Source organism: Microcoleus sp. Pol12B4, from assembly GCF_036701385.1.
Taxonomy (GTDB): Bacteria; Cyanobacteriota; Cyanobacteriia; order Cyanobacteriales; family Microcoleaceae; genus Microcoleus.
The window spans coordinates 1-41799 of record NZ_JAUBQR010000028.1 but is presented as its reverse complement, the minus strand read 5'-3'; the positions used below and the strand labels follow the sequence as shown (position 1 = coordinate 41799).

Annotated in this window: 31 protein-coding genes and 2 pseudogenes; 16 read left to right on the top strand and 17 right to left on the bottom strand. The window is 45.1% G+C overall.

The annotated features are described in order from the left end of the window. Positions 1–285 (top strand): N-acetylmuramoyl-L-alanine amidase-like domain-containing protein (locus tag QUA38_RS06385; RefSeq protein ID WP_333160198.1); only part of this gene is annotated, 285 nt, incomplete at its 5' end. Positions 286–427: 142 nt separating this feature from the next. Here the strand turns inward: QUA38_RS06385 and QUA38_RS06380 are convergent. After that, positions 428–1759 carry a D-alanyl-D-alanine carboxypeptidase gene (locus QUA38_RS06380; protein WP_445305030.1) on the bottom strand — a complete coding sequence of 444 codons (1332 nt, stop codon included), beginning with the start codon at positions 1757–1759 and terminating at the stop codon, positions 428–430. Positions 1760–2198: 439 nt separating this feature from the next. After that, positions 2199–2534 carry a ribbon-helix-helix domain-containing protein gene (locus QUA38_RS06375; protein WP_039886507.1) on the bottom strand — a complete coding sequence of 112 codons (336 nt, stop codon included), beginning with the start codon at positions 2532–2534 and terminating at the stop codon, positions 2199–2201. A gap of 574 nt (positions 2535–3108) precedes the next feature. Between QUA38_RS06375 and QUA38_RS06370 the strand changes: the two genes are divergently transcribed. Next, positions 3109–3624, top strand: a complete 516-nt coding sequence (locus tag QUA38_RS06370; protein ID WP_190660760.1) for an HNH endonuclease — start codon at positions 3109–3111, stop codon at positions 3622–3624. 240 nt (positions 3625–3864) lie between these two features. Further along, entirely contained in the window at positions 3865–4263 is a 399-nt protein-coding gene (locus QUA38_RS06365; protein WP_333160196.1) for an alr0857 family protein, read from the top strand. A gap of 89 nt (positions 4264–4352) precedes the next feature. Here the strand turns inward: QUA38_RS06365 and QUA38_RS06360 are convergent, their stop codons facing one another. The 3 genes from QUA38_RS06360 to QUA38_RS06350 all read right to left on the bottom strand — a co-directional run bounded on the left by QUA38_RS06360 (position 4353) and on the right by QUA38_RS06350 (position 7814). Then, on the bottom strand, positions 4353–6515 hold the full coding sequence (locus QUA38_RS06360) for a ShlB/FhaC/HecB family hemolysin secretion/activation protein (RefSeq protein WP_333160194.1): 2163 nt from the start codon (positions 6513–6515) through the stop codon (positions 4353–4355). Between the two features lie 112 nt (positions 6516–6627). After that, a complete protein-coding gene (locus tag QUA38_RS06355; protein ID WP_333160192.1) occupies positions 6628–6786 on the bottom strand; it encodes a hypothetical protein in 159 nt (52 codons plus the stop codon). Between the two features lie 161 nt (positions 6787–6947). Next, positions 6948–7814 (bottom strand): DUF928 domain-containing protein, encoded by an 867-nt coding sequence (locus QUA38_RS06350; protein WP_333160190.1) that lies wholly within the window; start codon positions 7812–7814, stop codon positions 6948–6950. A 422-nt stretch (positions 7815–8236) separates the two neighbouring features. On the opposite strand from QUA38_RS06350, the gene QUA38_RS06345 reads away from it, so the two are divergent. Then, positions 8237–9928, top strand: coding sequence for a transglutaminase domain-containing protein (locus QUA38_RS06345; protein WP_333160188.1), 1692 nt, complete (start codon positions 8237–8239; stop codon positions 9926–9928). Between the two features lie 108 nt (positions 9929–10036). Further along, positions 10037–10177, top strand: a complete 141-nt coding sequence (locus tag QUA38_RS06340; RefSeq protein WP_333160187.1) for a hypothetical protein — start codon at positions 10037–10039, stop codon at positions 10175–10177. A gap of 390 nt (positions 10178–10567) precedes the next feature. Here the strand turns inward: QUA38_RS06340 and QUA38_RS06335 are convergent, their stop codons facing one another. Both QUA38_RS06335 and QUA38_RS06330 read right to left on the bottom strand, forming a co-directional pair. Beyond that, positions 10568–11554 (bottom strand): aldo/keto reductase, encoded by a 987-nt coding sequence (locus QUA38_RS06335; protein WP_333160185.1) that lies wholly within the window; start codon positions 11552–11554, stop codon positions 10568–10570. Between the two features lie 143 nt (positions 11555–11697). Further along, complete coding sequence (locus QUA38_RS06330) at positions 11698–12612, bottom strand: alpha/beta fold hydrolase (RefSeq protein ID WP_333160183.1); 915 nt, start codon at positions 12610–12612, stop codon at positions 11698–11700. 233 nt (positions 12613–12845) lie between these two features. Here QUA38_RS06330 and QUA38_RS06325 point away from each other — a divergent pair, with 233 nt between their 5' ends. Both QUA38_RS06325 and QUA38_RS06320 read left to right on the top strand, forming a co-directional pair. Continuing rightward, complete coding sequence (locus QUA38_RS06325) at positions 12846–13208, top strand: hypothetical protein (RefSeq protein WP_333160181.1); 363 nt, start codon at positions 12846–12848, stop codon at positions 13206–13208. A 101-nt stretch (positions 13209–13309) separates the two neighbouring features. Then, positions 13310–13798: an anti-sigma regulatory factor gene (locus QUA38_RS06320; RefSeq protein WP_333160179.1), complete on the top strand. Its 489-nt coding sequence runs from the start codon at positions 13310–13312 to the stop codon at positions 13796–13798. Between the two features lie 264 nt (positions 13799–14062). Here QUA38_RS06320 and QUA38_RS06315 read toward each other — a convergent pair whose 3' ends face one another. After that, complete coding sequence (locus QUA38_RS06315) at positions 14063–14338, bottom strand: DUF6439 family protein (protein WP_333153402.1); 276 nt, start codon at positions 14336–14338, stop codon at positions 14063–14065. Positions 14339–14456: 118 nt separating this feature from the next. Here QUA38_RS06315 and QUA38_RS06310 point away from each other — a divergent pair, with 118 nt between their 5' ends. Together QUA38_RS06310 and asnS are read left to right on the top strand one after the other, a co-directional pair. Then, a complete protein-coding gene (locus tag QUA38_RS06310; RefSeq protein ID WP_333160176.1) occupies positions 14457–14822 on the top strand; it encodes a DUF2203 domain-containing protein in 366 nt (121 codons plus the stop codon). Between the two features lie 131 nt (positions 14823–14953). Beyond that, a complete protein-coding gene (gene asnS, locus QUA38_RS06305; RefSeq protein ID WP_333160175.1) occupies positions 14954–16345 on the top strand; it encodes an asparagine--tRNA ligase in 1392 nt (463 codons plus the stop codon). 80 nt (positions 16346–16425) lie between these two features. Here the strand turns inward: asnS and QUA38_RS06300 are convergent, their stop codons facing one another. Beyond that, positions 16426–17907, bottom strand: coding sequence for a pitrilysin family protein (locus tag QUA38_RS06300; protein WP_333160173.1), 1482 nt, complete (start codon positions 17905–17907; stop codon positions 16426–16428). 190 nt (positions 17908–18097) lie between these two features. Further along, positions 18098–19693, bottom strand: coding sequence for a pitrilysin family protein (locus QUA38_RS06295; protein WP_333160171.1), 1596 nt, complete (start codon positions 19691–19693; stop codon positions 18098–18100). A 282-nt stretch (positions 19694–19975) separates the two neighbouring features. Between QUA38_RS06295 and QUA38_RS06290 the strand changes: the two genes are divergently transcribed. Continuing rightward, positions 19976–20593, top strand: a complete 618-nt coding sequence (locus QUA38_RS06290; protein WP_333149183.1) for a helix-turn-helix domain-containing protein — start codon at positions 19976–19978, stop codon at positions 20591–20593. A 24-nt stretch (positions 20594–20617) separates the two neighbouring features. Beyond that, the gene (locus QUA38_RS06285) at positions 20618–21139 is read left to right on the top strand and encodes a GNAT family N-acetyltransferase (protein ID WP_333160169.1); all 522 of its coding nucleotides are present in this window, start codon (positions 20618–20620) and stop codon (positions 21137–21139) included. Positions 21140–21147: 8 nt separating this feature from the next. On the opposite strand, the gene QUA38_RS06280 is transcribed toward QUA38_RS06285, so the two are convergent. After that, entirely contained in the window at positions 21148–21510 is a 363-nt protein-coding gene (locus QUA38_RS06280) for a hypothetical protein (protein WP_333160167.1), read from the bottom strand. Between the two features lie 75 nt (positions 21511–21585). Between QUA38_RS06280 and QUA38_RS06275 the strand changes: the two are divergent. Further along, positions 21586–21754: pseudogene (locus QUA38_RS06275) on the top strand (TetR/AcrR family transcriptional regulator); the annotation flags it as partial. 125 nt (positions 21755–21879) lie between these two features. Here the strand turns inward: QUA38_RS06275 and QUA38_RS06270 are convergent. After that, complete coding sequence (locus tag QUA38_RS06270) at positions 21880–22242, bottom strand: hypothetical protein (protein ID WP_333160165.1); 363 nt, start codon at positions 22240–22242, stop codon at positions 21880–21882. 119 nt (positions 22243–22361) lie between these two features. Between QUA38_RS06270 and QUA38_RS06265 the strand changes: the two genes are divergently transcribed. Next, complete coding sequence (locus QUA38_RS06265; RefSeq protein WP_333160163.1) at positions 22362–23150, top strand: cobalamin biosynthesis protein; 789 nt, start codon at positions 22362–22364, stop codon at positions 23148–23150. 4 nt (positions 23151–23154) lie between these two features. On the opposite strand, the gene QUA38_RS06260 is transcribed toward QUA38_RS06265, so the two are convergent. Next, complete coding sequence (locus QUA38_RS06260) at positions 23155–23523, bottom strand: phage holin family protein (RefSeq protein WP_333160162.1); 369 nt, start codon at positions 23521–23523, stop codon at positions 23155–23157. A 109-nt stretch (positions 23524–23632) separates the two neighbouring features. On the opposite strand from QUA38_RS06260, the gene QUA38_RS06255 reads away from it, so the two are divergent. Beyond that, positions 23633–24130 carry a pentapeptide repeat-containing protein gene (locus tag QUA38_RS06255; RefSeq protein WP_333160160.1) on the top strand — a complete coding sequence of 166 codons (498 nt, stop codon included), beginning with the start codon at positions 23633–23635 and terminating at the stop codon, positions 24128–24130. Between the two features lie 148 nt (positions 24131–24278). On the opposite strand, the gene QUA38_RS06250 is transcribed toward QUA38_RS06255, so the two are convergent. Then, a complete protein-coding gene (locus tag QUA38_RS06250) occupies positions 24279–26480 on the bottom strand; it encodes a transglycosylase SLT domain-containing protein (RefSeq protein ID WP_333160158.1) in 2202 nt (733 codons plus the stop codon). A gap of 337 nt (positions 26481–26817) precedes the next feature. Between QUA38_RS06250 and QUA38_RS06245 the strand changes: the two genes are divergently transcribed. Both QUA38_RS06245 and QUA38_RS06240 read left to right on the top strand, forming a co-directional pair. Then, positions 26818–28296 (top strand): leucyl aminopeptidase, encoded by a 1479-nt coding sequence (locus QUA38_RS06245; protein ID WP_333160156.1) that lies wholly within the window; start codon positions 26818–26820, stop codon positions 28294–28296. Positions 28297–28709: 413 nt separating this feature from the next. Further along, a complete protein-coding gene (locus QUA38_RS06240; RefSeq protein WP_333160154.1) occupies positions 28710–30932 on the top strand; it encodes a PAS domain S-box protein in 2223 nt (740 codons plus the stop codon). A 128-nt stretch (positions 30933–31060) separates the two neighbouring features. Here QUA38_RS06240 and QUA38_RS06235 read toward each other — a convergent pair whose 3' ends face one another. The 3 genes and pseudogenes from QUA38_RS06235 to QUA38_RS06225 form a co-directional block, all read right to left on the bottom strand. Further along, positions 31061–36907, bottom strand: a complete 5847-nt coding sequence (locus QUA38_RS06235) for an AAA family ATPase (protein ID WP_333160152.1) — start codon at positions 36905–36907, stop codon at positions 31061–31063. A 78-nt stretch (positions 36908–36985) separates the two neighbouring features. Further along, a pseudogene (locus QUA38_RS06230) lies at positions 36986–37162 on the bottom strand (ATP-binding protein); the annotation flags it as partial. Positions 37163–37193: 31 nt separating this feature from the next. After that, positions 37194–41799, bottom strand: a 4606-nt coding sequence (locus QUA38_RS06225) for an AAA family ATPase (RefSeq protein ID WP_333160150.1), incomplete at its 5' end; no start/stop codon positions are given.

Genomic DNA, 41799 nt, shown 5'->3' with positions numbered 1-41799 from the left:
GAAGCAGAATTAGCCAAAACTACTGTTAATTACATCCCGACAAATCGGATAAAAAGTGTTTATTCTCAGTTAAAACCCGGGGATATTGTAGCAGTAGCCACGGATGTTAAAGGATTGGACGTCACGCACACAGGTTTAGTTTATCGGAATGCTGACGGGAACCTCGGTTTAATTCACGCTTCGCCTGCTGGGGAGGTGACACTTGCTTACGACTTGCAGAGATATATTAGGAGAGTCGAAAGTGCGATCGGCATTGTAGTCGCTAGGGCGAAAACACCTCATTAAATTGGTTTGTACTCCTAGGGTGCATCAGCTTGCATTATTTTAGTTGCAAATTCAAAATTTCTGTGCTGACGCACCCTACAAACTTTATTGTGGGGTGGGCACGCGAACTCGCCCGGAATATACAATTTAAATGCACAACAGCTTATTGAACAATTTCGCTGCGAGATACCTTACTACTTCTAGCAGGATTTGGCGTTAATTCCGGCGGCGAAACTTGAACACTGCCCCACTCATTCAGAAAGCTTTTCAGCAGAACCTCTTGCTGAGTGCGAAATGTCTCGACATTGGCCCCGCGATTCATAATCACAAACCACACTGTTTCTTGCTTTTGAGTTGGCAGAGCTCCGCCCAAAGCGCTAACATTATCCAACGTGCCAGATTTGATTACTGCTAATTTGGGAAGCGGCCGTTCTGATAGTATTCCTTTATCTTTCCCAACTACAGTTAAGACATCAGCCACTGTCATGCTGTAAGGTTCAAGATAGCGTTCTAAAGCTATAAACAACGCACAAGCAGCCCTGGGAGAAATGAGATTTTCTTCGCTCAATCCCGAACCGTTGACGAGTTGAATTTCTGCGGGCGGAACTCCGGTTGCTGCTGCTGCTTTTTGCGCTACTGTTTTGGCGCCGCCGACAGTATCAGCTAGCATATCTGCCATGAGATTGTTGCTGTACTGATTCATTTTTTTGATCAGTTCAGCAAGAGGCAAAGAATAATGTTTGACCAAAGGCTGCACGTCGTTGGGGGATGCTGGTAAAACTTGTACAGTACCCTGAATGGCTATTTGGGGTTTCGGCGTATTGGGAGGCAGTGTTTGATACTGGGCGGCGGCTTCGCTGGGCCAGATTTCACTGTTTAATCCTTGTTTGAGCAATTCTCCAGATTTGAGGGGATCAAGTTCAAAGTTCATGTAAAACTTATCGACCATTATCAAATTGCCACTGACTCGCTTGATCCCTTTTTGATTTAAGGCGTTACCGAGGGCGATCGCCTCTTCCCAAACAAACAACGGATCGGCGGTTCCCTGAACAATTAAATCGCCTTTTAATACGCCGTTTTCTATTTTTCCCGTTGTACCAATTAAGGTTATAAATTGATGTTCCGGCCCGAATTGTTGCAGCGCTACCAGAGATGTTGCTACTTTGGTAATAGAAGCGGCTGACAGAGGAACGGTACCTTGATGATTGGCTAGCAAAGTATTGCCCGATTGCATCCAGACACCTTGGTTTTCTTTAGCAAAACCTTGGGCGGCCAACCCGTTGAGATATTGCTGGATTTTGGTACTTGTGGGGGTTTCGGGATTGCTAGCAGAGACTATTAAGGGCTGAGGCTGACTTGGTTTAACTGGCGGCGGGGAAGATTCAGCTATAGGAGAGGGAGATGCAAGTTGAGGTGATTCAGTAGCTGCACATCCGGCAATAATTGTAAGAAGGGCGATCGAACTCGCAGCAGTCAAGTAGCGGTTTTTCAGCATTACTTTAATTTTTTTCATCAAATGTACGATCGTCTGTTCGGCACGCCCGATGGAAATTTTAGCACTAGCCAGCGCGTTGTGGAGCCTCTGCATCTGCGTTACCAGACTCCCGAACCGCTGGCATTACCTGTCTTCTTCTCCATCTTCCTTCGCGTTCTTTGCGTCTTCGCGGTTCGTTAAATAGATATTGCTTAAAGACTGCGGAATTTTATACCAATAGTCCGGACTGTTTTTAGTTCGTAGTCTGAAACCCTGGATTTTCCGTTGGTATCTCGATTGCCTTGGAGCCGGTAAACCCTTATTCTACGGTTGGTAATCAAAAACTATCCGAAGTATTGAAATCTAAAATCTAAAATCTAAAATCTAAAATAGTCTGATATTCAGCGCCTGGGGCCTTCACCCCAGGCCGATCGCTCTCACAAATTTTCGATAAACTGGTTTATCCAGCCATACTCCCTATACTCAGCGGCACCATTTCGCCGTGCATCGTCAGGCCTAATAACATCGGCCCGCCCGGTCGAATCAACTCTCCTGTAAGCGCGCAGCGTTCCTCCTGCTGTGCTGTGGCATTAATGCTGGCTCGAATATCCGATCGAGAAAACATCTGCCGATACTCTCCAGACTTCTGCTGCACGTAATTCCAGAGCAAATCTCGAATCAAAGCTTGATAGCCTTGATTGCCTGCGAGCTCTTTGAGTCTCTCTTTGAGTTCTCTTTCGAGTCGAATGCTGGTGACTTCCATTTCAGTGGTTGAGGTTCTAGGTAGGGTATGCATAATTTTTTCTCCGTGACGGGTGGACATATGTGTAATATCAGTGTAGTATGTTTACAGCTAGATTGAAAGCCTCTTAACCACCTTCTGCCGACTTTGAAATTTCTCCCCACCTACTCCACCTATCAACTGAAGTGCGATCGCCCCACGGGTCGCTCCGAGTCGTCACGGCACGTCTTTAGGACGGGTTTTGCGACTGTCGCAGCGACCTCGTGGGTGGGCCAGGGCCTAAATAAACCCGGTTATAGTGGATTAGGACAAATTGCAGAAATTAATTACAACGAGGTAGACCGGCACGGTCTGCAAGTGGCACAGCCATATCGAGAGACGCGAAGCGGGAGGTACAGCTAAACAACTGTACCAAGACAAGATGAAAATTTGCCTTTAGCAGTTTTTCTGGCCCCCGCTTCTAAGTAAGAGAAGCGGGGGCATTTGATTGGATATTTGATAAATTCGATCGGCTTGGAGAACTGGCAAAAAACCAGATGTAGCCAATGCTGACGAAGCAACCAAAATTCAAAATCGACAATCTAAAATCTAAAATCTAAAATCCAAAATTGACGAGGAGGAGCAAGCCGTGACCGTAGTAACTGATGTATTGAGGCAATCTGTGGTGGTGTTTTCTCAGAATTACCTACCAATGAGCCGTGTCAACATCAAACGGGCGATCGTACTGTTGGTAACAGGCAAGGCTGAACCTCTGGATTTTAGCATCGGCAACGGCTGGCTGGTACGATCGCCCAGCACCAGCATCCACGTACCCGAACAAATCCGCTTGACTTTTGGTAACAGGGAACGCCTGTGGAAAGTGCCCCCGGTCAATCGCCGGGAAGTTCTGCGCCGCGACGCTCATTCTTGCCAATACTGTGGTAGCAATCGGCATTTGACGCTGGATCACGTGATGCCTCGATCCAAGGGCGGCCCGCATACTTGGGACAACGTAGTGACTGCTTGCGAACGGTGCAACTCTCGTAAGGGCGATCGAACTCCTATAGAAGCTGGAATGTCTCTGCGAACTAAGCCAAAGGCTCCTATACACCCCACTGTTGCTTTTGCCGAACTGTTTTGGCACGAATATCAAATAGGGGAATAGGGCATGGGCCAAACAGGTAATTGGTAATTGGTAATAGCTAATAGTTAATAGCTAATTAAGTCCTGTAATTGAAAAGGATTTTAGGCTCCAATAGCAAACTTTTCATTCCGACCTATCCAATGCCCGATGGCCAATTCCCAATGCCCGATGCCCGATGCCCTATTCCCCGTGCCCTATTCCCCATGCCCAGTTCCCGATTTTCAATTTTAAACTTTCAATTCCAAATTTAGGGCTGTCAATATGCTGAAGTTGACTTACACTGAAACGGGCTTTAACCTCGAGCGTTTGGCTCAATCTCCCGAACAGTTAGTGGCGCTGCGAGTTGTGCTGGCTATGCGAGTTGGTCAAAGCATCAGCGTCGAACCGAGCACTGCGGCATTTTTGCTGCCCGCGAATTTGCCGGCGCTGTCTCTGTTGGAATCTGAGGCCCGCCGAAACGACAACGATGCGATCGAGCTTTGTGTTGCTGATACTGACTTTGTAGAAGTGACTCTGCGCGGTACGTGGATTTCTGAGGCGTCCGAGGGGGCTGACGGCGTGTTTGCGACTGTGTTGGGCGATCGGGCGGAGCTCTTGCTGCTCAAACTCTGGCTCGAAACTCAGGCTGCTGCAGAGGTTGTCGGAGAAGTCGGCGATTAATCTCGGATGTGGAAGGAAGATGGAAGAGGGAAATATTTTCTTCATCTTCCACTTTCTCCCACTCCCCACTCTTCACTCTCCCTCTCTCCTTAAGGCGTATAAATTATATTGAAGTAAATTCCCTTATCTTGCAGATTGTCGCCTTTATCGCTAATTCTCACCAAAGGGAAAGCGTAATCTACCCGCAGGTTCACCCGCTGTATCGGTTCCCAGATTACCCCTAAACCCAGACCGGCTAAAAATGTCTGATTGGTTAATTTATTAGGATTATTCGCAACGTTCCATACAGTACCTGCATCCAAAAATGGAGCTAATTGTAGTTTGGGATTTCCCGAAGCATCGCGCTGCAAAGTAATCCGATCTTCGATGGAAACTCTGAAGCCGTTATCGCCAGAACGGACATTTTGGCGGTAGCCGCGCAAAGATTGCCCGCCGCCAATTACAAATTGCTGGGAAGGCAACAAACTATTAGCTGACAACTGTAAGTCTGCCTGCAAAATTAATAAATGTTTGTCATTCAATCGCTGTACTCGCTGCACTTGACCCAGCCAACTAAAAAATTGTCCATCGGGATCAGAACCTTCGTTTTGAGTAGCATCAAACAAGCTAGTGCCGATCGTAAATTGCGATCGCAAGGCCCAAGCACCCTGGGGGTCGCGCCTAATGTAGTCCTGTCCCAGCTTAATTGCACTCGTAGTGGTGACACCATTGGAGTCCGGGCCGATGCCAAAAGCATAGGGGTCGCCAGCGAGAAAAGTTCTGCCTGTTTGATACGTAAAACCGGCTGACAAGGCAAATTCTTCGATCGGCGTTCTCCGTAGTGGCTGGCGGTAACTAACTTCAAATAAATGGGATTTTCCAGAAATGTCAAAACTGTCAAAAGGTGCTTGTACGATACTGTTGCGATTCGGGGCCGCCCTCAATTGCAAAGTGCCGTTCATCGCATTTAGCGGCACGCGATAGCTAAAATCAAACACGTCTGAATCGCCGAGCGATCGATAATAAGCCGCCGCAAGTTCGTCGCCATTTCCTGTTATATTGCGGTGCCGCAAACTAACTCCCAATCTTTCTGAACCTACACTCGGAGGCGAGTAATTGTCAATGCTGAAAGTAGGCTGAAATGGATTAGCTTCCGAGACTCGGACGATCAGAATGCTCTCGGCTTCATTATCCCCAGCCCGCAGACTGGCTTCTACATTGTCAAATAAAGGATCGACTCGCAGCAGCCGGAGTTGGTCTTCTAATGAAGCTGTGCTTAAAGGCATTCCGGCACCGAGTCGAATCCGGCTGCGGATGTAACTCGGATGCAATCTTTTAGTTCCTTCTACCTCAATTCGGGCTAGCTTGCCTTCGATAACTTGAATTTGGACTACCCCTGCGGTGATTGTTTGGGGTGGCAAGACTGCTCTCGAAGTGATGTAGCCACGATTGAGGTAAATTTCGGTAATTTTGTCGGCGATTTGTTTGAGCTGTTCTAGGGTGGTAGAACGGCCTTCTAAGGGGTTGACTAAGGCATTAATTTCGTCTTGGCTTAAAATTGTGCTGCCAACTACTTGAATTTTCCGCACCTCAATTGGCGTATTGGGCAGCGTTGGGGGAACTGGCGACGGAGACTGTGGCCCTACTGTGGGCGGTACTTGGGGAGGCTCTGGGGAAGGCTGCGGAGCCGGTTGCAGAAATCGATCGCGATTTGGATCTGGCTGAGTCGGCGGCGACGGTAACAGCGGATCTGGTACTCGCTCGCGGTTTAAGTCGGGCGGGAGGTTCCCCGGTGGCGTCTGCGGGTTCTGAGCTAAAACATGATTGCAATTTAGCTGGTTCTGACATTGGGGATCGTTGTCAACCAGATTTGTTTGTTCGGGCAAGATGCCCGCACCACAAGCAGCTTCATCGATTGTGGAACAGGCATCTTGGCTGTTCTCGGCGGGGTTCGATTGTGTTTCTGGTTCAGGGTTGGTCTCGATGGAATCGCGAAGCTGATTTAAGTTGGTCGCTGTTTCATCCTGCTTGATTTCCAGTTTTTGCAGTGCTAATACTTGATTGCCCGTATCTGCTGAGTTGTCAGCGGCGACGGGCAACTGAGAAATATCGTTGGTTTGGGATATAGCTTTATTGGTGTAAAAGCAAACCATCGGGAGCGAAGTTAGAAGTGAAATCCCCAACCGAAATAGTGCAATATTTGCATTCGGGCGCATAATTAATAATTTCTCTAAAATAAGTTTGTCGGCTGCTTGACTATGCCAGTTTATCATTTAGTATTAGGCGAAATTTGACCATCAAAATCTCCACAGTCCGCCTTTCAAGATGCCAGAAGTCGGAACTGCTTGCTGATCGCTACACAAATTTTAATTTATTGAGCACGATCTACCAAACAACCCGCAACAGCCAAAAATCATCTGTGGCGCTGCCAAATACCGCGCTCGAAACCGAGTTTGTCGTACTTGCTGCACCAGTCATACCATTTGAGATTTCTGATTTGGCAATGACTCGCCCAAAAACGGATACCGTCCCCCGAACGCTCATCAGCATAGATCCTAAAATTTTAGACTCCTGTTCCTGTTTTCAGATTCAATGCAACAAGTAAATCTAAAATCTAAAATCTAAAATCTAAAATCGACTGACTGATGGCTATCACCGTTTGGGGCTTACCTACCGTTGCATTCTTTTATGAAACAGGTGTTTAATTATTTTCTGGTGATAGGTGTTAATTCACTTGTGACTAAGGGTTCTTGGGCTATTTTGCCGAGTTCGACTGAGTTGAGCACTGCTGACCACTTGATCGCTAAACTGGCATCGCTGGGAGACTCGATACGCAATTGAGCTAGAGTTGCCAGGTACTCGTACCAGAGACTTTGTTGGGCGAAGATACTGAGCTTGGTGAGATCGGGCGATCGATCCAACTCTGTTTGCACGGTTGGGGCGAGTGCGGTGCGGTTGATCCACCCGGAAACGAGAACATCATCTCTTGTATTTTTGGGGTTGCATTTGATAGTAAAGTACCATTGATAGTTTTTGCCAACTTCCAGGGTTGGCGAGTTGTCGTCGGAGCCGAGGCTGACGCTAACTACACCTGCACGGGTAGTTACCATGCGAAAACTTTTTTTGTACAGTGTTTTGTCTCTTTGGTCTGCTAACTCAAACTGAACTGTTTTGTCGAGGGCTATAGGAAGGTAGTAGAAAAATGTTGGCTTTGCTGATATGGTTTGCCCCATAGTTGATTGGGGAATCAAAGCAGTTAAGGCAGTTGTTGCCGTGGGGCATTCTAAGCCGCGGGTTCCTCCCCCTTCACGCCTTCCGGGTACTCCGTCCTCCGGCGGTTGAAAGGTATTCCACGTGGAACCCGTTGGCTGAATGTTCGGTCTGCTTCCGCTGGTTGCAGGGGGTTGAACTGTTTGCCAGTTGAGGGGGAGCTGCCGTGGTGAGGGGCGCTTGACAATGTTTGCGGGGCTGTTGAGAGCCTCTGCTGGTATTAAGAAACTACCGGCGGCAACTGCCTCTAAAGACAGAATTAATGAAAAAGCACCGATATTTAGAGCAGACTTCAAAGCCATGACGAACCTGCCTTTTGATGAACCTAGGAACTTTATCGCACGGTTTTATTCTATCCAAGGTTTTGACGGATATAGTAATCTGTTGTACTTAATTTATATCTTTAGGCAGATACGATTATTTTGGTCGCTGTGCTCAACATAGAATTCTGTGTCGCCTTTGTCAGTGGTAGCTTAGTAGTTATACTTACTTCCATTCACGGCACCAGGTTGGGTTGAGCTTGTTAAACCCCACTTTGACAAAGACTAATATTCGGGTTCTTTTAACTCTAGCCAGAGGATACAACGCGTCTTTTCGTAAAAACACCAGGTTGATGCGTCAATCCTGAATATCAGGAAACTCGGCAATTTTGCTGGTTAACCTCCAGCGATCGGCTACAAGTTACAAATCAGGTTTTCTGTACAATACCGGCAAGAAATTTAGCATGAATCTCGATTCACCTGTTCTCTCTGACAAACAGCCTTCGGGGCTGCGGATGGTAAGACCCATCGGAGTCTTGGCACTGCACGGCATTGCTTTTTTAGGAAATAGGTTGTTCGCTGTCGATCGCGCCGAAGGGCTGCTATTGGAGATCGATCGAGAAACTGACAACACTACTGTTTTGAATCCTTATCAAACGGCTAAGTTTGCGGGCGCAACCGGGCTGGCTATTTCGGAAGATACTCTCTGGTTTGCGCGGGATGAGGATATTTGTTGCTGTCGGGGCGCAATTCGGGACGGAGCGCTCGCTGAACTCAAACCGGAACATTTTGTTTCACTTTCTTATCCTGCTGACGGGATTGCTGTTTGGAAATCTACGCTTTATGTGACTTGCCAGAGATTGGGCTATATTCTGGTTTTTGACCTGAAAACTGGTCGAGAAATTACTCGGTTTTACGCTCCCGGTATTGGGGTAGAAAATATCACAGTCCGGGACGAGGAAATTTGGGTTTGCGACAAGACTGAGCAAACTGTTTACTGTTTGGAACGGGGAACAGGGGAGATTAAATTTAGCGTTTTGACTCCCTTTGAGTCGCCTTCAGGTTTGGCTTTTCACAAGGATTCTGAAACCGGGGAGGAGGTTCTGTACGTGGCTTACGCCGGGGATGAACTTTACATCCGGGATGACCCGAATTCGGAAGATCCTTTTCAGTTGACGAAGCGCGATCGCACTTTTATTCAGCCTTTGTCTTTTCACTACAATGAAGCTGACCGCTACGCTCTGTCAAACGGTTTTTTGATGGAAATGTCTTATGTGGAGGAACTCTCTCCCCTCGATGAGGTAGAAATCGAAAATTTGGAGTGGCGGATTGCTTTGCCTTCGCAAACTCACCGGCAAAAGGTCAGAAAAATTACGCCGATTGGAATGCCTTTTACTGAGGAAATTCAGGAAGGAGAACGGGTGGCGGTGTTTAAGTTCGATCGGCTGCACCCTGGGGAACGCCGAATTTTTGGCTGGAAGGCTTTGTTAGAAGTTCGATCGATTAAGTATCAGTTGTCGCCTCGGGATGTCGAAAAGAGTCCGAAGCTGTCGCCGGAGTTTGCAGCTAAGTATTTGGTGGACAATGACAATTTGGCGATGGATACGGAGATTGTGCGATCGGCGGCTGCGGCGGCTATTGGCTCGGAAACTAACATTCTCAGGCAGTTACTGAGCATTCGTAATTTTGTTTACGATCAACTTTCTTACGGAATTAGACCTCACATTGACACTCCCGATATTGTGCTACGCCGTGGTATCGGTTCCTGCGGGGAATACGTGGGACTGTTGTTAGCTTTGGCTAGGTTAAACGGGATTGCTTGCCGCACGATAGGCCGCTACAAGTGTCCGGCTTTTGCTGACAGAAAAGGTGTGTCGCTGGAGCCTGACTTCAATCACGTTTGGCTGGAATTTTACATTCCAGGTTTTGGCTGGGTGCCGATGGAATCTAATCCTGATGATATTCAAGACAGGGGCCCTTATCCTTTGCGATTTTTTATGGGTTTGGCTTGGTATCACGTAGAAATTGGCAAAGGAATCCGATTTCAAGGTCTCACGAGCGGGGGTCTTCCTTTAAACAAGGAGGATGTTTCCGTGGGGAGTCTGGCAATTAATCATGTGAGGTTTACCATTTTGGAAGAGTTGCCAGCAATTTGAAGGGAGTGTTAACAGTTAACAGTTAGCCGTCAACATTTAACTGTTAATTGTTAACATTTTTAATCTAAAATCGAAAGTAGAAAATGTAAAATCAGAGGAAGAGGGGTTGTGGAATTTTCGATTGCTAATTTTCTCGTTTTAGTGGCCTTTGCACTACTGGTGACGGTGACTGGCGGGGTCGCTTATTTGACTTCTGTTGAGTGGCGCGATCGCAGGCGGTTAGATAAGGCTAAACGGAAAAAAAAGTAGCTTTTGGCTGTTGACAAATTGCATTTTTTATGATAAAAAAACAAGGCGATCCAACCAGGTCGCCTTGTTTTTTGATTTGAGGTATAGCAGAAGGAAGAAGGAAGAAGGAAGAAGCAAAAATCGCAATGGTTTCACCAATTTAAAATCTCCTAATCGGCTGGGCGGTTGCTATATTTTCACCGCAGATAAAAGAAAGTTCGCTAACCTAAACGTTGTAGGTTTGTAGTCAGGCCTTGAGTCCTAGTAGTTTTATGAGGGCTCAAGTCCTGACTACAAAACAATTTGATTGCATTCGATCGCACATAAGATGATTTACAGGCGAGACGCCCGCACCACAATAAACACACCACAACGAACACAGAGGAAAAAAGGGATTTTGGAGTTGGTATTTTAAGTCCACTGTCGGAAAAATGTATTTTCTTGCCAAGCGGCGGCGGTGCGTTTTTCAAGTGCTGCCATTTCTGTTTTGTTGAGGGGTTTGAATGCTTGGGCAACTTTAAAGTTTTCTTCTAATTGCTTTACTGAGTCGGCGGCGATGACGCAGCAGTGCACGCCGGGCAGTGAAAGCGTGTAACCCATTGCTTGGTGCATTCCATCTAAAACACCGTTCTGAAATAATTTGCCGTAAGCTGGTATTTTCATGGCTATGACGCCGATGTTTTTGGCTTTGGCGACTGGTAAAGCGCTGGTAACAAAGGAGCGCGGGTGATGTTTTTCGGCGGCGTTGAGGGAGATTAATGTTGTGTCAAAAGGATAGCGCTGCAAGCCTGCAGCAATGATGGCTGGTTCGTGGTGTCCGGTGATGCCGGCAAAACGAATTATTTTTTGCTGTTTGGCTTCTTCGATCGCCTTTATTGCTCCTTTGGCACTGAAAATTTGGTCTAATTCTGTTTGGAATGAGACGTGGTGGAGTTGCCACAAGTCTAGTCGATCGGTTTTCAATCTTTTGAGCGATTGCTCTAAGTCTCTCCACGCGCCGTCTCTGTCTCTGGCGGAGGTTTTTGTGGCTAGGAATAGGCGCGATCGATATGGTGGCAAAACTTTGCCTAAGTTTTCTTCGCTGGGCCCGTACTCGGCCGCCGTGTCAAAATAGCGAATGCCTAGTTCGATCGCGCGTTCAATTTGCACCGCCGCTTCTGCTTCTCTTCCCGGCTGCGACAGCGGTGTTTGTCCGGCCCCCCCCAAACCGAAAATCGGCACTTTCACGCCGGTGTTGCCTAACAGTCGTTCTGGCATTTTTACTGTGGGGGCCGCCTTGTTATTGGGTGCGGCTGCGATTTCCCGATCCTGTTGTTCGATCGCCTTAGCACCTGCAATGCCGCTGGCAACAGCTATACTGCTCAATATAAAATTGCGGCGAGTCTTTTTGCGGGTCATTGTTTCGGTCTCCTCAGAATATGTGAGAGAAATTAACCGCGTTTGTGTTGGCACAATACATAAATTTTTACTGCAAATCGGATAATTTTCCCCCTGTCCGAGGGAGGAGATGGCTGGGGGAAAATGATCTATGTGCCGATCGACTATTGGTCAATTATCCATGCGCGAATCAGTTCGTTTATCTGTTCTGGTACTTCGTCGTGGGGACAGTGACCAGCTTTGATAAAGTGTTCTGTTAACTGCGGATAGTGTTTGCGAAATTTAGCGCTTCTTTCTGTGGAATTCATCCACGGATCACCTTCTCCCCACAGCATTAGCAACCGGCAGTTTAATTGACTAAGTAATACGTCAATTTTTTCGCCTTGGGGTGTTCGGAATACGGAGGCGAATACTTTGGGCGCACCGGGATCGCAGGAGGGAAGGTAAATTTCTTCTACTAATTGGTCTGTGACGGCGCTTTGGTCGAGATAAACTTTTTCTAGAGTTTTCCGAATTGTCGATCGCTGGCGCACGTACTGGAACAGCAGAAAACTTGCCCAATCTTGCTGAAATAAGGTTTTAGCTACTGCAGATATGGCTTTTTGCAAGGGCGGGGCTTCGGGTGCGGGCTGCGGTTCGCTGAAGGGGCCGGCGCTGTTGATTAATATGAGTCCGGCTGCTGATTCGGGGCGCTGGGCTGCTACACACAAGGCGGCGTAGCCTCCGAGGGAGTTGCCGGCTAGTACGGCGGGCCGGCCGATGATGTTGGTGATAAAGTCGTGGAGTTGGTCGCGCCAGAGGTCGCCACTGTACTGCAATTCGGGTTTTGCCGATCGTCCGAATCCGATCAGGTCGATCGCCCACACTTCAAAATCTTTGCTCAGGCCGCTGATATTTTTGCGCCAGTGGTTTGTGGAGGCTCCAAAACCGTGAATTAACAGCAGGGGAGGGCGTTCTGGATGCCGATCGCTCGTTAGCGGAGCCCTCGAAGAGGATCGAACGTAGTACACTGAATGCCCCCGCCACTGCCAGTAAGTGCCGGCTATGGGGGCGGAGGTGATGGCTGGGGTTGCTTGCATAATGTAAAGAAATAATTATTTACTTTAACTATTGTATCGCGACGCTCAGATTTATATAGTTTGAACAACGCGCCGGAGTTTCGCCAGCAAAGGATTGGTCAATTTGGGCGAGTTGAGATCTCGCGATCTCCCGCACTCAGGATTAATAAGTTTTGTAACGAATATTGATTTTGTGAGGGGCGTAGCAATGGGAGATATTTTGCCCGATCGCATTTAGGAAAATAAATCGGGTTTTGGCTGCAACCTACCTAGGTATGATGATTTTGCTGTTTGGCGGCCTGAGCAAGTTCTGGGTGATGGCGCTTGCCCAGGGGCTGCGAGGGTCGAACCTGATTGGTGAGGGTCAAGGGATCGACTTTTTTCTAGTTATTTCCGAGCTTTTCCAGGTGGGGATCGTTTGTTCAACAGGTGTTGACGGCTTCGGGGATGCAGCGAGCCTAAGCGTTGCTAGTTGGCAAAAGCCGACTTCAAAAATTTCGCTACTGGGAGAAGTTATAAGTAAAATTACTGATGGTTCTCTGCAGAAGTTTCTCAGAATCGCAGAATATTTTGTGACGTTGTTTGCTGTTCTTAATTGCTTTGATACTCTAAGATAGAAGTAGAGCTGCGCCGCTCAATTAATTAGCATTTTGAATACTAGGGAGCCAACTATGCAGGGTGTGAACTTTATCCACCTGAAAGTTAGGGAGTTTTCTGAGTGATTGCTATTTCACCTCGTCCCGTCGGACGCAATTGGATTACAATTAGCTTCGCTTCTACTCTATACCTTTGTCCTATTTTGGATCTGCTCCTAGCAGAGGTGCCAGATTACTGGCAAGCAGAATTGCGGTTGGGGCTTCAAGAAGCTTTGGTAAATGCTGCTAAGCATGGAAACAAATTAGACCCCGGTAAAACTGTAGGAGTCCGTTTTTCGATCGTCCAAAACCAATATTGGTGGGTGATATCGGATGAAGGTTCTGGCTTTAATGCCCCTTGCAGTTGTAACCTTTATACCGATGATTGCGACAGTCTCCTAGCAGAGGATGTTGCAGATAACTCTGGACTACCCCATGTGGAACAGGAATGTGGTAGGGGGTTGTTTATTCTTTACCAAATATTCGATCAGGTAGAGTGGAATTCTGAAGGTACAGAGTTACGGCTGTGCAAAGAACTGGCCAGTCCCTACCGACTGCCTCGCTTGCGCTAGCACCGCTATTTGGCAGCAGTTTTCACCTCAGGTAGACCTGGAAATTTTTTCGTTATCGGGCTCAAGCTTGCAGTGAGAATTTGAACGTTCTGGCTATTGATAGCTGATCATAATGCAAAATGTGAGTTTTGAGTTAAAAAAGTATAAATCTTTTGAACTCACAATCGCGCTGCTCGATCGAGCGGCGCGATTGTCTAAGTTTTGAGCGACTACTCAAGCCACAACTCCAAACCGCCAAGCATTACGAAGAACGAAGCAATCTAATTATTTGCCGTGGGTGGGACAGGGAGGAGCAGATATCGATCGATCCAGCCATCCTGCTGCTTGGTTTAAGCGAGGGAGAGCTTCTTCGGGCTGTTTTTTGAGCAAAAAGACCAAAGCGGCCGCAGCTTGCTCACAGGCCCGCGCGGAACGATTGGCTTTGAGGCGGTGCCAATCTTTTTCGGAGATGGCGAGGCGCGCGGCGAGTGCTTGGGCTAGTTCTACGGTGCTCAGCTCGTTGAGGTTGACAGTTTGGGTTGTTTGTGTAGTTTCAAGCATAATTGGCAATTATACGGATTTGGCTGCCGTTTCTGAATTTAAAAAATATACTGCATATAATAACAACTTAATTGGAAATCGGTTTTTTTTATTATTATTGTCAGGTTTGCAGATCGAAATGCCTCAACAGCCGTCAGAGTTAAATCAGGAAGAGCAAGAAAGTGAGTTTGTTCAAGCGCTCGCAGCAGTTGAGCGATCGCTCGCAGCAGTCAAAGAACGGTACACTCAAATTCAGGTTGATCGACAGCGCCAAGTCGAACTAGGCCATCGCCGCGAAGAAATCCGCCAGTCCAAACGCCAAAATCCATTGCCGGAACTCAAAAAAGAATTGCGGGAAATTGAGCAAGAATTGGAAACTATCGAGTTGAATTTAGAAAGCAGCCTGTTTTCTTGGGGAAGCATAAAACAACCTTTTTGGCAAGCAGTTCGGTTTGGGGGACTCGGCATTTTGATCGGTTGGATTTTGAAATCCTATGCAGGTTGAACTATGTTGAGATTTATGATTTTTTTAATGAACCACAGAAATTCACAGGCGGGACGCCTGTTCCACAGAAAACGCTGAGTCAGAGAAAAAACAGAGATATGGTGCAAAATATTAAATAAACAGGAGTGGATATGACAACTCAACGAATAGCAGCAATTTTGCGCGCCGGTGAACCAGACGAAACTGTAACTGTTCAAGGTTGGGTTCGTACCAAACGCGAATTGAAAGAATTTGCCTTTGTCGAAGTCAACGATGGTTCGGCGATGGCTAACTTGCAAGTAGTCATAAATTCAGATTTGCCAGACTTTGAAAATGTACTCAAACAACTGAATACAGGTGCATCTTTAGAAGTGTCGGGAGTGCTGGTAGCATCTCCAGCAAAAGGACAGCGAATTGAGTTGAAAGCCTCACAAGTGCAAGTTTACGGCGATGCAGACCCGCAAACTTATCCGTTGCAAAAAAAGCGGCATTCCTTTGAATTTTTGCGGACAATCGCGCATTTGCGGCCCCGCACAAACACCCACGGTGCTGTATTTCGAGTCCGCAATGCTTGTTCAGCGGCGGTACACCAATTTTTTCAAGAACGCGGTTTTTTGTGGGTTCACACTCCGATTATTGCTGCTAGCGACTGCGAAGGTGCGGGGGAAATGTTCGCCGTTACCAACTTTGATTTAAAGAATGTGCCGCGCACTGATTCGCAAGAGGTTGATTATGCTAAAGACTTTTTTGGAAAGCGCGCCTATTTAACAGTTAGCGGCCAGTTGGAAGCGGAAGTTATGGCGATGGCTTTCGGAAATGTTTACACTTTTGGTCCGACTTTTAGAGCGGAAAATTCTAATACTTCGCGACATTTAGCTGAGTTTTGGATGATTGAACCGGAAATGGCTTTCTGTGATTTGCAGGGAGATATGGATTTGGCTGAGGCGTTTTTAAAGTACATTTTTAAATACGTTTTGGAGCAGTGTCCGGAAGATATGGAGTTTTTCAATGAACGCATTGACAAAACGGTTTTGGCTACTGCTGAAAATATCATTAATAATCAGTTCGAGCGGATTACTTATACGGAGGCGATCGCACTTTTGGAAAAAGCAGACAAAAAGTTTGATTTTCCGGTAAGTTGGGGCTTAGATTTGCAGTCGGAACACGAGCGTTATTTGGCTGAGGATTTGTTTAAAAAACCGACGATTGTCAGCGATTATCCCGTCGGGATTAAAGCATTTTATATGCGTTTAAATGAGGACGAGAAAACGGTGCGAGCAATGGATGTTTTGGCTCCTAATATTGGGGAAATTATTGGCGGTTCCCAGCGGGAAGAAAGGCTGGATGTGTTGGAGCGGCGCATGGAAGCCCAGGGTATGAATAAGGAGGAATTGTGGTGGTATTTGGATTTGCGTCGCTACGGTACTGTGCCTCACGCTGGGTTTGGTTTGGGATTTGAGCGGTTAGTGCAATTTATGACGGGAATGGGGAATATTCGGGATGTGATTCCGTTTCCGAGAGCGCCTTTGAGCATTGATTTTTAGTGTAGGATTGTGTGGCAAAGAGGAGGGACACGGCATTGCCGTGTCCTTACCCAGATCGGCGACTTATAATCACAAATAAATTAAGTCGCCGAGGGAATTGTGATATCAACAGATTGCACTTTTACCGAATTTCCCAAACTCGATAACGGCGGTTGAATTGCCTCTGTATTTCCCACTACTAATGTTACCAAATTCTCCGGTTTCAAGTAAGTCTTAGCTACGCGCTGCACGTCGGCAATTGTTGCTGCTTCGATGCTGCGGCGGTAGCGAAAAATGAAATCTTCGGGATAACCGTAGTATTCGTAGCGCATTAATCGCGACAAAGTTTGACTGGGATTTTCAAATTTGAAGATGAAAGAATTAAGGGTGGAATCTTTAGCAAAAGCTAATTCTGCCGGGGTAATTGGTTCAGTGCGGATACGATCGATCTCTGCGCGAATTGCCTGAATAAACGGTACTGTGGCGTCCGATCTCGTTTGGCCTCCTGCGACAAACACCCCCGGATAGTCATATCTCGGACTCCAAGCCGCGTATACTGAATAAGCTAAGCCTTGGCGCGATCGCACGTTATTAAACAAACGACCACCGAAACCGTTGAGAACCCCGTTCATTACGTCTAAAGCACCGTAATCTGGACTGCTGAGCATTCCGCCCAAATGTCCTATTTGCACGTAACTTTGACTTAATTGCGGCTGATTTACCAAAAATACGCCGCCCCTATTTGCTGGCGATACGGTTGGTAGTGCAGGCACTTCTGCACTTTGACTCGGTTGCCAGTTGCCGAATTTTTGCTCGACGAGCGATCGCATTTTAGCTGTATCAAAGTCGCCAGAAATACCCAAAATCATATTCTTGGGATGGAAATATTTCTGGTAAAAACTCACCAAATCATCGCGGGAAATATTGGCGAGGGTTTTGTATTCCACCGTGCGCGCGTAAGGACTGCGATCGCCATAAATTAATTTTTGAAACTCGCGGCTGGTAATACCGTCAGGATCGTCATTGCGGCGGGCGATCGCACCTTGAGTTTGGTTCTTAGCTAAATCCAACTTTTCCTGAGCAAATATGGGCTCCCGAATCACTTCCGCAAATAAGTCAAACACGGGTTCCACATCTTCAGCTAAAGCACTAAAATTAGCCGTACCAGAAGCAACATCAATCCCAGTTTCTACCGAAGCTGCTCGCTGTTCGAGCAACTGATTTAATTCATCAGCCGTATGCCTGCTTGTGCCGCCAGTTCGCATCACTTCTCCCGTCAAACCTCCCAATCCGATTTTATCGGTAGGTTCAAAGCGCTCGCCGGTGCGAAATAGCGCCGTTCCCCCGACTAACGGGAGTTCCCGGTCTTCCATCAGATACACCCTAATGCCATTTTTCAGCTCGAAGCGAGTGTATTTAGGCAGTTTAATTTCTGCCAGCGGGGGAAATGTTAATTCGTCGTAGTGTTTGGGTGCAGCCGCAAAGGAAGGTAACAAATTAAACGTGCCAAGTGAAACAGTAAAAAAGCAAAGCGATAGCAGAAATAACTTTACTTTTTTCAGTCTCAATTTAGTCCTTTTCATTCTTTCTCCAATGTTTCCTAATTTGACAATTAGAGGCAGAGCCTCGCCGATATGCGTTCCCAGGCAGAGCCTGGAAACGAGTATTTCTTCCCTCTTCCTTCTTCCCTCTTCCTTCTTCGTTCTTCCATCGGACTTCCATCGGACTTCAATCAGTTACATCCGTTACAGAATCCGTTGCCGAACCTTCTTCTTACAGTGGCAAAAGCTTACCAATCGTGCGATTTTCCGGGCGGAAAGTTGCCTGAGCGACACGTTGAATGTCAGCGGGAGTAACAGCCGCGATCGCATCCAATTCCTTGAACAAATTTCGCCACGAACCGGTGTTTACTTGATAGTCCACCAGCGAAAATGCCATGCCCATATTAGAATCGAGCGATCGCAACAAATCGGCTCTCGCCTGAGTTTTCACGCGATCCAATTCCAAAGCAGAAACCGGCTCAGTTTTCAGGCGATCGATTTCCTTGCTCAAAGCGGAGGCTACTTCATCAACCGTGCGGCCCGGAGCAGTTTGAGCATAAAATAACATCAAATTCGGATACTTTTCCCCCGGATAACCGCTGAAACCTTGAGCCGCCAGCGCCAATTGCTGCTCTTCTACCAAAGATTTGTAAAGCCGAGAAGTGCGGCCATCGCTGAGCAAAGAACCAATCATTTCATAAATCGCATTGTCGGGATGATTCATCGCAGGCCGATGGTATCCTTCCAAATACCAAGGTTGAGTTTTTAATTGCAGCGTGACTTCCTTAGTTTGCGTTTGGGGAGGTTCGACAATCTGCAATTCTGGAGGCGCTGGTTTCGCCTTGTAACGACCGAAATAAATTTGAGCCAGTCGCTTCACCTCCGAAGCTTTCACGTCTCCTACCACGGCCACAGTCAGCTTGCTGGGGACGTAGTGAGTCTCGAAAAACTTCTGCACGTCGCTGCGGCTAAGGTTTTTAATGTCTTCAGTGTAGCCAATTACGGGGCGGCGGTAGGGATGAGCAGAGAAAGCTTTGTTGGCAAAAACTTCAACCATTTGTCCGATCGGAGAATTTTCGGTTCGCAGCCTGCGCTCTTCTAAAATTACCTGTTTTTCTTTGTAAAATTCCCGAAATACTGGTTCTAGAAATCGCTCGGATTCCAGCGACATCCACATTTCTAACTTATTAGCTGGAAGGCTGTAAAAATACATTGTGGCGTCGGTGGAAGTAGCGGCATTTAGTCCGACTCCGCCTGCTTGTTCCACTATCTTGCCGAGTTCATTGCGCTTGACAAATTGCGAAGCTTCGGCTTCAACTTTGTCAAATTCTGCTTTTAATGTGGCGACTTCTTCAGTTTTGCCGCTGGCCTTGGCTGCTTGCATTTGCTCGAAGAGTTGGTCTTGTTTTTCTAAGAGCGGCTTTTCGGCTTGGTAGTCGGTAGTGCCGATTTTTGGCGTGCCTTTAAAGGCTAAATGTTCGAGATAGTGAGCGACACCTGTTTGACCGTCGGGTTCGTTTGCGCCGCCGACATCGGCGTGAATCAGAAACGATGCTACGGGGGCTCTAGGCCTTTCGAGTACGATAAATTTCATGCCGTTGTCGAGCTTATATTCGCTGACTTGGCTGATTACTCGATCGAGCGACGGTTGAACAGAGACTGCTTGGGAGCCACTAGCGGGGTTGGGGCGGGCGAGGGCGATTTCGGGAGAAATGCCCCACCACAGCAGTACAGCGGCCAGCAGGGAGGCGATGAATCGAGTTTGGCGATCGGGCGATTCCCTACGGGATAGCTTCGCTTCACGGGGTTTTTGGAACTGCGGGGTCATTCGATTTTAGATTTTAGAATTGAGATTTTGGGTTGTCAAACAAAAAATGTTTGTGCTCGGCGGCCAGAGATTCTTTTTTAAGGATAAAGATTTTTGGAGGCATAAGCGATCTGTTGCGCCGCAGATGTTAGGCTGATACAGCAAATCTCAAAAAGGGTCTGGAGTTGAGCGAGGAGTATTAAGTTTGGGATCAAAGCCGCGCACAACTTAAAACTTAACATTAATTTAGCCATTCAGTCCCGATACCGTAGATCCAAGTCGCCAATTACCGATTGCAAAGCCATGCGAATTTTTAATCAGTCTCCTCCTTCTGAAACAGAAACCAAGAAGCGGATTTTACAAGCCGCTCAGCGGTTGTTTGCCCGCAGCGGATACGACGGCACGACAACTCGCGATTTAGCAGCGGCGGCGGGGGTGGCAGAGGGTACGCTATTTCGGCATTTTGATAATAAAAAAGCGATTTTGATTGAGGTGGCTACGGAAGGATGGGTGGAGTTGCTGACGGATTTGCTGACAGAATTAAGCGAGATGGGGAGTTACAAAGCAGTGGCTCAGGTGATGCGGCGGCGGATGCTGAATATCCGCGAGAATAGCGACATGATGCGGGTGTGTTTTTTGGAGGCGCAATTTCACCCGGATTTGCGCGACAGAATTCAGTTGGAAGTCATCGGAAAAATGACAAATGTGGCTGAGGCTTTTTTTGAAACGGCGATGGAAAAAGGAGTTTATCGGAAGATGAATCCGAAGATTGTCGCTCAGGTATTTTTGGGAATGTTTGCAGTCGCGGGTTTCAGTCAAAATACGATTATGGAGCCGAATGCTTCTGTGCAGGAAATGCAGGAAATGGCTGAAGGACTCGCAGATATTTTTCTGAATGGGGTTTTAATTAAAGATGAATAATTAGGGCAACAGGGAAAACTTGTTATGAGCAAAATTTTGCACTATTGTATTCGGCGGCTAACACAGGAAGACGAGCCTTTTTTGTGGCAAATGCTGTATGAAGCGGCGCACATGGCAGAAGAAGGTGAATCAACGGTGCAAGCTGTTGTCAATCATCCTTTAATTGCGAAATATGTCCAGAATTGGGGACGTGCAAACGATTTGGGTTTCGCAGCGGTCGAATTGAACGGCAGCCAGACAGTAGGAGCCGCCTGGCTGCGTTTGTTTACAGGGGATGACAAGGGCTTTGGCTGGGTTGACGATACTACCCCGGAATTGGCGATCGCCGTTCTTCCAGAATATACAAATCAGGGTGTAGGAACGCAGTTGCTGGCTCGTTTGTTGTCAGCGGCAAAAGCATCTTATCGATCGGTATCCCTGAGTGTCAGAAGCTCAAATCGGGCCCTGAGTTTGTACGAGCGCTGTGGATTTAAAATAATTGACGGAAGCGAGACAATCAACCGCACAGGAGGGACATCATTCACAATGAAAGTGGATTTTGATTAAGTGAATTATTACTCTATAAATTCGTACATCTTTTGCACCCACTTCTCCCGATTCTCCTGCCATTCATCTGTCACAACTTCCCAAGTTGTATTACTTTCAAGTTCCAGCAATAGACTTGATACTTCTTCCAGCGTCGATGCTATATGACATTCTTCTACCCAACTTTCACGGATCATTTTCCAGAGACTTTGTACCGATTCTCGCTGAAAATTTGATTCTAATTCAACTAGCAACTTGGCTAAGTGCTTTTCGTCACTGGCTGCTGACACCTCGCTCATCCAACAGTTGCGACGTTCTTTCCATTCTTCCGTCACTGCATCCCCGCTTAGGTGGGATTGAAACTCTAAGAGTAATTGGTTTAGTTCTACCATATTAAATTTTGTCTTGTTTGCAGCTTGTGCTATTTTTGGACAAATTTTATTGATTGAGACTGTTTGTTTTTTATAATGAGCGATGTGGCTGAGGCTTTATTTAAGAACGGCGAGGGAAAAACAAGTTTACCCAAAGATGAATCCGAAGATTGTCGCTCAGGTATTTTTGGGAATGTTTGCAGTCGGGTGCTTCAGTCAAAATACGATTATGGAGCCGAATGCTTATCGACAGCAAATGCACTAAATGGCTGAAGGACTCGCTGATATTTTTCTGAATGGGGTTTTGCAGAAAGATGAAGAATTAGTAATTAGTCATTAGGAAATTTTAGAGCCTGAAAACTTATATTGACAGGCTCTGACTCGTCGAAACTACTCATTAAACTTGTGCATTTGCTGTACCCAATTCTCGCGATTCTGCTGCCATTCATCAGCCATAGCTTCCGAATTTATATTGCTTTCTAGTTCCAGCAATAAACTTGATACTTCTTGAACAATCGATGCTGCCAGACATTCTTCTACCCAAAGGTTCCGGCGCTCTCCCCACTGAATATCCACAGATTTACCCTGCAAGTTAGATTCCAATTCAACTAGCAATTCTGATAGATATGTCAGGTTAACTGATGCTGCCACATCGCTCACCCAACTTGACCGACGCTCTTTCCATTCTTTTTTAACTCCTTCCGATTTGAGGTTGCTTTCAAGCTCTAACACTAACTGATTTAGTTCTACCATCTTAAATGTTTGACTTTTTGTAGTTTGTGCTACAATTCTACCATAAACTTAAATAAACAGAGTGTAAATTTTTTGACAGATTGCGGTCGCAGTGAAACTACAGAATAGATAACTGAATAATGAGCTATGAATTTACTTTAGATATGCTAGACATTCCCTGCGGTTGGAGGCGGGGTGAAGGGGACTGGACTGGAGTAGCGGCGGCTCTTGCTAGAGGAGAAACTGTCGAAGTAATTCAAGAAGTTGGTTCTACTTTGTGGCAAAACAGTCTGCCAGAAAAACATTCTTTGTATTGGGAGGGGGGAAATCTCTCAACTATCAAAGCCCGAATTTGGATTAGTTTTACGCAGAGAAGATTTTCGCCGGAATCTGTTTTGCCAAAGGTTCAGTGGCATCCGAGAGTGTTGTGGATAGGGATAGGCTGTGAACGCGGAACAGGGCGAGAATTAATCGAAACAGCGATTCAAAATGTATGTCGCGGTTATCATTTAGCGGAAAGTGCGATCGCAGGTATTGCTACAATAGACACTAAAGCAGGTGAAGTCGGCTTGTTAGAACTTTGTCAAGCGCGAAATTGGCCGTTAAAAACCTTTGCGGCTGAAATTTTAAGTTCCGTAGAAGTCCCCAATCCTTCAAATATTGCAGCAAAAGCAGTCGGGACGCCCAGCGTAGCAGAAGCTGCGGCACTTTGTGCGATCGAAGAAATTTTAACCGCAGATGAACACAAAGATACGCAGATATCCATCCACCATCTGCGTTCATCTGCGTTCATCTGCGGTTCATCTCCCCTCTTAGTTCCTAAAAAAATATTTCGCACTCAAAATCCCCCCCCTTTACAAGGGGGGGTTAGGGGGGGTTCTGCTGTAACAGTAGCAGTTGCAGTTTCCGCGATCGAGTATCTGGGATAATGTATTACTGAGACAAAGTATTGGCATTCACAAATCGACCAATCAACCCAGAAACAAATGACAACACAATGGAACCCAACAAAGCCGGCCAAAAACCACTAACCGCAAAGCCGATATTGAACGCACCCGCCAACCACGAAGCCAGGGAAAGTGAAATTGCGTTCACAACGAATAAAAACAAACCTAAAGTAATAATGGTCAAAGGCAGCGTCAGCAATGTAAGAATCGGTCTGACAACCGCGTTCACCAATCCGATAACAACAGCAGCCAGCATCGCCGCCGGAAAGCTAACCACCGAAATACCTGGTACAATGTTAGCGGTAATGATTAGCGAAACCGCTGCTACTATCCAAGTTAAGAAAAAACTTAGCATATCTTTTTTTCCCTCTCCATCACTCTTAATTCAGATTTTAACTGTTTAGTCGATCGACCCAAGTTCGGCATACACTACGAAATACCCACCTTGCAAGAATATCAGGCTTATGAAACTCCGGCAACTAGCAGCATTCCTCTTGGCGCTAACTATCTTCATCCTGCCACGGCCAGCGCTGGCTCAATCTAAATATTACGCTCCGCCGTTGTCCTTTAGCAATGCCGAACTGACAAGACGCGATTTTTCGGGTCAAATGTTGCGGGCCGCTGAGTTTTCTAACGCTAATATGGACTTGACTAATTTTTCTAATGCCGATTTGCGGGGAGCAATTATGAGCGCTTCGGTGATGACTCAAGCGAATTTGCACGGAGCAGATTTAACTAATGCAATGATAGATCAAGTTAAATTTACTAAGGCCGATTTAAGCGATGCAATTTTAGCGGAAACAATTTTGCTGCGTTCTACTTTTGAGGGAGCTGATATCACCGGCGCTGACTTTACTGATGCAATTATGGACGGATCACAAGTTAAATACTTGTGCACAAAAGCCAGCGGTATTAATTCTCAAACTGGGATTTCTACTCGCGATTCTTTGGGATGCCACTGATTTAGTCTATCATTCCCTAATTTCAATTTCTGGAATTTTGGTAGGGGCGGGCTAGAAGCCCACGCGACAAAATCAATACACAAAATAAATTTGTTTGTGGAACGGGCCGGAGAGTCCGTTCCTGAAAGCTTAGCCTCAACCATAATTACTAAGGCTTTGCTTTTTTCTGAGCAGTGGCATAATGCTCACTCATTAACTGATTAACTTCTGGATTGTAAATCCGCAGATAATTCCAGTAATTTTCAAACACCGATTTTACGTATCCTTTCGTTTCAGGAAAGGGAATTTTTTCCGCAAAAGCATCCGCGTCACTAAAATTAAACCTTTTCAACCAATCTGATACTGCATTCGGCCCGGCATTGTAACTCGCCACAGCTAACATCGAGTTATTCTTGTACTCGTCGTGAGTGTGATCCAAATACCACGTACCGAGTTTAACGTTGTCGTCCACATTCTCCAATGAATACTTTTTGAGGCTGATTTGTCCAGCAACCCAAGCTGCTGTTTCGGGCATTACTTGCATTAAACCGGTGGCGCCAACTGATGATTTGATGGAGGGCATAAACCGCGATTCTTGCCGAATTAATGCGGTTACTAATACTGGATTTATTGTGCGTTCTTTTGACCACTTGACAATGGTTTCTAAGTAAGGAAAAGGATAAAGCGCTTGCCAATAAATCGGTTGCTGTCTCAGCGCGAGGTATTCGGTTCTATCATCGGGTTTTTCGCGCTGCCGCAAGCTACTAACCATCCACAAACCGTCTAAATTGTCTCCGACTGCAACTCGCATTAAACCGTCGGTAAACTGTTCGGCAATACTTGGTTCTACGCGGTCGATAAATTCTATTTGCCACAGCGTCCAGGCATCTCTATCTTGACCTAATTGATAGAGTTCTTTCAACGCAGGAGAACCGGCAGTTGGTTCGGGGCGCTGAGGCGGCCGCACTACATTGGGAGACAAATCTCGGACTGTGGTAAAGTCGCCTACCGGCCAGCCAAGAAGTACAGCCGATCGCCACGCAAAATATGATTCGGGATAACGTAAGATAGTGTACTCAAATGCAGTCTTGGCGTCTTGCTGGCGGCCGAGTTGCTGTGCCCATTTCCCGACCCAAAATGCGGCTTCTGGAGCTTGTTCGCTGTCGGGATTGTGGGTGGTTAATTCTCTCGCCCACTGCCAAGCTGATTTTAAATCTCCGCCTTTGGCAAACTGCTGGGCGATCGTCCACCGCAATTCGCCTGCTTTATCAGAATTATTGTATTTTGTCAAGAGCAACTTGCGGGTATCTGAGGCGGGTTGACCGCTGCGTGCTTTGTCGAGAAGTTGGGATTTATCTAACAAAGCTTCGGGGGCATAATTTGGGAATTTGCTAATAACTCGATCGAGCAAAATGATCGCTTCTTTTGGTTCGTTCAAGCGCGATAGCCTAATTAAACCCAAACCAGTATCTTCGGCATCGGGGAAATCCCGCACTAATTCTTGATAGGCAATTCTCGATTCCGGGATTTTTCCGTCTAGCCACAAACCACGAGCTTTGCGGTAAAGATTTTTGGCGTTGCGGGGAGCTTTCCCGTAAGCAATAGCTCCTTTGCCATAATCTTGTTTTTCCCAATAGCCAAAGGCAATTTCTTCCCAATCTTCCGGTTTTAAAGCGGCGCTGTTTCGCTGCACCAGTTGTTCCAAAATTGTCCCGTAATCTTTGACATAATGACCGTGTTTTGCTACGAGCAGCATCAACTGCGGCTGATTGGGATTTTCTTTTAACTTGCGGAGGGCAATTTCTACGCTGCGGGGATGACCGGGAAACTCAGTAATTGCCTGTTGCCAATATTCCGGTTTTGACTTGCCTAAAACATATAAAGCTTCCGCTGCTACCGGGTCGCTCGGATAGTTTTTGAGCAGTTCCTGCCAAGCTTTTTGAGTTTTGCCTTTGTCGCCGCTTAATTGGTAAGCTTGCGCTCTTTTTAGGGCAATGTGAGCAGCTAAAACCGGATATTCTTGCTCTAATTTGTCCAATAACTTTAATGCTTTGGCTGCATTTCCTTGCTGGATTAAATCGCTGGCAAGCAGGTAGCGGGCGCGGCTTTGAGGGGAGATTTCCTGCTGCGGGTTCGTACTTGCAGACTGACTGGTTGCCAGTTCAATTAATTTCGCAGATCGCTCGCTCGGTGACAGCGATACCAGCATCTTGACTTGCGATTCGGAATTCGCTGCACTCAGGGGCTGCTGAACCTTCTGGACTGAGCCAAAACCCATCCATTTCATCGCAGCAACCAAAGAGCCGATCGCAATAACGCAAACTGAAACGCTGATTAAAACAGAAAATCGAGCCCGGCGTCGTTTTAGCATGGGAAAATTTAAGAGAATAACAATAGATAACCGATCGTTTGTCAAAAGCCATCACACGCAGGATGGGTGTTCCACGCCATCACAGGCAGGATGCCTGTTCAACGAGAAATAAATGTTAATAGTGGGGCAAAAACGGACAGCCCACCCCCACACAGATGATTGAGATTGGTGGAAGATCCGATCGCAGGCGGACTTGGCTGATATAGTAGCAGAATTTATTTCGATGTGGAGCGGAGAATTTGTGCGATCAATCTATTTCTCCGCACCAAGGAAAAAGCCCAAACCACCCACTACAAAGTACAATCTAAAATCTAAAATCTAAAGTGTAAATCAAAACATGGAATTTCTAGTCACCGATACACCCCGCTCTGTTTGGACGGGAGACGCCCTGGCAATTGGTCTATTTGAGGACGCCTTGGAACTCACCGGCGAGCTGGCACAATTAGATGAAAAGCTTGCAGGCACTTTGAAAGAGCTGCTACTGGAAGTAGATTTTAAGGGCAAAGTGGGCACGAGCGCCATCACCCGCGTCGGCGGCAATAATCCCATTCGCAAAATTGCGATCGTCGGTTTGGGCAAAACAGAGGACTTAAAATTAGACACCGTGCGGCAAGCAGCAGGCGTTTGCGCCAAGTTAGCCAAAAAAGAGAAATGCAAAACCCTTGGAATTAGCTTTCCGGTGTGGAAAAACGCACCGGATATTACAGCAAGCGCGATCGCCGAAGGTGTAGAACTCTCCTTGAATCAAGACAACCGTTTCAAATCGGAACAGGAAGACAAAAGCCCGCAACTCGAACAAATTCATTTGCTCGGTTTTGCCGGTACCGAAAGTGCGATCGCCCGCGCCCGCCAAATCACTGCCGGAGTGATTTTAGCACGGGAATTAGTCGCAGCGCCGGCAAATTTTGTCACCCCGATTACCATGGCAGAAACTGCTCAAAGTCTGGCTGCCGAATGCGGTTTAGAATTAGAAATATTGGAACGGGAAGACTGCGAAAAGCTAGGCATGGGAGCCTTTCTCGGCGTGGCACTAGCATCGGATTTACCACCCAAATTCATCCATTTAACTTACAAACCCGAAGGCACACCGCGCCGCAAAATAGCAATTGTCGGCAAAGGATTGACCTTTGATTCTGGGGGTTTGAACATCAAAGGTGCGGGCAGCGGCATTGAAATGATGAAAATAGATATGGGCGGCGCCGCAGCTACTTTGGGAGCGGCAAAGGCGATCGGACACATCAAACCAGATGTGGAAGTTCACTTTATCAGTGCCGTCACTGAAAACATGATCAGCGGCCGTGCCATGCGCCCTGGAGACATCCTTACAGCTTCCAACGGCAAAACAATTGAAGTCAACAATACCGACGCAGAAGGTCGTTTAACCCTGGCTGATGCTTTGGTATTTGCTGATAAATTAGGAGTTGACGCGATTGTCGATTTAGCAACTCTAACCGGGGCCTGCGTAATTGCTTTAGGTGACGATATCGCGGGTTTGTGGAGTCCTCAAGATAGCGTCGCTGCCGAAATAGTCGCTGCATCAGAATTGGCAGGTGAAAAATTTTGGCGAATGCCGATGGAAGAGAAGTATTTTGAGGGCTTGAAAGCATTGCACGCCGACATGAAAAACACAGGTCCTCGTCCCGGTGGTTCGATTACGGCAGCGCTATTTTTGAAGCAGTTTGTAAAGGATACTGCATGGGCGCATTTAGATATTGCCGGCCCGGTTTGGACTGACAAAGAAAATGGCTACAATGGCCCTGGGGCTACTGGTTTTGGAGTTCGGACTTTGGTGCATTGGGCGCTGGGCGGTGCTTAATTGTGGATTTCCAGCGGAAAAATTGAGATTTTCTCTGCCTTAAAAGTCTGCTAGTCCATCTGTGAGCCAGGGGTTAAAAACCCCTGGCTCACTGCTTAAGTAATCTAAAAGAAAATTTAATAGCGATCATTAACAATTTAAATGTTTCTGAATCAATAGCTAGGCGAACCTATTTATTCCGTTACAGGGAGCAACCTAAGCGTTGCTAGCCGTGACGCTCACCATTACTCATACTTGCGATAAAGCTTCGTTCCTGGGGCCCAACCTCGACAGTTTTGACATTTTCTGAAAAAATAGCTGTTTCATAAAAAATGAAAAAAGTATATAATTATGTAAATATTTCACTAGCCGAAATCAAATAATTAGATTTGATCTGATTTGCATTGGTACAGATAATTTTTTTCTTGAACTTTATGCAAGAACAATTAACAATTTTTTTTTCAACACTTGCTGTATCTTCTAGACTCGCCTGCAACGTGGTGTCGGAGTTGCGACTGTACGCTGTTTTTGACTCGCTGACGGCACTGGCTTATTGCTCGATCGCCCTATCTTTAGTTTATTTTACCCGCCAAGGTTCTCACCGCAAGATTTTCCGGGTGTTTGCCGTTGTTTTTTTTGCCTGGGGCGCAGCTAAATTGACGGAAGTTTGGACGCTTTGGCATTCCATATATTGGCTCTCGGTAACTCTCAAAGCTGCAAGTGCTTTGATTTCTTGGCTTTTAGCCACAACCGCCCTCGCCATCATGCCAAAAGCACTTGCCGAGTCTGGTTTAAATCAAAAAGAAAAAGTTCAACAACAGTCGTTAAAACAGGTAGAACAAAATCAGCACCAGCATGATATCGAGAAAGGAGAATTGGCAAAACAAGCGCTCCATTTTTATCCTTCGGATACTATTGTCGATCGCGCTTTAGCTCTCAATTCGCTTAACGAACAGTTAGAAAAAGAAATTGCCGATCGCCACCGGGTTGAGGAAAAGTTACAATTGACTCAGTTTGCGATCGACCGATCGGCAGATGCGATATTCTGGATCGGGCCAGACGGTAAATTTTTGTATGTCAACGACGCTGCTTGCACTTCATTGGGATATTCTGCTGCAGAATTGCTCTCGATGACCGTGCACGACATCAATCCAGATTTTCCCCAAACTGCTTGGAGTTTGCACTGGAAAGTCTTAAAACGCTGCGGTTCGGTTAATATTGAAGTTCACCACCTTACTAAGTACGGTCGCATTTTTCCGGTAGAAATTACGATCAACCATTTGGAATTTAACGGCAAAGAATATCAGTGCGCGTTTGCTCGTGACATTAGCGAACGCAAGCGGATTGAGGCAGCTTTGCGAGAAAGGGAAGAAGAATTTAGGTCATTAGTTTCTAGCATTCCCGGTGCGGTTTACCGATGCAGTGCTGCAGGGCGATCGAGCCTAACTTTTATCAGCAGTGGCATAGAAGCTATTTCCGGCTATCCTGCAGCTAACTTTATGCAAAAACCAGTGCAGGCTTTTCCGAGTATAGTTCATCCCGATGACGCTGAGCAGATCGAGACAATTATCGATCGGGCTATTAAGACAAAACAACCTTACATCATCGAATATCGCCTAATTCACGGCGACGGAAATGTGCGTTGGGTGGTAGAGAAAGGTCAAGCCCTTTTCAACGTAGACGGTAAAGTTTTATCCCTCAACGGCGCCATTTTTGACATAACAGAGCGCAAAGCGGCGGAGGATGCTTTGCGACTCTCCGAGGCGATCGCCAACAACAGAGCCCAGCAGCTAGAAATCGCTCTCAAAGAACTTCGAGAAACTCAAGCTCACCTAATTCATACCGAAAAAATGTCAAGTCTCGGTCAAATGGTAGCTGGAGTAGCTCACGAAATTAATAACCCTGTCAGTTTTATCTACGGCAATATTTCCTACGCCAGCCAATATATCAGAGACTTGTTGCAGCTTGTGAAACTTTACCAAAAACATTATCCTCAGCCCGTGGTAGAAGTTCAAGAATGTATTGACAATATCGATTTAGAATTTCTGACAGAAGATTTACTAAAAATATTATCTTCGATGAAGATGGGAGCCGATCGCATTCGCGAAATAGTTCTGAGTTTGCGAAACTTCTCGCGTTTAGACGACTCAGTAAAAAAACCTACTAACCTTCACGAAGGCATAGATAATACCCTCTTAATATTGCACAACAAACTCCGAGCCAGAGGCGACTATCCAGAAATAAAAATTATCAAAGATTACGGTCAACTCCCTTTAATAGAATGTTATGCAGGTCAGCTAAATCAGGTATTTATGAATCTGCTTAGCAACAGTATTGACGCCTTGGAAGATGCTTGCAACCAAAAAAGGCTATCTGCAGCCGGCGGCGACGACTGGAAACCAACTATTAGAATTCGCACAGAAGCCCTGAACGAAAATAGTATTTGCATCCGCATTGCCGATAATGCGATCGGCATGACAGAAGACGTGCGTAGCCGCTTATTTGACCCGTTTTTCACGACAAAACCGATGGGAAAAGGCACTGGTTTAGGGTTAGCCATCAGTTACCGAATTGTCGCGGAAAAACACGCTGGAGCCTTGAGCTGCCGTTCCACCGTAGGAGAAGGTACGGAATTTGCGATCGAGATTCCTTTATGAATTAGTGCGACGGAATTATCAAGACTTTGGCAAAAGTTATCGCTCACTATAAATTTTAAACTTGGGTGTAAAAAACTTTCAATTTCAAGAAAAATCCCAAACTTGGCTATAAATTACCCAGGTAATGCTCAACATGGCAGTGAAATTGTAAATTGTGTACCGCGACCTAAAGTTGAGTTGACTTCGAGCATACCAAAGTGTTGCTCAACTACAATCAGCCGTGCGATCGCCAATCCTAATCCCGTTCCTTTCCCTACCGCTTTCGTCGTAAACAAATGATCGAATATTTTCTCTTTGACTGATTCAGTCATACCTTTTCCATTATCAGTAATGGTAATTTTCACGTGGTTATCTTCTAGTAAGGTTGTAATTGTAATGCGGTTGGGATTCGCCTGAATTTTCGCAAAACTTCGACCAGTATTTGATTCATCTAACGCATCAATCGCATTGGCTAGAATGTTCATAAACACCTGGTTAAGCTGTCCGGGGAAGCATTCGATCGCCGGAATATTGCCGTAGTCTTTCACTACTTCAATGGCGGGTCGCTCATCGTTCGCTTTCAATCGATATTTGAGAATTAAGAGCGTACTATCTATGCCCTCGTGGATGTTGAAGGGCGCTTTATAGTCTTTGTCAGCTCTAGAAAAGGTGCGGAGCGAAGTGCTGATACTTTTAATGCGATCGCATCCCAGTTTCATGGAGTCAATCATTTTAGGCCAGTCTTCGATGATATAGTCTAAATCGATATCTTCGGCATGGTCTGCAAGCTCTGTTTCTGAGGCGCGATCGCGATAGAGATTGAGATGCTCCACTAAGTCTTGCACCGTTTGCTGGGTTTCATTCAAATTGCCCCAAATAAAGCCCACGGGGTTATTGATTTCATGAGCAACACCTGCTACCAGATTTCCGAGTGATGCCATTTTTTCGCTTTGCACCATTTGCAGTTGGGTGTTCTGCAAATCTGCCAGAGTCTGTTCGAGTTCCTGTGATTTTTGAGTCACACCTGCTTCTGCTTGCTTGCGATCGGTAATATCAATCAGCATTCCATCCCAAACGGTTTCTCCGTCTTCTCTACGTTCTGGCTGAGCAGCGGCTTTCACCCATTTCACTTTCCCACTGGGAGTAATAATCCGCCACTCATGTTGAAATGGGGTGAGCGTTTGAGCGGATTCGATAACTGCCCGAAACGCCTCTGCTCGATCGTCGGGATGTTCAAAATCGCGTAGGCTGTATTTTCCTAGCATCACCTCCTCTGCCGCCACTTCATAGAGTGTTTGACATCCAGAACTGACGTAGGGCACTGAAGCAGAACCATCGGCTTGAATCCGAATCTGATAAATCAAGCCAGGCACGTTATTGGCAAGTTTCTGAAAGCGGGCTTCACTATTCTTTAACTCTTCCAAAGACTGTTCTAGCTGTTGAGCATAGTTCTGTGAGCGCTCGTAAAGTCGAGCATTTTCTAAGGAAATCGCCGCTTGAGCGCAAAGTAAGTTAAGTAGTTCAACGCGATCGCTTGTAAATGCTCCCATAACTAAATTGTTTTCTAGATATAAAATGCCCATCAGCTTCCCTTGATGCAAAATCGGGCTACACAAGATACTCTTCGGCTGCTGACGCATGATATATGGGTCATTTATTAAAGTCCGCTCGGTCGTCGCATCCAGCAGCACAACAGTCTGCCTGTTGTGCTTGACTTGGTAAATCAGCTTCAGGGGAATTTCTTGACTCTCTTCAATGGGAAGACGCTGCAAGACAACTGGCTTTGAACCCTCGGTAATTGACCCTTTAATTAACAGGCGATCGTCTCGCAAGAGCATGAACACGCATTTATCAGCCCCCGCATTTTCGATGACGATTGAAAGCAACGATGAAAGTAGCTTTTCGAGTTCGATTTCACCGGATATTGCTTGGGAAGCTTTGAGAATAGCACCTAAATCTAAAGCCACAGAAACACTACTACTGGATGTGGCAGAACTGGTGGAGGTAATACTCCCCAAAGTGAAGATAGTTTCGTGAGTGGAGAGAGGAGAACGGATTTGCTCTAATATAGGTGCAAGCAGTTGCCGATAGCGAGCTTCTAGGTCAGCAACTTTGGCTTTTGCACCCCAACGAGCATAGGCATAGTAGGCTGCAATCATGTATTCCCCGGCTATGCGCTCTTTGCCCCAATCTAGGTAGAATTTAGCAGCCAGTTCGTTAGCAAGTGCTTCTTCTTGGGTATATTCGTTGGCTTTGGCAAGAGAAATCGCCTTGTCGTAAAACTCAATTGCTTCGGCTTTTTGTCCTAACACTCGACATTTTTCTGCCGCTACCAAATCAACCTTATGTTGATAATTCATGGGTGCATGAGACGCCCATTGCTGTAACTTGGTTTGGTTTTCTAGGACACCCTGCAATGCTTCTGATGTTTCATCTAACTGTGGATTCAATTGTGCCAGAGTTAGCAGAGACTCATAAAGATAAAATACTGGTTCGCTGACTAATCCCGCACCAGCCATAAAATAGCGCCTGACTTCAATAGCATGATTTTTCGCTGGCTCAATTTCTCCAAACAAGAAACAAAGCATCAGTTTATACAAATGGAAAATATACAATCCATATCCATCCTTGGCAGATTGTAGCTGCTGGAGAAATTCTGTTTCTTCAAGGGCTTTCCCAGACAAAAGGGTGGTATGTTCTGCAAGACCTAGCAAATTTAAAACAGGCTGCCAATAGATCCGGCAATAATTGGCGGTTGTCAATTGATTTAATTGCATCAAACTATGGCAGTAAGCGCAAATTTCTTGCTCTAACGTAGCCAGGGATTGACCACACCAAAAAGAATTGAGGCAAAAACTGTGGCCATTATACCCAGCAAGTACCAAGTTCCCAAATTCTATGGCAGTGGTGTAACCTTCTTGCAACAGGGGTAGTGTTTCTTGAATGTGAGAGTTTCGGTGTACAACAAATAACCCCAAGAGCATCAAAACATCTGTTTTACTTGCTTTGGCATCGAGTTTTGAAATAATCTGGAGTGCCAAGGAACCAAACTGTGTTCCTGTATCCACGACTTGGAAGAAATTGCAGAGAATATTGCCATAGTTCACATAGCCGTAAGCAGAAATCGATGTGTTACCGTACTGAATGGAAAGTTTAACCGACAAAGTACTCAGCAATGGGAACAGCGCAGAGCCAGTGAGGTAAGCTGCTGGGCTGATGATATTGGCAATCTTAATAGTACCGAGTTTTTCCACATCCCTCATCTCAGGCAAGTTAACCAAATCGGCAATTTCCCTATTTCCAATAAGTTCCTCAATCTCTTGGATTTCCTGTTGAAGATCTGATGGTGTTGGTGTTTCAGGAAAGGTGACGCCAAGCTGTTGTAAAACTGGTTGGGCGATCGCGATCGCTGAGGTTAATTTACTTTGGGAAATATGAGATTGAATTCTAAAGCAGTAAACGTTGACTTTTTCAGGTAAGGAGCGTGCCTGTTGAATGACAATATCAATGAACTGTTCCATCGCCTCAAAATTACCGTTTAGCATTGCCACTTCCGTTGCTAATTCATACAAGGCTAGGGTCATTTCATACTGCTGCTGCCAAGTATTTTCTGCCAACAAAGACAATCCCACTGTGGCATATTCATGGGCGGCTTGATAAGCGGTTGAAGTTTTGGCTTTGCGACAGGCAATTAAATTGAGTTGGGCTAATTCTTCTCGTTCTGTTGGTTTGGTAATTAAAGCAGTTCCGTGATTTAATTGATTGACAATTTCAAAAATACGGTCTTCTCTTGCTTGTGCCGAAATCTGTTGCAGCAGCAGTTGTCCGATTTGGTAATGAGTCGCCTGTTTTTGGTTGTCGGGAATTAGGGAATAGGCTGCTTGTTGAACGCGATCGTGTAAAAATTTGTAGGTAACATTTTGAGATTTTTCTAGCGTAACGACTTGACTTTCTGCCCCTAGATAAAATTTATAAACATCACCGATCGGTAAAATCAAACCTTCTTGCAATGCTTTCCATAAATTGGCTGCGGTTTCTACTTCTGAGCGTTCTGAAACAATTGCTAATGTTGCTAGATCGAACTGATTGCTAATACAAGCGGCTAACTTCAGAATATTCTGGGTGAGTAAGGGTAACTTCTCTAACTGCAACGCCATAAATTCTACAACATCATCGGTCAAGGCTTGTTGATTGATTTTGGACATATCGCATTGCCAACAGCCTAACTCGAAGTTAAATTGAATGAGATTTTCTTCATGTAGGGCTTTGAAAAATTGGGTGGCAAAAAATGGGTTGCCTTTAGTTTTTTGATAGACTAATTGTGAAAGGGGTAATGCCAAATTTTCGGTTATTTTTAGGGTATCAGCGACTAATTGATTGATTTGGCATTGACTCAGGGGTGTTAAAGTAATAGTATTAATGACTGCTTGGTTTTTTTGAATTTCGCTCAAAGTCAGCATTAATGGATGGGCTGGATTGACTTCGTTATCCCGATAGGCACCGATGATGAAAAGATGATCTGTATCAACCATTAATAGCTGTATCAACTTTAATGATGCTGAATCAGCCCATTGTAAATCATCTAAAAACATCACTAATGGATGTTTGGCGCTAGTAAAGACTTGGGTGAATTTTTGAAACAATAAATTAAAGCGATTTTGGGCTGCAGTTCCTGACAATTCTACTGCTGGTGGTTGTTCACCAATGATTTTTCCTAGTTCGGGAATGACTTCAATAATTACCTGACCGTTGTCTCCGACAGTTCCTAATATTTTATTTTTCCATTGCTCTAGTTGGAGATCACTTTCGGTTAACAATTGCCCCATTAAATCCCGAAATGCTTGGACAAAAGCAGAGAAGGGAATATTGCGTTGAAATTGGTCAAATTTTCCTTTGATAAAATAACCGCGTTGCCGAACAATTGGTTTATGAACTTCATTGACAACGGCGGTTTTACCAATACCCGAAAAACCTGCTACCAGCATCATTTCTGTTGCACCAAGACTGACTCGCTCAAATGCTTGCAGTAAAGTTTCTGCTTCTGTTTCTCGTCCGTAGAGTTTGTCGGGGATGATGAAGCGATCGCTCCTATCCCGTTGTGCAATTGTAAAGCTCTGAATTTTCTCAGTTTTTTGTAGTTGATGTAAACATTTTTTTAAATCATATTTCATTCCTAATGCACTTTGATATCTATCTTCAGCGTTTTTTGCCATCAATTTACTGACAATCTCTGAGACGACCGAGGGGAGTTGTGGGTTATTTTCATGTACTAATGGTGCTGCTTTGGCAATATGACAATGTACCAACTCCATTGGGTCATTTGATTCAAATGGTAATTTCCCTGTGAGTAATTCGTAGAAACTCACACCCAAAGAATAAAAGTCTGTCCGGTAGTCAATCCCCCGATTCATTCGACCAGTTTGTTCTGGGGAAATATAAGCAAGTGTCCCTTCTAATACATTGGAATTTATCAAGCTTTGTGTTTCTCTTGGAAGTAAAGACGCAAGACTAAAGTCAATTAATTTGACTTGTTTGGTTTCGGGATTAATTAAGATATTGCTGGGTTTTATGTCTTTGTGAATGATGTGATCGCGGTAGAGAATATCTAAGGTATTGCAAAGAGCGATCGCTATCACTAAAAACTCCCTCAAAGATAGTGCCTTTTCTCCTTTCAATGCCCATTCGTGAAGAGAAATACCTCCAAAGTCTTCCATCACTAACGCATAGCCATTTCGATAGGATTCGAGACTATACGTTTGGATGATTCCCGGTTGACAAAGGTTTTTAGCAATGGTATATTGATTGCGAAATTGCACCAGTTCGCTAAAGGTGGGATACTCGTTTTTCAGCAGTTTGATGACGACAGGTAATCGGTCACTGGTACGGATGGCCCGATAAACTAAGGTTCGACTTCCTGAATAAACTGTTTGGATAATTTGATAGTTGGGAATTTGAATGCTTGTGTTTTGGCTGCGGTTTTGGTGAGAGTTATTCATGGTTGTTGTTATTTGGTAAATTGTGGATTAATGAACGGTTAAATAGGTTTGAATAAGAGAAAAAAATTAACTTTTTTGTTAGGCATTAGTGGGTAAGGTGATGATAAATTCTGTTCCGGCTCTCAGTCGAGAGTTGATGTGAATAGAACCACTATGTTTTTCCACAACGATTTGACGTGCGATCGCCAATCCTAAACCCGTTCCTTTGCCCACTGCTTTCGTCGTCAATAAATGATCGAATATTTTTTGTTTGACATCCCAACGAACCTAGCATTAAGAAGCTTCTTTAGGTTCTAATATAGCTGATAGGAATCTCGATCGCTAACTCTGTACCATCTCCAACTCTAGAATTACAGGTTAATTTACCGCCATGTTTTTTGACAATACCATAGCTAACAGATAAACCCAAACCTGTACCGCTACCAACTGGTTTAGTTGTAAAAAAGGGATCAAATATTCGGGATTGAATATTCGCCGGGATACCCGCACCATTATCAGAGATTTTAATTCTAACCCTGTCTTTTTCTATGACTTCAGTCTGAATCCTGATTACAGGAGTTTTTTCTGTTTTATTAAGTGATTGAAGAGCATCAATAGCGTTACTGATAATACTCAGAAATACTTGATTTATCTCACTAGCATAACAAATGACATTGGGCAGATTTCCATAATCTTTAATAACTTGTATTTCTGATTTAACATCGCTCAGTCTTAAGCGAGTTTGTAAAATTAGCAAAGTGCTTTCAATTCCGGTATGTAAATCTACTGCTTTCATCTCTGCTTCATCTAAGCGGGAAAAGTTACGCAAACTCAGGATAATTTGGCTAATGCGATCGCTCCCTGATTTCATAGATTCTAGAATTTTAATTAAATCTTTCCAGATAAATTCTAAATCCATTTCTTCTATTTTCGCTTGAATGACTCCACTGGCTTCAGGATACTCTTGTTGATAAATTTTAAGTAAAATAAGCAAATCTTTGACATAATCCTCTATATGTGCAACATTACTACGAATAAATGTTACTGGATTGTTAATTTCGTGAGCAATCCCAGCTACCAGTTGACCGAGAGATGACATTTTTTCGCTCTGAATTAATTGTGCTTGGGTTTGTTGTAAGTTTTTAAATGCTTGCTCTAAATCAAAAGCTTTTTGGCTTAAATCTTCCGTTTTTTGCGCTACTTCTGCTTCTAAGCTTTGGGAATATTTCTCTATTTGTTTATATAAACGAGCATTATCAATAGAGATCGCTGCTTGAGCTGCGAGTATCTGGAGAATTTCTACTCGCTCATTTGTAAATGCTCCGAGTGTTAAGTTATTTTCTAAGTAAAAAATACCGACGAGTTTTCCTTGGCGAATAATGGGAGTACATAAAACTGATTTAGGTTGATGAGCGATAATATAGCGATCGCCTGCAAATTGGTCTGCTGTACTTAAGTTGTCAAAAACAGCCGTCGCTTGAGTTCGTGCCACCGCATAAATCAAACTATGAGGAATTTCCTGATATTGTTCCAGAGGAATTTCTAATGTTTTTGTCTGCTTTTGTGCGGTTTGAGCGACGACTAACCATTGTCGGTCTTGGCGAAGCACTAAACAACCAATTTGTGCTCCCCCATTCGCAAGCGTAATCTGCATCAAAGTGGCTAACAGTTTCTCTAATTCAATTTCTTGTGAAATAGCTTGTGCCGCCATCATTACTGCTGGAAAATCCAACCATACATTCTCGCTACTACTGACGGTAGCTAGGCTTCCCATCCAGGTAGGGTTGATTGTTGTCCCAGATGTGATTACAAAGTTAGCAGGTTGGAGAATAGCTTTCAGTAGTTGTGGATAGTGGCGTTCTAAATAAGCTACTTTAGCCTTTGCATCCCAACGGGAATAACAGTAATAAGCCTCAATCATGTAAGATTGTGCAACTTTTTCTTTCCCCCAATCTAAGTAGAACTTGGCAGCTAGTTCGTTTGCTAAACCTTCTTCTTGGATATAACTATTTTGTTTGGCTCCTGAAATAGCGCGATCGTACCAATCTCCAGCTTCATAATTCTTGCCTAAAACCCGGCATTTTTCTGCTTCTACCAAGTCAATTTTATGTTTGTGATTCATCGGCGCCTGGTGTGCCCATTGAGCCAAAGTGGTTTGATGGGTTTCTGCCAAAGCGAGACTGTTCGCTTGCTCAATTTCTGACTGCGTAGAGCAGACTGCCAAGTAGGTTAACCCGGCATAGAAATGGAAAACCGGAGTATGAATCATTGCTGCCGCCACCCTCAAATAGAGGCTTGCTTGAGCAATGTAGTCTAGGGCGTTGGTGTAGTTGCCAAAGAGATAGGCAAGCATTAGTTTGTAGTTATAGGCAAGAGCGAGTGCAGTAAGCTCTCTATTCTGATTATGCTGAGGAAACATCACGGTTTCATCATAAGCCTGACCGATTAACAAATCCGGTTGATTGACAATTTCCCTCAAGTTCTGCACCGTCTGTTGTGTCATCTTCACGTAAAACATAGGGGAATATTGCTTCACAGTCGTTAAGACAACACAGTAATTTTCTATTTCTGCGTGCCAATCATCAATCTCTGCCCCGGAAAAAAAATTATTATATAAATAACTACTGACGCAGTAGCCAGCATTGAGAAAATCACCTGTTTCCATCCCGACTAAATACCCTTTTTTCGCCGTTGGGATTGTTGCCCTCAGTGGTTCTTGACGATGCTGAATAAAACAGCCAAACCAAAGTAAAGTGATACATTTAAATTCTGGCCAATTCAACTGATCGAGTAAGCTCAATGCTACTCGCCCAAAGCGATAACCTTTTTCTACTTCTCCGAAAAAACTAGACAGCACAATGCCATAACCCACATACCCGATTGTTGATGCTGGTGCATTGCCAAATTGAAGTGATATACTGACCATTGTGGCACAAAGCAGAGGCTGCAAGGCAGGATTTCCCATAAAAATAGCCGGAAACAAGATGCCTAACAATTGCATCGCCGCAATTGTCCGAGGATCACTCATCACGGGAAGGTTAACCAGTTCCTCGATCTGTTTGCCCTCCAGGTGGGTGGCAAGGTTTTGTAATGCAATGCGTGTCAATGCTTCGTCAGTTTGATAGGGAAGTTCAATCCCCAATTGTGCTAGGGCGTTGGTGCCGATAGCGATCGCTTCTAACATCTGACTCTGAGTTGTCAGTGCGTTGATTTGAATCTCAAATATCTTGACTTTATCTAGTATTGTTTTCGCCGATCGCAAAACCTGGGCTGCCATTTCTTCCATGCCATTAAAATCAGCATTTAAGTAAGCCGTTTCAGCCGCAGCCACATAAAGATTCAGGGTTAATTCATACTGAGTTTGCCAACAGTTTCCAGTGAGTAAATCCAGCCCTGTTTTCACAAAACTTCTGGCGCCTGCATAGGCTGTAGAATTTCTGGCTTTCTGTCCGGCTGCTAAGTTCAATCTGGCTAAGGCTTCCCGTTCCTCTGCTTGAGTCATGAACTCAATTCCTAAATTTAAATGCCCGACAATATCAAACAGCTTTTCCTCTTTTTCTATCTCTGATAAGTTTTGTTGGAGTAGTTGCCCAATATGGTAATGGGTCTGCTGTTTTTGCTCGTCAGGAATCAATGAATAAGCCGCTTGTTGGACGCGATCGTGTAAAAATCGATAAGTCGGATTAGCGAAATCATTGAAAACTTCCTCGCTATCAGATTGGGTAAAGAACTTATAGATTTCGGTAGTAGGAATTACCAAACCTTCCTGCAAGGCTTTCCATAAAGCTGTGGCGCTACTGTCTGGTGATTTCTCACTGACAATTGCTAAGGTATTCAAATCAAACTGCGCCCCAATACAAGCCGCTAGTTTGAGACTATCCTGAGTTTCTTTGGGCAATTTCTGTAGTTGCAATGCCATGAATTCAACGACATCATCAGTAATTGCTAAAGCCTTCACTTGGGCAATATCGCATTGCCAATATTGAATATCGAAATCAAAGCTAATTAACTTGTCATCATGTAATGCTTTGAGAAACTGGATCGCAAAAAAAGGATTACCTTGAGTTTTTTGATAGACCAATTTTGTTAAAGGCTGGGCTAGAGATGATTCACAATTCAGTGTATCCGCCACCAACTGATTCATATCAGGCTGCCTTAAGGGTGGTAAAGTAATTGTATTCACCGCTGCCCCAGTTTTTACAATTTCATCCACTGTTAAAATGAATGGATGTACGGGGGAGACTTCATTATCTCGATACGCGCCTAATATTAATAGATACCCAGCATCTTGCATCAATAATTTCAGCAAGTTCAGTGATGCGGAATCGGCCCATTGCAAGTCATCTAAAAACACGACTAACGGATGTTCTTGACTGGTAAAGACTTGCACAAATTTGGGCAATAAGAGATTAAAGCGATTTTGGGCTGCTGTTCCCGATAATTCAATGGCGGCTGGCTGTTTACCGATAATATTTTCCAACTCAGGAATTACCTCAATTAAGACTTGTCCGTTGTCTCCTAATGCAGTTAATATCTGGCTTTTCCATGTTTCTAATTGCTTATCTGATTCGGATAGCAATTGCGCCATTAAATCGCGGAATGCTTGCACAAAGGCGCTGAAGGGAATGTTGCGATGAAATTGGTCATATTTTCCTTTAATAAAATAACCCCGTTGCCGCACTATGGGTTTATGAACTTCGTTTATAACTGCGGTTTTTCCAATTCCTGAAAAACCTGCAACTAGCATGATTTCTGTTGCACCTTCGCTGACTCTTTCAAAGGCTTGTATGAGCGTTTTTACTTCAGTTTCTCGTCCATAGAGTTTGTCGGGAACCCGGAAGCGATCGCATATATCCCGCGTTCCTAACTCAAAAGTTTCAATCTTTCCAGTTTCTTGGCACTGCTGCCAACAC

Excerpts from the sequence above, each read along its gene's own strand:
- QUA38_RS06380 (WP_445305030.1), bottom strand. The coding sequence starts at position 1,759 with ATGCTGAAAAACCGCTACTTGACTGCTGCGAGTTCGATCGCCCTTCTT.
- QUA38_RS06375 (WP_039886507.1), bottom strand. The coding sequence starts at position 2,534 with ATGCATACCCTACCTAGAACCTCAACCACTGAAATGGAAGTCACCAGC.
- QUA38_RS06365 (WP_333160196.1), top strand. The coding sequence starts at position 3,865 with ATGCTGAAGTTGACTTACACTGAAACGGGCTTTAACCTCGAGCGTTTG.
- QUA38_RS06360 (WP_333160194.1), bottom strand. The coding sequence starts at position 6,515 with ATGATAAACTGGCATAGTCAAGCAGCCGACAAACTTATTTTAGAGAAA.
- QUA38_RS06355 (WP_333160192.1), bottom strand. The coding sequence starts at position 6,786 with ATGAGCGTTCGGGGGACGGTATCCGTTTTTGGGCGAGTCATTGCCAAA.
- QUA38_RS06350 (WP_333160190.1), bottom strand. The coding sequence starts at position 7,814 with ATGGCTTTGAAGTCTGCTCTAAATATCGGTGCTTTTTCATTAATTCTG.
- QUA38_RS06345 (WP_333160188.1), top strand. The coding sequence starts at position 8,237 with ATGAATCTCGATTCACCTGTTCTCTCTGACAAACAGCCTTCGGGGCTG.
- QUA38_RS06335 (WP_333160185.1), bottom strand. The coding sequence starts at position 11,554 with ATGACCCGCAAAAAGACTCGCCGCAATTTTATATTGAGCAGTATAGCT.
- QUA38_RS06330 (WP_333160183.1), bottom strand. The coding sequence starts at position 12,612 with ATGCAAGCAACCCCAGCCATCACCTCCGCCCCCATAGCCGGCACTTAC.
- QUA38_RS06315 (WP_333153402.1), bottom strand. The coding sequence starts at position 14,338 with ATGCTTGAAACTACACAAACAACCCAAACTGTCAACCTCAACGAGCTG.
- QUA38_RS06310 (WP_333160176.1), top strand. The coding sequence starts at position 14,457 with ATGCCTCAACAGCCGTCAGAGTTAAATCAGGAAGAGCAAGAAAGTGAG.
- asnS (WP_333160175.1), top strand. The coding sequence starts at position 14,954 with ATGACAACTCAACGAATAGCAGCAATTTTGCGCGCCGGTGAACCAGAC.
- QUA38_RS06300 (WP_333160173.1), bottom strand. The coding sequence starts at position 17,907 with ATGAAAAGGACTAAATTGAGACTGAAAAAAGTAAAGTTATTTCTGCTA.
- QUA38_RS06295 (WP_333160171.1), bottom strand. The coding sequence starts at position 19,693 with ATGACCCCGCAGTTCCAAAAACCCCGTGAAGCGAAGCTATCCCGTAGG.
- QUA38_RS06290 (WP_333149183.1), top strand. The coding sequence starts at position 19,976 with ATGCGAATTTTTAATCAGTCTCCTCCTTCTGAAACAGAAACCAAGAAG.
- QUA38_RS06285 (WP_333160169.1), top strand. The coding sequence starts at position 20,618 with ATGAGCAAAATTTTGCACTATTGTATTCGGCGGCTAACACAGGAAGAC.
- QUA38_RS06280 (WP_333160167.1), bottom strand. The coding sequence starts at position 21,510 with ATGGTAGAACTAAACCAATTACTCTTAGAGTTTCAATCCCACCTAAGC.
- QUA38_RS06270 (WP_333160165.1), bottom strand. The coding sequence starts at position 22,242 with ATGGTAGAACTAAATCAGTTAGTGTTAGAGCTTGAAAGCAACCTCAAA.
- QUA38_RS06265 (WP_333160163.1), top strand. The coding sequence starts at position 22,362 with ATGAGCTATGAATTTACTTTAGATATGCTAGACATTCCCTGCGGTTGG.
- QUA38_RS06260 (WP_333160162.1), bottom strand. The coding sequence starts at position 23,523 with ATGCTAAGTTTTTTCTTAACTTGGATAGTAGCAGCGGTTTCGCTAATC.
- QUA38_RS06255 (WP_333160160.1), top strand. The coding sequence starts at position 23,633 with ATGAAACTCCGGCAACTAGCAGCATTCCTCTTGGCGCTAACTATCTTC.
- QUA38_RS06250 (WP_333160158.1), bottom strand. The coding sequence starts at position 26,480 with ATGCTAAAACGACGCCGGGCTCGATTTTCTGTTTTAATCAGCGTTTCA.
- QUA38_RS06245 (WP_333160156.1), top strand. The coding sequence starts at position 26,818 with ATGGAATTTCTAGTCACCGATACACCCCGCTCTGTTTGGACGGGAGAC.
- QUA38_RS06240 (WP_333160154.1), top strand. The coding sequence starts at position 28,710 with ATGCAAGAACAATTAACAATTTTTTTTTCAACACTTGCTGTATCTTCT.
- QUA38_RS06235 (WP_333160152.1), bottom strand. The coding sequence starts at position 36,907 with ATGAATAACTCTCACCAAAACCGCAGCCAAAACACAAGCATTCAAATT.